Consider the following 55189-nt stretch of genomic DNA (forward strand, 5'->3'; position numbering starts at 1 on the left):
GTCGGAGAGGACCGCCCGTCCATGGGTAGGGGGTCCTCGCGAAGCGCGGATGTGGAGGTTGAGATGTATCGACTGATGTTCGGGGCGGGTCTCGCGGTGGGCTACGTCCTGGGAAGCCGGGCCGGCCGGCAGCGCTATGAGCAGATCAAGCGCATGGCCGAGCGGGTGGCCGACAGCCCCGCCGTACAGGAGGCCGCCGGCCTCGTCGGCGCACGGGTTTCGAAGGCCACCGACATGGCCAGGACCAAGGTGGGTGGTGTGGCCAAGAACAAGCTGCCCTTCCTGCAGTCCGAGAACGGCTCGCAGGCCGGTGAGATCGACGACACGGGCACCGGCTGGCCGCAGAAGGAGACCCAGACCGCGGCCGGGCCCTACTAGACCGCAAGGTGCGTGAGCACGACGAAGGCCCCTTTCCCGGGGGCCTTCGTCGTGTCCGGGGCGGAAGGGCGGCCGGCCCCGCCACGGGGCGTCTTCCCCGGGCCGGTCCCGCCGTGAAACGTCTCTCCGGGCCACCGGGCGGCCGTCAGACGCCGAAGCTGCGGCGGGCCTCCTCAAGCGCCTGCTCGGCCAGGGCCCGCAGGCCCGGGTCATCGGGGTCCATGCCGCTGTCGAAGATGAACTCCCAGACCGTCCGGTCGTCGTCGGTCCTCCTGGCCACCAGCCGCACTCCCCCGCGCGCGTCCAGCGGGGCGTACCGGCTGACCACGATCGATGCGGTCACCCGCTCCCGCACGGCCTCCGGGACGCGGCCGGGCTCGGGCAGCAGCGCCCGGTGCTCCTCGCCCGACGTGGTGACCACCGTCAGGCCCTCCTCGTCCCACAGCCCCCGGTCCACCCGGAACCACGGCAGCCGGGTCCCCCGGATGTAGAGCGCCCGGTCGGTGGCGATGACGTAGCCGTCGGGTCCCTCGGCGTAGGTGAGCACCCGGTCGGGCGGCGTGACCGCCTCGCGGACTGCGGCGGGCATGCGGTTGAAGAGCTTCATACGGCCACGCTATCGGCGAGCAGGTCGAGGGTGAGGGCGGCCGAGGCGGAGAAGTCGCGGCTGCCCCGGCCGCTGCCGTCGAAGGGGTCGAAGCACTCGCGGAAACCCGCCTGCCGTACCAGGCGCAGGGTGCCGGCGGCCAGCAGCCGGGCCAGCTCGGTACGGCCGTGCGCGTCGGCCGCCCGCAGCAGCAGCCAGTTGGTGATCACCCAGGACGGCCCCCGCCAGTAGCGGGAGCGGTCGAACTGCGGGGAGCGGATCTCGCAGCTCGGCACCGGGTATCCGGCGGCGCCCATGAACCTGGGCGACTCCAGCACGCCCACCAGCGTGGCCACCAGGTCGGACGGCAGCCCCGGGTCGAGCAGGGGCCCGAACGAACCGACCGCGCAGACCGGGCTGAGCCGTCCGGCCCGCAGGTCGCGGGCGTGGAAGAGGCCGTCGAGCCAGAGGCGGTCCAGCAGCGCCGCGCGGATCCGCTCCGCCGCCTCCCGGTGCGGCGCGGGATCGGCCCCCGCCACCGGCGCCAGCTCGGCGAGCGCCTCGCACGAGGCCAGCCAGATCCCGTTGAACATCGGATCCTCGACCGCGAAGGGGTGGTCGCGCAGGTAGGCGGGGTCGTAGCCGGAGTCGCGGTAGCGGGCGGCCAGCCAGACGTAACGGTCGTGGTGACCGGTCTGCGCCTCACCGCGCTGCTCCCGGCCGTGGTAGGCGGGGCGCAGCGGCGGCAGCGCGTCCAGCGGGGCGTCCCAGACGGGACTGTCGTCCATCCCCGACTCCCAGGGATGCACGATCGCCGCCAGCCCTCCCCCGCCGAGGTCCCGGGTGGCGGCGAGGTGGTCGTGCTGCGCGACGAGCATCGGGTACACCAGGCGGACCAGCGCCGCGGCCTCGTCGCGGTCGGTCGCGTGCCGCCACACCCACCACAGGGCCAGGGCCTGCGACGGCGGCTGGGTCAGCCCGGAGGTGGACACCCGGTTCGGGGCCTCCGGGCGGTCCCGCGACCGCCAGAACGAGGGGCCGGGGAAGTATGTCTCGGCGTGGGAGTGGCGGGAGGGTTGGGAGGGGTGGAAGACGATGTGCGGCACCATGCCGGTGCTCCACCGGCCCTCCATCAGGCTGAGCAGCTCCGTGCCGGCCCGGCGGGTGTCCCAGCGGGCCAGGCCGGTGACGACGAAGGCCGCATCCCAGTTCCACTGGTGCGGGTAGAGGCCGGGCGCGGGCACGGTGCAGGAGCCCGTCCGGTTCGCGCCGAGCACGGACCACGCCTCGCGCCCGAGCGCGCCGTTGTCCAACGCGGGCCGCGCTTCCATTCGCCCAGTCTGCTCCCGCATCGACGAGGAGAACAAGGTTCGGATCTGCTATCGGCTGGTTCACACCCTGCTGCCGGGGCGGCCCGGTGTTCCCGCCCCGGCGCTCCGGCCGCTCCGGCGCACCGCCGCGGGGCCGTACCGCCGCGGGTCGCGGGCGCGCCGGGAGCGCCCAGGGCCGCTCCGGGAACGGCTCCGGGAACGGCTCCGGGAACGGCTCCGGGAACGGCGAAGGCCCCGGGGAGCTGAGGTCGCTCCCGGGGCCTTCGCCGTACGGATGTCCCGCCGGACGCTCAGTCGAGGTAGTCGCGGAGCATCTGGGCGCGGGTCGGGTGGCGGAGCTTGGCCAGTGTCTTGGACTCGATCTGGCGGATCCGCTCCCGCGTCACGCCGAACTCCCGGCCGACCTCCTCCAGTGTCCGGGGGTGGCCGTCGGCCAGGCCGAAGCGCAGCTGGATGATGCGCTGCTCACGCTCGGACAGCGTCGCGAGGATGTCGTCGAGCTGGTCCTGCAGCATGATGAAGGCGGCCGCCTCCATCGGCACGACGGCGTCGGCGTCCTCGATGAAGTCACCGAGGTCGGAGTCCTCCTCCCCGATCGGCGACTGCAGCGAGACGGGCTCCTGGGCGATGCGCTGGATCTCGATCACCCGCTCGATCGGGAGGTCCATCTCCAGCGCGATCTCCTCGGGCGCGGGCTCGCGGCCGAGGTCCTGGTGGAGCTGGCGCTGGACCCGGACGAGCTTGTTGATCGTCTCGACCATGTGCACCGGAATGCGAATGGTGCGCGCCTGGTCGGCGATCGCCCGCGTGATCGCCTGGCGAATCCACCACGTGGCGTACGTGGAGAACTTGTAGCCCTTGGTGTAGTCGAATTTCTCGACCGCCCGGATGAGCCCGAGGTTGCCCTCCTGGATAAGGTCCAGGAACAGCATCCCGCGGCCCACATATCTTTTGGCTATCGAGACGACGAGCCGCAGATTGGCCTCGATGAGGCGCTGCTTGGCGCGATTGCCCTCCCAGACGAGCTCCCGGAACTCCGGGAAGACCAGGCGCGAGGCGGCGCCGGTCAGCTTGTCCTCGGCGAACAGCCCGGCCTCGATCGACTTGGCGAGCTCCACCTCCTCCTCGGCGGTGAGCAGCGGCACCCGACCGATCTCCCGCAGGTAGATGCGGACCAGATCGCTGGTCGGCGCGCGTCTGCCGACGTCCTCCTCATCCGGGCGGCCCGGTTCCTCGTCGCCCTGGGGCTCGAGGACCTCCACTCCCTGTTCGGCGAGCATCCGTACGACGCGTTCGAGCGCGTCGGACGGCAGCTCGGACTTGTCGAGAGCGGCGGCCACGTCATCGACCGTGACGCTCCCGCGCTCCCTTCCCTTCGCGACGAGGTCGGCCACCTGGTCTACCGATGGCGGCCCACTTGGCAGCACCGATGCACCCACGGGAGACAGTCTGCTGTATTAGGCAGTCAAAATGGCAGACCCATTTTTGTAACCGAAGGTAAGGCCGCGATCATTATCGAATCGAGACCTCATTAGGGTTTGGCCGAATGACGGCATGGAAATCAAAGACCATTACGCTTCAGCTTCCCGCGGCGCGTTCCCGCAGCACCCGCCGCTGCTGCTCCATCGCGACCAGCTCGCCGAACAGGCGGTTGTACTCCTGCTGCTCCTCGACCGGGTTGGTCCGCTCCATCCGCGACTTCAGCCGCTCGATCTCCCGCGACACCGAGATGAGCTCCAGGGCGGCCAGCATGGCCGAGGCGTAGCGCTCCTCGATCTCCACGCCGACGCGCAGCTCCTCCACGGCGAAGCGGGTCACCGTACCGCGCAGGTCGTCGGGCGCCCCGGCGAGCAGGCGGTCGACCCACTCGCGCCCGCCCGGCCCGGCGGCGGCCGCGCCCCCGGCGGCGGTGATCAGCCTGTGCAGGGCGGCGTGCTCGGGCAGCGTGAACGCCTCGGCGCCGACCGCGTCGAACCCGGGGCCGAGCAGCGCGGGACGCTGTACGGCCAGCTTCAGCACCTCCGCCTCGGTCCGCACACCCGGGTCGGTGAGGTCGGAGACCTTCCTCGGCCCGGCGGGCCGCTGGGGCCGCTGCTGCTGCCGGTCGGCGGAGACGGAGATCTCGGCGATGCGGTCCATGACGAACCGCTCGTTGTTGAAGCCCAGCCACCGGTCGAGGTCGACGGCGTACAGCTGGCGCAGGGCGCGGTCCTTGATGCCGGCCACGATCGGCGCGGCGGCGTCCAGGGCGGACAGCCGGCCCTCGTTGGTCGTCACGTCGTAACGGGAGATCACGCTGCGGATCGCGAACGCGAACAGCGGCTCGCGGGAGGCGATCAGCTCGCGCACCGCGGCCTCGCCGCGCCCGGTGCGCAGGTCGCACGGGTCGAGTCCGTCGGGCTGCACGGCCACGAAGGTCTGGGTGACGAACTTCTGCTCGTCGGCGAAGGCCCGCAGCGCCGCCTTCTGGCCGGCCGCGTCGCCGTCGAAGGTGAAGATCACCTCACCGTGGGATCCCGACTGGTCGAGCAGCAGCCGCCGCAGCACCTTGATGTGCTCGGCGCCGAACGCGGTGCCGCAGGTCGCCACCGCCGTCGGCACGCCCGACAGGTGGCAGGCCATCACATCGGTGTAGCCCTCGACGATCACCGCCTGGGAGCGCCGGGAGATCTCCCGCTTGGCGAGGTCGACGCCGTAGAGGACCTCGCTCTTCTTGTAGAGGGGGCTCTCGGGGGTGTTGAGGTATTTCGGGCCGTCCTCGGCGTCGTTGAGCTTGCGCGCGCCGAAGCCGATCACGTCGCCGGTGATGTCGCGGATCGGCCAGATGAGCCGCCCGCGGAACCGGTCGATCGGGCCCCGGCGCCCCTCCTTGGCCAGCCCTCCCTTGACCAGCTCGGCGGCGGTGAACCCGCGGGCCATCAGGTGCCGGGTGAGCGCCTCCCACTCGGCGGGGGCGTATCCCACGCCGAAGCGCTCGGCGTCGGCCCGCTCGAACCCGCGCTCCGACAGGAACCTGCGCCCGGCCGCCGCCTCCGGGGCGGTCAGCCTGGAGGCGTAGAACTCCGCCGCCGCCCGGTGCGCCTCGATCAGCCGGCTGCGCTCGCCCTGCTCCCGGCCGGGGACGTATCCCCCCTGCTCGTAGCGGAGCTGGATGCCCGCGCGGTTCGCCAGCTGCTCGACGGCCTCGGCGAACGACAGGTGCTCCAGCCGCCGGACGAAGGTGATGACGTCGCCGCCCTCGCCGCAGCCGAAGCAGTACCAGTAGCCGCGGGCGGGCGTGACGTTGAACGACGGGCTCTTCTCGTCGTGGAAGGGGCACAGCCCCTTCAGGTTGCCGCCGCCCGCGTTGCGGAGCTGGATGTGCTCGCCCACGATGTCGGCGATCGGTGAGCGCTCCCGTACGAGCGCGATGTCGTCGTCACTGATCCGGCCTGCCACGCCGCGAGTCTAGTCGGGCGTCCCGACAGGTCGGCGTCCCCGCGGCGTCCCCGAGGCGTCCTCACGGCTTCTCCGTGGCGCCCCCGCAGCGGGGCCACGGCGCGGCAGACTTTCCCAAATGGTTCATGACGGGCAATGAGGTCGGTTACAAATGTAAGGGCTGTTTCTCGATAGGTTACGCGGGTGGAGATCATGCGATCGGGGCACAAAGCACGACTGGCCGCCGTGACCGGCGCGGTGCTCGTCACCGGGGCCTGCGGCTCGGCCGGCGGGACAACGAGCGTCAGCGCGCGACCGGCCGCCCTTTCCCAGGCGGTCGCCGCGACGGCCACGACGGCTCCGACGGCCCCGGAGACCCCGGCGGCGACGGGAAGCCCGGCGCCGGAGGCCACGGGAGCGGCCACGGCGACGCCCGTCCCCCGGGTGCCGCCGCAGACCCTGCGGCGCCCCAAGGCCGACGAGCCGGTGCAGGTGCCGCCGCCCAAGCTCTCCAACTTCACCTACGCCTTCCCCGTCCAGGGGTGCCGGGTGACCTACCAGAGCCAGCTCCTCGTGCTGCCCAAGACCACCATCTGGGCGGCCAAGGGCTGCTCGTTCGTCTCCCCGGTGAACGGCGTGGTCGGCGAGGTCAACGTCAAGAACCGGTGGACCGCCTCCACCGACCGGGGTGCCGACCGCGAGGGCCGCTTCGTGACCGTCATCGGCGACGACGGCGTGCGCTACCTCGGCGGTCACCTGGAGCGGGTCGCCCCGGGGATCGTCCCGGGCCGGAGGGTGACCGCCGGCCAGATCCTCGGCCAGGTCGGCAACTCGGGCAACGCCCGTTCCACGGCCAGCAACCTCTACTTCGCGATCTCCTGGAAGACCGACCCCTCGCTCTGGTGGGTACGGCGCGGCATGGTCAACCCGTGGAACTACCTGGACGCCTGGCTCAACGGCAACCGCACCCTGTCCCCGCACGACGAGATGACGGCCGTCAGGAACCGGACCGGCGCGGCGCCCAAGTGCACGACCCTGTGCGCCTCGAAGCCGAAGCCGAAGTCCAAGCCCACCGAGCGCCCGCCGCGGCCCGACGACAAGCACATCACGGTGGGCACGCTCAGCGGCGGCTGACCTCCGTACCCTCCGTACGGCCCGGCCGTGCGACCGGCCCGGACCCCGCCGACCCGAGGGGACGCATGACCCGACGGACGCGGCCGGGCCGGGTGCATGACCGGGTGAGGCCGTGGCCCGCGCCGGTCAGTGGGTCCCGCCCGTCAGGCGCCGGTGCCAGGTGACGGCCGCGGTGTCCGACAGCGAGGCGACCTGGTCGACGACCACCCGCAGCCGCCCGGCGTCGTCGGCGGCCCTGGCGAAGGCCGCCCGCAGGGCGGGCTCCAGCGTCTCCGGGGCGCCCCGCATGATCAGGTCGGCCAGCTCGCGGATGAGCTCGCGCTGCCTGGCCTGGTTGGCGTGGTGGACGTCGCGGGTCATCACGTAGTGGGCGGTGAGCCCCTTCAGCACCGCGCACTCCAGCCGGGTGGTCCTCGGCACGATGAGGCCGGCGTCGTGGCGGCCCGCCGCCGGGCCGTACGCCTCCCGGGTGGCCACCTGCGCCGACCGGCACAGGTGGCCGATGAGCTCGCTGGTCAGGGCCTTGAGCGCGGCGAGGTCGCCGAGGGAGCCGTCGAAGTGGCGGGGCCAGATCGGCTGGGCGACCAGGCGGGCGAAGACGTGCTCCAGCTCGCCGGGGTCGGCGTCCGGGGCGTACCAGGAGGCGGTGGTCACGCACACCTCGCGGCGCTCGGCGGGGTCGCGCAGGGCCGCGAGCACGACGTCCCCGGCGTGCAGGGCGTCCTCCAGGTCGTGCACGGAGTAGGCGACGTCGTCGGCCCAGTCCATGATCTGGGCCTCGAAGCTGACCCGCCGCTCGGGCGCGCCCTCCCTGATCCAGGTGAAGATGGGCAGGTCGTCGTCGTAGGCGCAGTACTTGGGGCTCGTCCGGCGCGTCCAGGGATACTTGATCGTGGCGTCCAGGGAGGCGCGGGTGAGGTTGAGCCCGGCGCTGCGGCCGTCCTCGGTGAGGACCTTCGCCTCCAGCCGGGTCAGCAGGCGCAGGCTCTGCGCGTTGCCCTCGAACCCGCCGCACGGGGCCGCGACCTCGTCGAGCGCGGCCTCCCCGTTGTGCCCGAACGGCGGGTGGCCGAGGTCGTGGGCCAGGCAGGCGGTCTCCATCAGGTCGGGGTCGCGGCCGAGCGCCTGCCCCATCTCCCGGCCGATCTGCGCGCACTCCAGCGAGTGGGTCAGCCGGGTGCGGGGGATGTGCTGCCCGCTGCCGAGCGTCTCGCCCGGCCCGACCACCTGGGTCTTGGCGGCCAGCCGCCGCAGGCCCGCGCTGTGCAGCACCCGCGCCCGGTCGCGTTCGAACGGCCCTCGCTCCGGGTTGCCGGGGGGTTCCGGCACCCATCTGGCCTGGTCATGTTCGTCGTAACCGTGCATAAGTGCAGTGATTTTATCCAGCGTCCGCCGATCCATTCCGAACTATAGGAAAACGTCGGACGCCACACCGGCGGCGGCCCGGCGGGCGGGTCCCGCGTCACGCGGGCCGCCCACCGGGCCCTCCCGGCCTCCCGGGCTCTCCTGAGTCTTCTAGGCCCCGGTCTCCCGGTCTCCCGGTCTCCCGGTCTCCCGGAGGGTCAGCGGGTGTCGGAGTCCGCGCAGACCAGGGCGGCACGGCCCGCCTCCAGCCGGGCCACCGGGATGCGGAACGGCGAGCAGGAGACGTAGTCCAGCCCGGTCTCGTGGCAGAAGTGGATGGAGTCGGGGTCGCCGCCGTGCTCGCCGCAGATGCCGAGCTTGATGCCGGGGCGGGTCCGGCGGCCCTCCTCGGCGGCGAGCCGTACGAGCCGGCCCACGCCGTCGCGGTCCAGCGACTCGAACGGGGAGACGCCGAAGACGCCCAGCTCCAGGTAGCGGGAGAAGAACGCGGCCTCGACGTCGTCGCGGGAGAAGCCCCAGGTCATCTGGGTGAGGTCGTTGGTGCCGAAGGAGAAGAACTCGGCGGCCTCGGCGATCTGCCCGGCGGTCAGCGCCGCCCGCGGCACCTCGATCATCGTGCCGACCAGGGCCTCGACGCCGGTCTCGGCCAGGATCGCCCGCGCCTCGTCCCGGACGTTCTCCAGCTCCTGCACGGCGGCGACGAGCGGGATCATGATCTCCGCGCGGGTCCCCCCGACGGCCTTGGCCGCCTCGGCGATCGCCCGGACCTGCATGGCGAACAGGCCGGGGATGACCAGGCCGAGCCGTACGCCGCGCAGACCCAGCATCGGGTTCTGCTCGTGCAGCCGCTTGACGGCGGCGAGCAGCTTGAGGTCCTTCTCCTCGGCCCGGTCCCCCGCGAGGGCGACCTTCACCGACAGGTCGGTGCAGTCGGGCAGGAACTCGTGCAGCGGCGGGTCGAGCAGGCGGATCGTGACCGGCAGGCCCTTCATCTCCCGGAAGAGCTCCACGAAGTCGCCCTGCTGCAGCGGGCGGAGGGCCTCCAGCGCCCGCTCGCGCTCGGCGTCGGTCTCGGCCAGGATCAGCTCCTCGACGAGCTGCCGCCGGTCGCCGAGGAACATGTGCTCGGTACGGCACAGCCCGATGCCCTGGGCGCCGAACCGGCGGGCGCGGGCGGCGTCCTCGGCGTTGTCGGCGTTGGCCCGCACCTCCAGCCGCCGCATCCCGTCGGCGTGCCGCATGACGCGGTCCACCGCCCGCACCAGCTCGTCCTCGTGGTCGCCCGAGCCCTCGAAGTACTCCACGACCTGGGAGTCCACCACGGGCACCTCGCCGAGGTAGACCGCGCCGGTGGAGCCGTCGATGGAGATGACGTCGCCCTCGTTGACCACGACGCCGCCGGGGGCGGTGAACGAGCGGCCCTGGATGGAGACCTCCAGCTCCTCGGCGCCGCAGACACAGGTCTTTCCCATGCCGCGGGCCACCACGGCCGCGTGCGAGGTCTTGCCGCCGCGGCTGGTCAGCACCCCCTGGGCGGCGATCATGCCGGCCAGGTCGTCGGGGTTGGTCTCGCGGCGGACCAGGATGACGTTCTCCCCCCTGTCCGCGAGCTCGACGGCCCGCTCGGAGGAGAAGACGGCCTTGCCGACGGCCGCGCCCGGGGAGGCGTTCATCCCCTTGGCGATCTTCTTGGCGTCGGCGTCCCCGGCGAAGCGGGGGAACATGAGCTGGGCGAGCTGGTCGCCGGTGACCCGGGTGACGGCCTCGTCCATGCTGATCATGCCCTGCTCGGCGAGCTGTACGGCGATGCGGAACGCCGCGCCCGCGGTCCGCTTGCCGACCCGGGTCTGCAGCATCCACAGTTTGCCGCGTTCGACCGTGAACTCGATGTCGCACAGGTCGCGGTAGTGGTTCTCCAGCGTGGCCATGATCTGCATGAGCTCGTCGTAGACGGGCTTGTCGATGCGCTCCAGCTCCTGCAGCGACAGGGTGTTGCGGATGCCCGCGACGACGTCCTCGCCCTGGGCGTTCTGCAGGTAGTCGCCGTAGACGCCCTGGTGGCCGGTGCCGGGGTCGCGGGTGAAGGCCACACCGGTGCCGGAGTCCATGCCGCAGTTGCCGAAGACCATGGAGCAGACGTTGACCGCGGTGCCGAGGTCGGCGGGGATGCGTTCCTGGCGGCGGTAGAGGATGGCGCGCGGGGCGTTCCACGACCTGAAGACGGCCTCGACCGCCATGCGCATCTGGCGGTGCGGGTCGGCGGGGAAGTCCTCGCCGGTCTGGTCGCGGACGATGCCCTTGTAGGTCTCGACGAGGCGCTGGAAGTCGGCGGCCTCCAGGTCGAGGTCGTCGCGGCCGGCCTTGAGCGCCTCCAGGGCGTCGTCGAACAGCTCGCCGTCGATGCCCTGGACGGTCTTGCCGAACATCTGGATGAGGCGCCGGTAGGAGTCCCAGGCGAAGCGCTCGTTGCCGCTGGACTGCTTGGCCAGGCCGTGCACCGACTCGTCGTTCAGCCCGATGTTGAGGACGGTCTCCATCATGCCCGGCATGGAGAACCTGGCCCCGGAGCGCACGCTGACCAGCAGCGGATCGTCCGCCTGTCCCAGGCGGCGGCCCATCTTCGCCTCCAGCGCCGAAAGGTGCCGGGAGACCTCCTCCTCCAGCCCGTCCGGGAGCCGGCCCTCCGTCAGGAAGTGGCGGCACGCCTCGGTGGTGATGGTGAAGCCGGGGGGCACCGGCAGGCCGAGATTGGTCATCTCCGCCAGGTTGGCCCCCTTACCGCCGAGCAGATCTTTGAGATCTTTGTTGCCCTCGGTGAAGTCGTAAACGTACTTGGGCACGGCTGCTCCTTCTGCGACTTCAAGCGACGTGTGTCACCGCCTCACTCCGGACTCTACCGATGAAAAAGATGATGAAACGTCACCCATCGGTATGCAGTGTGTTTTGGCCTGTCAGGGGGTGTTTGACGGTCTAATCCAATCCAAAGGAGAGCCAAATAAACCGTCATATCGGCCCGCCGTAGAATTGGTTTATACCAATTGGTGTAAACCAATTCACCGGGCATTCACGCGTCTTCCGCCCCGGGCGTCCGCACGGCCCCGCCCGGGGCGAGGTCCCCGGAGAACGCGTACGGCCCCCGCCTCCCAAAGGAGGCGGGGGCCGTACGGAACGGGACGGGACGCCGGGCCGGCCGGCGGCGGGTCAGTCGTTGAGGTGCTTGCGGAGGTAGGAGTCGACCTGGTCGAGGGCCACGCGCTCCTGGGCCATCGAGTCGCGCTCGCGGATGGTCACCGCCTGGTCCTCAAGGGTGTCGAAGTCGACGGTGACGCAGAACGGCGTGCCGATCTCGTCCTGGCGGCGGTAGCGGCGGCCGATGGCGCCCGCGTCGTCGAACTCGACGTTCCAGCGGCGGCGCAGCGCCGCCGCCAGGTCGCGGGCCTTGGGCGACAGGTCGGCGTTGCGTGACAGCGGCAGCACGGCCACCTTGACCGGGGCGAGGCGGTGGTCCAGGCGCATGACCGTGCGCTTCTCCATGACGCCCTTGGCGTTGGGCGCCTCGTCCTCGGTGTAGGCGTCGATCAGGAAGGTGAGCGTGGCGCGGTCGACGCCGGCCGCCGGCTCGATCACGTACGGGACGTAGCGCTCGCCGGTCTCCTGCTCGAAGAAGCTGAGGTCGGTGCCGGAGGCCTTGCCGTGCGCGGTCAGGTCGAAGTCGGTGCGGTTGGCGACGCCCTCCAGCTCACCCCACTCGCTGCCGGTGAAGTTGAAGCGGTACTCGATGTCGACGGTCCGCTTGGAGTAGTGCGACAGTTTCTCCTGCGGGTGCTCGTACAGCCGGAGGTTCTCGGGGTTGATGCCGAGGTCGGTGTACCAGCGGTAGCGCTCGTCGATCCAGTACTGGTGCCACTCCTCGTCGCTGCCGGGCTTGACGAAGAACTCCATCTCCATCTGCTCGAACTCGCGGGTGCGGAAGATGAAGTTGCCCGGGGTGATCTCGTTGCGGAACGACTTGCCGATCTGGCCGATGCCGAACGGGACCTTCCTGCGCGCCGACTGCTGCACGTTGAGGTAGTTGATGAAGATGCCCTGGGCGGTCTCGGGCCGCAGGTAGGCCAGGCCGGACTCGTCCTCGACCGCGCCGAGGTAGGTCTTCAGCAGGCCGCTGAACTGCCGGGGCTCGGTGAAGGCGCCCTTGTTGCCGCAGTTGGGGCAGGTGATGTCGGCGAGCCCGCGCTCCGGGGCGTGGCCGTGCTTCTCCTCGAAGGCCTCCTCGAGGTGGTCGGCGCGGTAGCGCTTGTGGCACGACTGGCACTCGGTGAGCGGGTCGGTGAAGGTCTCGACGTGACCGCTGGCCTGCCACACCTCGGGGGCCAGGATCACGCAGGAGTCGAGGCCGACCACGTCGTCGCGGCCCTGCACCACGGCCTTCCACCACTGCCGCTTGACGTTGTTCTTGAGCTCCACTCCCAGCGGGCCGTAGTCCCAGGAGGCGCGCAGGCCGCCGTAGATCTCGCTGGAGGGGTAGACAAGACCACGTCGCTTGGCGAGGCTGACGATGGTGTCCATGATGTCCGTACGGCGTGCCATAAGGGAAAATCTCCATCCGGCTGGAGGTCGGCGAGGAATCGTTGGGCTCCAGCTTAGGGGAGCCGGGCGGGCGGGGTGCCCGCCCGGACCGGCCCGTCCGTCTTGTCATTGAAAAGCCCGCGGGAACGTTCCGGGAAAATCCACCGGCGACGGTCCGCCGGTTTCCCGGAGCCCGCCCCCCCGGCGGTGGCCCGTCAGGCCCGCGCGACGTCCTCGAAGGCGCTCGGCTCGTTGATCATCAGCGTCATGAGCGGGTACATCGCCATCCGGGCCGCGCCCAGCGCCCGCCGGTAGAACCCGGCCCCCTCCCACTCGCTGACCAGCGCCCACAGCTCCGGGTCGTCCACCGACCTGGTCACCCGGCCCCTGATGTGACCGGGCTGGGCGGCCAGCGTGTCGGCGATGTCGTGGGCCTGGGCCAGGAACTCCCCGGTCCGGGCGGCGGGCACCGAGTAGCGGATGACTGCGAGCATCCGCCCAGCATGCCAGAACCGCCCGGAAGGGCCGCGCGTGCCGCCGCGGGGAGGGCCCGTGCCGCGCGCGCCGTCGGAGAGAGGGCCGCGCCGCGCGTGCCGCCGCGGGGAGGGCGGCGTTAGGCTCGGGCCGTGGCCGACAAACGAAGTCAGCGCCCCGCGCACCCTCTGGCCAGAAGCCGTCCCCCGGAGCGAGGACGCCCCCGGGGCGGCCGACCGCTCCCGCCGGGCGAGCACTTCCTCACCCCGGGCGCCACGGGCCTGCGGCGCACGGTCGAGCGGCGCAGCGCGGCGCCGCTGGTCTTCCTGTTCGGGCTTCCCCGGTGGATCCTGCCCGCGCTGCTGGTGGTGCTGCTCCTGGCAGGCTTCGCGGTGCCGTCCGCCTGGGGCGGGGTGGCGGTGCTGCCGGTGCTGGCGTTCGTCGTCTGGCTGGCCTACATGTCGTGGCCGTCGCTGGGGGTGAAGGGGCGCGTCCTGCGGGTGGTGCTGGTCACCTTCCTGGTCCTGCTGGTCGCCGACCGCTTCGGAGTCTTCTAGCCTGATTTTGACAATCATTTTCATTCACGTCCATACTGATGGACATGAAGTCGGATTTCCCCCGACGTATGCCCATGCATACCGCCGGTGCGCTCGCCCTGATGACCGTCCTCGCCACCACCGCGGCCTGCGGCTCCGGTTCGGCCGACTCCGGGAAAGCGGAGGGTGCGTTCGGCGTCAGCGCGGCCATGTACCCGCTGCAGTGGCTGACCGAGCGGGTGGGCGGGCCCGACATCGCCGTCACCGGCCTGGCCAAGCCCGGCGTCGAGCCGCACGACCTGGAGCTGTCGCCCATCCAGGTGGCCCGGCTGGAGGAGACCGGACTCGTCGTCTACATCAGGGGCGTGCAGCCCGCGGTGGACGAGGCGGTCGAGCAGCACGCCGCCGACCGGGGGTTCGACGCGGCGACCGCGGTTCGGACCCTCCCCGCGACCGCCGGGGACGAGCACGCCCACGAGCACGCCGGCGAGACGGGCGAGGAACACGCCGGCGAACACGGCGACGGGACGGGCGAGGAGCACGCCGGCGAGCACGGCGACGAGCACGCCGGGGAGGGCGGCTCCCCGATCTCCTACGACCCGCACATCTGGCTTGACCCGTCCCGCTTCGCGACGGTCGCCACCAAGCTGGGCGAGCGGCTCGCCGCCGCCGACCCCGCCCACGCCCAGGGGTACCGGGAGCGCGCCGCCAAGGTGGCGGCCGAGCTGACCGCCCTGGACGGCGAGATGACGCGGGGCCTGCGCACGTGCGCCTCGAACGCGATCGTCACCAGCCACGCCGCCTTCGCCTATCTCGCCGACCGCTACCGGCTCCGCCAGATCGGGGTCAGCGGCGTCAACCCGGACGCCGAGCCCGCCCCCGCCCGCCTCGCCCAGGTGGCCGAGGTGGCCCGCCGGGAGAAAGTGACTACCATTTTCACCGAGAGCCTCGTCAGCCCCAAGGTCGCCGAGGTCCTCGCCAGCGAGGTCGGCGCGAAGACGGCCGTCCTCGACCCCATCGAGAGCCGGCCGGCGAGCGGCGACTACACCTCCGCCATGCGCCGCAACCTCACCGCACTCCAGGCAGCGCTCCGCTGCGCGTAAGGGCCATCGTGACTTCTGATCAAGCGGTTTTCACCATGAAGGGCGGCCAGGTGAGCCTGGACCGCCGCCCGGTGCTCCGCGGCATCGACCTGACCATCGAACCCGGCGAGGTCGTGTCCGTGCTGGGCGCGAACGGATCGGGCAAGTCCACCCTCATCCGCGCGCTGCTCGGCCTGACCCCGCTGACCGGCGGCACCACCCTCCTGTACGGCAGGCCGCCCGCCCGGTTCCGCGACTGGCGGCGGATCGGCTACGTGCCCCAGCGGCTGTCGGTGGGCGGCGGCGTGCCGACCACCATCCGCGAGGTCGTCGCCTCCGGCAGGATCGCCCGGCAGCGGCGGTTCCGCCCGACGAGCGCGGCCGACCGCGAGGCGACCGAACGGGCCCTCGCCGCCGTGGGCCTGGCCGACCGGGCCGGCGACCCGGTCCAGGCCCTGTCGGGCGGCCAGCAGCAGCGGGTGCTGATCGCCCGGGCCCTGGCCGGAGAACCCGACACCTACGTCATGGACGAGCCCACGGCCGGGGTGGACGCCGACAGCCAGCAGCTCCTCGCCGACACCCTGTCCGCGCTCGTCGCCCAGGGCAGGACGGTCCTGCTGGTCGCGCACGAACTGGGCCCCATGGAGCCGCTGATCACCCGCGCCGTGGTGCTGCGCGACGGCTGCGTCTGCCACGACGGCCCGCCGCCGCACGCCGTCGGCGCCCACGCCCTGCCCGGCCACGACCACGTGCACCCGCACGCCGAGGAGAACCCCGTGAGCACGCTCGACTGGAGGCCCACGCCGTGATCGAACTACTGAGCCTGGGCCTCATGCGGCGAGCGCTGACCGCGGCCCTGCTGGTCGGCCTGGCCGCCCCGGCCATCGGCACGTTCATCGTCCAGCGCCGCCTGGCCCTGCTCGGTGACGGCATCGGCCACGTCGCCCTGACCGGCGTGGCGCTCGGCTTCCTGACCGGCACCGCACCCGTGCTGACCGCGGTGGCGGTCTCGGTGCTGGGCGCCGTGACGATCGAGCTGGTCCGGGCGCGCGGCAGGACCAGCGGCGACGTGGCGCTCGCCCTGCTGTTCTACGGCGGCATCGCCGGGGGCGCGCTGCTCATCTCGCTGGCCCCCGGCGGCAGCAACACCACCCTGATGTCCTACCTGTTCGGCTCGATCAGCAGCGTCACCGCCCAGGACGTGTGGGCGATCGGCCTGCTGGCCGCGGCCGTGCTCGGCGTGGTCGCCGTCTTCGGGCGCGAGCTGTACGTGCTGTGCCAGGACGAGGAGGTCGCCAGGGCCAGCGGCCTGCCGGTGCGCTTCCTCAGCCTGCTGATCGCCGTCACCGCCGCGCTGACCGTGGTCATCGCCATGCGGGTGGTGGGCCTGCTGCTGGTCAGCGCGCTGATGGTGGTCCCGGTGGCGACCAGCCAGCAGTTCACCCGGGGGTTCCGGGCCACGATGCTGCTGTCCATGGTCTTCGGGGTGCTCGCCACGGTCGGCGGACTCACCTCGTCGTTCTACGTGGAGGTGCCGCCGGGTGCGATCATCGTGGTGGTCGCCCTCGCGGGGTTCGTCCTCGCCCTGGGGCTCGGTAGATTCGTACGCCGCAGCCGATCACAGGAGTCCACGCCATGAGCAGCAGGCGCGATGCCGTCCACGCCGTCCTTCGCAGCAGCGAAGGTTTTCGCAGTGCCCAGGACGTGTACGCCGAGATGCGCGCGCAGGGCGCGAAGATCGGCCTGACCACGGTCTACCGGGCGCTGCAGAACCTCGCCGACGGCGGTCAGGTCGACATGCTCCGGACGGACGACGGGGAGTCCGTCTACCGCGCCTGCGCCAGCGGCGACCACCATCACCACCTGGTCTGCCGCGTCTGCGGGCGGACGGTCGAGGTGGCCGGGCCCGTGGTGGAGCGGTGGGCCGAGGCGGTCGGGGCCGAGCACGGCTTCACCGAGGTCACCCACACGGTCGAGGTCTTCGGCACCTGCGGCTCCTGCTCGGCGGCGAAGGCGGCCGGAACGGCGGCCCGCTCCTGACCGGCCCCGCGGCGTCCGTCCGTGAGATGCCCCCGCGGGGCCGTTCGCGGGATACGCTTCCGAAACGGCCGGTCGCCGTGTGCGTTCCCGCGAAAACCACATATAACAGGGGTCAACATGCCATTCGCCCATGACATGGTGTACTCACTCGCCACTCTGATCGACCTGATCAACACCTCCCCCTCCGTCGGAGGTGAGGAGGGGCTGGACGACCTGCGGGCGCTCGGCGAGTTCGTGGAACGTCAGCAGGTGAGCAACGTCGGCAGGCTGCGGGCCGCCGACCTGACCGAGGTCCGGGCCCTGCGCGAGTCCTTCCACCGGGTCATCGTCGCCCCCGACCGGGCCACCGTGATCATCCGGCTGAACACGCTGCTGGGCGGCACCAGGATCACCCCCACCCTGGCCGAGCACGACGGCCACCCCCTGCACATCCACTACTTCGCGCCGGGCGCGTCGCTCGCCGAGCGGCTGTCGGCCGACCTCGGCGTCGCCCTGGCCCACCTGCTCGTCGAGGACGAGTGGGAGCGCCTGCGGAGCTGCTCGGCCCCCGACTGCGACCACTTCTTCCTGGACGAGTCGCGCAACCGCTCGCGCGTCTACTGCGACAGCCGCACCTGCGGCAACCGCATGCACGTCGCCGCCTACCGCGCCCGCCGCCGCGCCTGAGCCCCGTCCGCCCGACGCCGGGCCCGGCGGCCCGGCGTCACGCACACGATGTCAGCGGGAGACCTCGTTGGGCACCGCTCCGCCGTACCGGCGGTCGCGCTTGGCGTAGGTCTCGCACGCCTCCCACAGGTCGCGGCGGTCGAAGTCGGGCCACAGGCGGTTGAGGAAGACCATCTCGGCGTAGGCACTCTGCCAGAGCAGGAAGTTGGAGGTGCGCTGCTCGCCGGAGGAGCGCACGAACAGGTCGACGTCGGGGATCTCCGGCTCGTCGAGGTAGCGGGCGAAGGTCGACTCCTTGACCCGGTCGGGCTTGACGCGCCCGGCGGCGATGTCGGCGGCCAGGCGGACCGCGGCGTCCACGATCTCGGCGCGGCCGCCGTAGTTGACGCAGAACTGCAGGGTCAGGGTGGAGTTGCGCTCGGTCATCCGCTCGGCGTCCTGCAGCTCGCCGATGACGCTCTTCCACAGCCGCCCGGGGCGGCCCGCCCAGCGGACCCGTACGCCCATCGCGTGGAGCTGGTCGCGGCGGCGGCGGATGACGTCGCGGTTGAAGCCCATCAGGAAGCGCACCTCGTCCGGGGAGCGCTTCCAGTTCTCGGTGGAGAAGGCGTAGGCCGACAGGTAGGGGACGCCCAGCTCGATGGCGCCCTCGATCACGTCGAAGAGCGACGCCTCGCCCGCCTTGTGGCCCTCGGTGCGCGGCAGCCCGCGCTGCTTGGCCCACCGGCCGTTGCCGTCCATCACGATCGCCACGTGCCGGGGCACCAGGTCGCGCGGGATGGGGGGCGGGACGGCTCCGGAGGGGTGCGGTGCCGGAGGGCGGACGTTCACCGGAACCTCCCGAGGAAGCCCTGTCCTTCAGGCCAGGAAGGAATCAAAAGCGGGAGGGCCGCCAAGGCCCGAACCCGTCTTGACCGCTCAGTCATTTCGGTCGGCTTCTTTCTGCGTCGTGTAGCCGTAGCCGTCTGCGCGCTGGAGATGACGGACATGTTTGTGGTTGATTCCGGCGACGCGGCCGTGCCGGGTGGTGATGTCGAAGAAACCAGAGGAGCGGACCAGGACCCGGCCGAGGTGAACCCCGGCTTTCCTACCCGTCGGGACGTTCGCCCGGACCAGGTCGCCGGTCTGGAAGCCGTGGTGCCGCTTGCTCCGCGGCCGGGTAAGGCGGGGGAAACCGTAGCGGTCCGGGGTGGTGCGGGCGTAGGCACCGCGCCCGGTCGCCGTGACCACCAGGAGCGCCGACGGCCACCCGGTCACCGTCTCCAGCCAACCGACGTGCAACGCGTCCAGGGTGTGGGACTTCGGTGCGCCGGTCCGGGAGCGGTTCCACTTGGTGCGCCCGCCGGAGGCCGTCGCGACCGGCGGGCCGGTCGCCTCCAGTGCCCGCCACAGCGCCCACCGGGTGGCGTTGAGGGCCGCGGCGTCACGCAGCGGAGCCTTCGCCCGCGCGAGGATCCTCGCCAGAAGTGCGGGCTTGGTCTTCAGGAACTCCTCGATCGGGGTGGCGTTCTTGGCCTGGTTGCACGGAACGCAGGCCAGGGTGAGGTTGGCGATCCGGCCGGAGCCGCCGCGGGAGCGCGGGTGGATGTGGTCGATGTTCAACGGCACCCCGGTCGCACCGCAGTAGGCGCACCTGCGGCCCCACGTGGTCAGCAGGTACTCGCGGACCTCGTACCCGGCGAGCGTGCCCCGCTGGTATTCCACCCCTTCGAGCGCCCTGTCGGCCGACAGGGCGTGGGTGTCGAACGCAGCCCGTTCCATGTGGACGGCGGTGACCGGCGCCCAGCGTCTCAGGCGGCCCACCCAGGACATGGTGGTGTCCACGCGGTGCTGAAGAGACGGTGCCAGCCATCCTTCAGGTCTGGTGCGGTTGCGGAAGCGGGGAGCGCGGTAGCGCAGGTTGCGCGACCTGCGCCCCCGGCGGCGGGCGGCCCGCGCGGTGAGCCTGTCGCGGATCCGCCCGCCCCGGTGATCGAGCTGGAGGGCGTACACGCCGGTCCTGCTCTCGTCGTGCTCGGTGAACACGGCGATGCCGGTGTGCTTGGAACCGGGGTCGATGCCGACCGCGACCCCCTGAACGGTGGAGTCGGCGGCGGCACGATCTTTGAGCCGGATGACGAACGGGGTGTGACGGTGCACCACGGCCCGACCGGAACGCAGGAGTTTGCGGGCGCAGGCCGGGCTCGTGGGTTGTAGCGGCCGGCCGTGCCTGTCGAGGACGAACACGGCCGGGTGGGCTTGACTGCCCGCTCCCTTCCCGGCCGAAGCCGGGCCGGGGTGACGCCGCGGCGGACGGGTGCCGTCCGCTGCGGTCTCCCCTCGCCCATGTCGAACACCAGGTACCGCCGTGTGGCGGTGTCCGTGAGCCGTTTCGTCCCGACCCTGCGGGGTGTCTGCTCCCACGGATTCCAGAGCGGCGGGCTGAGGAAGCACCCGCCGGTGGGTCTGCTGTCTTGTGTTCAACGTAGCCATCACAACGCACCTCCTTGAGCTGATGGCTGGGGCTGGTCAACATGGGGCATCGGTACGCGGTGCGGCGCCTCAAGCCCCGGCCTTCAATCCAGGGTCGTTGACGAGGCTGGCTCCCTTTCTACGTGCCGAAGAGAGCGTATTCCGTGTTCGAGGTGCCATTGGAGATACGCGGCCACCAGGCCGCTGCACTCGGCGCGGTGGCGCCCCTCGGAGGCGTCGGCGGTCGCCCAGTCGCCCTTGAGCAGCGCGCTCATCAGGGCGATGGTCTCCCCCGCGGGTACGGCGGAGCCGGCCGGGCGGCACGCGCCGCACACCACTCCCCCGGCCACGATGGCGAACGCCCGCACCGCGGGGGCCTTGCACCGGGCGCACGCCTCCAGAGCCGGGGCGTAGCCGGCGACGGCCAGCGAGCGCAGGAAGTAGGCGTCGAGCACCAGCCTGGGTTCGTGCCCGCCGGAGCCGAGCGTGCGCAGGCCGCCGACCAGCAGCAGGAACTGGCGAAGCGCGGGCTCCTTCTCCCCCATGATCAACCGGTCGGCGGTCTCCAGCATCGCGCTGCCCGCGGTGTAGCGGGGGTAGTCGTGGACGAGCGCCTCGCCGTACGGGTGGATCGTCTCGGCCTGGGTGATCACGTCGAGGGTGCGGCCGTTGTGCAACTGGAGGTCGACGTGGGTGAACGGCTCCAGCCGGGCGCCGAAGCGGGACATGGTGCGCCGGACGCCCTTGGCGACGCCGCGGACCTTGCCGGTGCGCCTGGTCAGGACGGTGACGATGCGGTCGGCCTCGCCCAGCTTGTGGGTGCGCAGCACGATGCCCTCGTCACGGTACAGACTCACCGGATCAGTTTAGTGCGGTGACCGGGACGAAAGGCCGTTTTACCCGGTTCACCGGCACGGAACGATCACGAGTGCGCGTTGTTCACCCGAAACTAACTAAACTTTGGCTCTCGGCGAACCCCCCGCCTTGATGTTCCACCCCCGCCCCCGCACGAAAGGGTGCCATGCCCCGCGTGGTCCTGCTGGGTTCATCGCCCGGCCACGATGACGTCCCCGGCCAGCCGGCGCCGCCCGCCGCGCTGACGCTGCCCGCGCTCCCCGGCTGCCCCACGGTGATCGGCAAGCTGCACGGACAGCTCGCCTCCCTCGACCCGGCACCGGTGACGATCGCCCGCGTCGCCGACGCGCCGGCCTACCGCGGCTTCCCCGGCACGCTCGTCGAGACCGCGGATCTGGCCGGCGACCTGCGCGCCCTGGCCGACGCGGTCGAGGACAGCGAGGAGAACCTGCTGATCCTCCCGTCCAACTCGCTGATCCACGACGAGCTGATCTACCAGATCACCAAGTCGAAGCGCGGCGCGCTGGCGCTGATCGCCAAGGAGCCCCGCGAGGACCGCGAGGAGGACGAGAACGGCGACCTCATCGTCCCGGACGTCCCGATCAGCGAGGCCGAGCCGGAGATCGGCGAGCGGGTGTACGAGGGCCTGCCGGTCCGGCTGCGCGCCGCCAGGTCCCGGATCATCTCCGTCGGCTCGGCGTTCCACGCCGTGACCCGGCCCAACGCCATCGCACTCGGCCCGCTGCACCTGCACCGCAAGCACGCGCCCACGCTGGCCGAGGCCGCCCGCGAGCTGGCGGACATGGCCCACCTGTTCGGCCCCGAGGACGACCTGGTCCAGCTCCTGGTCCTGGGCCTGGTGCGGCGGGGCGTCTCGGTCGGCATCCGCGGCCGCCGCGACCTGTTCTTCCGCCGGGTCACCTCGCCCGAGCAGGCCGACGAGGCCGTGGCCGAGATGGCGACCTTCGACGAGGACCGCGCCCGGCTGAACAACGCGGTCAAGGGCGCCGACGGCTTCTTCACCACCTTCTTCGTCAGCACCTACTCGCGGTTCATCGCCCGCTGGGCGGCCCGGCGCGGGCTCACCCCGAACCAGGTCACGCTGATCTCGATCGCCCTGGGCGTGGCGTCGGCGGCGTGCTTCGCCACCGGCGCGCGGGCCGGGATGATCGCCGGTGGCATCCTGATCTACTTCGCGTTCGTGTTCGACTGCGTGGACGGCCAGGTCGCCCGGTACGCCCGCAAGTTCGGGGTGCTCGGCGCGTGGCTGGACGCCACCTTCGACCGCTTCAAGGAGTACGTGGTCTTCGCGGGCCTGGCGATCGGCGCGGCCGTGTCCGGTGTCGGCGACGTGTGGACGCTCGCGCTGGTGGCGCTGGCCCTGCAGTCCGCCAAGCACCTGCTGGACTTCTCCTTCGGCGCCGCCAACCGGCGCAAGCCGCCGTCGCCGCTGCCGTCGATGCCCCTGTCGATCAGCCCCGACACCGACCTGCGCCTGGCGCTGGAGCAGCGCCGGATCGCACGCAGCGGCGGCATCCGCGGGCTGCTGAGGATGTGGAGCAAGGCCGGCAGGAACCGCGCCGTGTACTGGGCCCGCAAGATGATCGTCTTCCCGATCGGTGAGCGCTTCGCGGCCATCGCGATCGTCAGCGCCCTCTTCGACGCCCGGATCACCTTCATCACGCTGATCATCTGGGGCGGCATCGCCGCCACCTACACGCTCACCGGACGTCTGATGAGGTCGCTCGCATGATCACCCAACCGCAGACCACGCCCGTCCCGGACCCGTACGAGGAGCGGCTGCGCATCCAGACCGCCCGTCTGCTCGCCTACCGCGACGACGGTCCGCTGGTGACGGCGCTGCGCGGCAGGATCGGTCCCGGGCTGCCCGCGGTGCCCGCCGCGGTCGCCGCGCTCGTGCTGATCATCGCGATGGCGGCGGCCGGGATGCTCAAGGACGGCCCGGTCCTGCTGCTCCCGCCGGTGGTGATGCTCGTCCTCGTGCTGCCGACCGCGGCCCGTGACCACCTGGGCAGGATCGACTGGCTGCTGCCGCCGCTGATCCGGGCCACCGAGTTCCTCACGATCATCCTGATCGGCCTGGCGGCGGACGCGCCCAAGTGGCTGATGTACGTGCTGCTGTACGTGATCGGCTACCACACCTACGACACGGTGTACCGCACCCGGCAGAGCATCTGGCCGCCCGACTGGGTGTTCCGGGCGGGCCTGGGCTGGGAGATCCGGCTGCTGCTGATCGGCGCCGGCGCGGCGCTGGGCGTGCTGACCTGGGTGCTGGCCGCGCTGACCGTCTATCTCGGCGTGCTGTTCGCCGTGGAGAGCGTGACGAGCTGGGTGCGCCTCGACAAGCAGTCGGCGATGCAGGCCAGCGCGAGCGACGACCTGGAGGCCTCCCCCGAGGAGGCGCAGGAGCAGGTGACGGGCGAGCCCGCCTGATCCGCCGCACCGGTCTCGCGGAAGGGGCCGCGGTGATCCCCGGATCCGGGGATCACCGCGGCCCCTTCGCCGTCTCCGGCGCGGCCCCGGGGCGTGCGCCGGGGTCCGGGCGGCGTCCGCGTCCCACCCGTGCCGCGGACGGTCTCGTTCCGGGCCGCCTCCCGGGGCGGGACCGCCTCCCGGGGCCGGGGCGCCGCGACCAGCGGGTGACCACGGCCGCCGCCACGACGGCGAGCACGACATCGGCGACGACGCCCGGCCAGGTCTCGGGCCTCATCCAGTACAGGCCCGACAGGAGCCACGCGGCCGCGCCGACCGCCCAGGGGCCGGGTGCGCGCCGTCATGACGCCCCGATCCGGTCGGCGGCGACGAGCACGGCGGCGCCCAGGACCGCCAGGCTCAGGTTCGCGTAGACCTCGTAGCCGGTCAGGAAGTCCAGGCGGGGGATGACGACGCGGTTGAAGAGGTTGAGGAGCCCTCCCATGAACGGCTGGACGAACAGGCGGTCGATCGTCCCGCTGACGCCCTGGAGGATCATGACGAATCCGATGAACTGAACGGCTTTGCCCATGGATCCGACGCTAGGGACCGCCGTCCCGGCGGAGATCGGCCGTCGGGATGCCCCGCTCCGACCGGCGTCGCCGTTCCCGGGCGCCGCCGCGGACGAAGGTAGGTGGCCGGTGCGACTTTGGTATCGCCCGCCGCCCGCGACGGGCGGCATCCCCGTTCCGGCTTCTAGGCTTTCGGGGGATGAACGGATCCGAACCCGCCGCCGGGGTCCGGCGGAGCCCGCGCGACTGGGCCGTGGACCTCCTGCTGTTCCTGCTGGCGGTGGTCTTCGGGCTCGTGATGTCGGAGATGCGGCTGGAGGTCTACCCCCGGCCGGAGAAGTGGCTGTTCCACCTCGACCAGGTCACCGGCGCGCTGGGCTGCGCCGCGCTGTGGCTGCGCCGCCGCCGGCCGGTCGAGTTGGCCGTCGTGCTGACGGTCCTGTCGTCGTTCTCCGAGACGGTCGGCGGCGCGATGCTGGCCGCGCTGTTCACGGTCGCCGTGCACCGGCCGCCGCGCACCACGTCGGCGGTCTTCTCACTGAGCCTGGTGGCGGCGCTGGGTTTCGCCGTGCTGCGCCCCGAGCCCGAGGACCCTCCTCTCCTGGTGTTCCTGCTGGGCCTCTCGTTCCAGGGGGCCGCGGTGGGGTGGGGCCTGTTCGTCCACCACCGGCGCAGGCTCGCGGCGTCGCTGCGCGACCGCGCCGCGCGGGCTGAGACCGAGGCGGTGCTCCGCGCCGAGCAGGCCCAGCACCGGACCCGCGAGGCGATCGCCCGGGAGATCCACGACGTCCTCGGCCACCGGCTGTCGCTGCTGAGCGTGCACGCCGGCGCGCTGGAGTACAACCCCGGCGCCCCGCCCGAGGACGTCGCCCGGGCGGCCAGGGTGATCCGGGAGAGCGCTCACCAGGCGCTGCAGGACCTGCGCGAGGTCATCGGCGTGCTCCGGGCACCGGTCGGCGAACTGCCGCAGCCCACCCTCGCCGACGTCCGGGAGCTGGTCGCCGAGTCGAGCCGGGCGGGCATGGAGGTGACCTTCGGCGAGGACCTCCCCGGGACCGCCCCCGACCCGGCGGGCCGCACCGCGTACCGGATCGTCCAGGAGGGGCTGACCAACGCGCGCAAGCACGCCCCCGGCGCCCGGGTGACGGTCCGGCTCGCGGGGGCGCCGGGGGCGGGGCTGACCGTCGAGGTGCGCAACACCGCTCCGCCCGGAGCACCCGGCGCCGCGCCGGGCGCACCGGACGCCTCGGGGCCCGCGCACGGCGACCCTACGTCCACGACGCCCGTGTACGGCGGGCCCGGCTCGCCCGCGTCCGCCGAGCCCGCGGGGCCCACCGGGCCGGCGGTGTCCGCGTACGGCGGGCCCGGCTCGTCCGTGTCCGGCGCGGGGCCGGGGCAGGGTCTGGCCGGCCTGGCCGAACGCGTCGCCCTGGCGGGCGGCCGCCTGGAGCACGGGCCCGGCGACGCGGGCGGCTGGCGGCTGGCGGCCTGGCTACCATGGCCGCCATGACCGGTTCCGCCCCCGCGCAGGTCGGCGTGCTCATCGCCGACGACGATCCCCTGGTCCGCGCCGGTCTGGTGATGATGCTGGGCGGCGCCCCCGACATCCGCGTGGTCGCCGAGGCGGGCGATGGGGCCGAGGCCCTCCGTCTCGTCGACCGGCACGCCCCCGACGTGGTCCTGATGGACATCAGGATGCCCTCGATGGACGGGCTGGCCGCCACCGAGAGGCTGCGCGCCCGGGGCGGCGCGCCGGAGGTCATCGTGCTGACCACCTTCGACGCCGACGAGCACGTCCTGCGCGCCCTGCGCGCCGGAGCGGCCGGGTTCCTGCTCAAGGACACCCCGCCCGGTGAGATCGTGACCGCGATACGCCAGGTGGCGCGGGGGTATCCGGTGCTGTCGCCCTCGGTGACCCGCCGCCTCATCGACCGGGTGGCCGATCCCGCTCCCGACCTGCGGCGCGCCCGCGCCAGGGAGCGCCTGGCCGGGCTGAACGACCGTGAGCGGCAGGTCTCCGTCGCGGTCGGACAGGGCCGGTCCAACGCCGAGATCGGGGCGACGCTCTTCCTCAGCGTGCCCACGGTCAAGACGCACGTCTCCAGCGTCCTCGCCAAGCTCGGCCTCAACAACCGCGTCCAGATCGCGCTGCTGGTCCACGAGGCGGGGCTCCTCGACGACCACGGCTGAGGCGACCATGGCCGAGGCGGTCGCGGCGGGGCGGGCGCGGGCACGGGCGCGGCGGGCCGTACGGTCCCGGCCGGGCGGTCGTGCCCGGGACGGCCGCGGGCGGGCCGTACGGCCCGCTGTGTTAGAAAGCAGCGGTGGAGTTGGACCGGCTTGACCGTGACATCATCGGGGCGCTCGTCGAGGACGCCCGCGCCACCTACGCGGAGATCGGGCAGCGGGTGGGCCTGTCGGCGTCGGCCGTGAAGCGCCGCGTCGACCGGCTGCGCGACCGGGGGGCGATCACCGGGTTCACCGCGCGGGTGGAGCCCACGGCGCTCGGGTGGACCACCGAGGCGTACGTGGAGCTGTTCTGCGCGGGCAAGACCTCGCCGCCGGAGATCGGGGTGGCCGTGGCCCGCCATCCGGAGGTGGTCTCCGCCTGCACCATCACCGGCGAGGCCGACGCGCTGCTGCACATCAGGGCCACCGACGTCCGGCACGTGGAGCGGGTGATCGAGCGGATCGCGGCGGAGCCGTTCGTGGTGCGGACGAAGAGCTCCATCGTGCTCTCCCGGCTCATCGACACCCCGCTCATCGTCACGCACAACGAATCCCCGTTCCCCCCGTGAAACACGCAAGGAATCGGCGCGAACGCGCATGGTCGTGCTCTTGGCCCGCGTGAACCCGCGTTCCTAGGCTGTAGCCGTTCTCACCGCGACGGTCTCAGCCGATGGCCGCCGCCGTTTCCCACCACGACGTCCTTTGCGGGGTTTCGCATGTCCAAGCACTACCTCATGTGCCGGCCCGACCATTTCGCGGTGGAGTACGCGATCAACCCGTGGATGCACCCGGAGGCGGGCGCCGACCGGGACCTGGCGATCCGGCAGTGGGAGACCCTCCGGAAGGTCTACCTCGAGCTCGGGCACGAGGTCAGCCTGATCGAGCCGATCGAGGGCCTGCCCGACATGGTGTTCGCGGCCAACGGCGCGCTGGTCGTCCGCGGCCGGGTGTACGGTGCGCGGTTCACCTACCCGCAGCGCGCCGCCGAGGGGCCCGCCTACCTGAACTGGTTCGCCTCCAACGGCTACGAGCCGGTGTGCGAGCCGGCCTTCACCAACGAGGGCGAGGGCGACTTCCTCACGCTCGACGACGTGATCCTGGCCGGGACCGGTTTCCGCACCGACATCACCGCGCACAAGGAGGCCCAGGAGTTCCTCGGCCTGCCGGTGGTGACGCTGCAGCTCGTGGACCCGCGCTTCTACCACCTCGACACCGCGCTTTTCCCGCTAAACGGACATAACGTGGCATACTTCCCAGGGGCCTTCTCGGCGGGCAGCCAGGAGGTGCTCCGCACCATGTTCCCCGAGGCCGTCATCGCCACCGAGGACGACGCGACCGTCCTGGGGCTCAACGCGGTCAGCGACGGGACCAACGTAGTGATCAACACGGAGGCGGCCGACCTCCAACTGGAGCTCAAGCGCCGCGGTTTCGAGGTCGTGCCCGTCGACCTTTCGGAGCTGCGCAAGGCGGGCGGCGGACCCAAGTGCTGCACGCTGGAGATCCGGGGATGAACACAGGCAGGACGGCCTGACAGCAAGGAACCGCACCAGAGGAACGGCGAACATCGGATGACCAGCACCAACGAGTTCATCGAACTCAGCGAGCGCCGCAGCGCGCACAACTACCACCCGCTCCCCATCGTGATCCAGGAGGCGCAGGGCGCCTGGGTGACCGACGTGGAGGGCAAGCGGTTCCTGGACTGCCTGTCCGGTTACTCCTCGCTGAACTTCGGCCACGGGAATCCGAAGATCATCGCGGCGGCCCAGGAGCAGCTGTCCAGGCTCACCCTCACCAGCCGCGCGTTCTTCCACGACCAGTTCGCCGCCTTCGCGGCCGGGCTGGGCGACCTCACCGGCAAGGACATGGTCCTGCCGATGAACACCGGCGCCGAGGCCGTGGAGACCGCGATCAAGGTGGCCCGCAAGTGGGGTTACGAGGTCAAGGGCGTGACGCCGGACCGGGCCAACATCATCGTGATGGAGGACAACTTCCACGGCCGCACCACCACGATCGTCGGCTTCTCCACCGACCCCGACGCGCGCGGCGGCTTCGGCCCCTACACCCCGGGCTTCAGGATCGTGAAGTACGGCTCGGTCGAGGCGATCCGCGAGGCGATCGACGAGGACACCGTCGCCGTGCTGCTGGAGCCCATCCAGGGCGAGGCCGGCGTGCTGGTCCCGCCGGACGGCTACCTCACCCAGGTGCGGGAGCTGTGCACCGAGCGGAACGTCCTGATGATCGCCGACGAGATCCAGTCCGGCCTCGGCCGCACCGGCGACACCTTCGCCTGCGACCACGAGGGCGTCATCCCGGACGTCTACGTGCTGGGCAAGGCCCTGGGCGGCGGCGTCGTCCCCGTCTCGGCGATCGCCGCCGACGAGGACGTCCTCGGCGTGATCAGGCCGGGCCAGCACGGGTCCACCTTCGGCGGCAACCCGCTGGCCTGCGCGGTGGCGTGCGCCGTCATCGAGATGCTCGGCACCGGCGAGTACCAGGCGCGGGCCAGGGAGCTCGGCGCGGTCATGCACGAGCGGCTGCGGGCGCTCATCGGCCACGGCGTGGTGGCCGTGCGCGGCCGCGGCCTGTGGGCGGGCGTGGACGTCGACCCGTCCGTGGCGGGAGGCCGCGAGGTCTCCGAGGCGCTGATGCGCCGCGGCGTCCTCGCCAAGGACACCCACGGCTCGACCATCCGGCTCGCCCCGCCGATCGTCGTCTCCGAGGAGGACCTCGTCTGGGCCGTCGACCAGCTCGCCGACGCCATCGCCGAACTCACGAGGTGACCGCCCCCGGTACGGCCCCGCCCGGCGGCGCGGGCCGTACCGGTCATCACTCCCAGGCGCGCAGGAGATCCTCGGGGCCGTAGGCGGCCGCCAGGCCACCCGCCGTCGTCCCTGATCGGGAAACGGCGATCATCGGAAGGGGCGTCGCCCCCGCGACGGCCCCCTGCGCCTGTGCCGGCCGGGCCAGGTCGTGATCGTCGAAGGGTTGCTCCTGGAGCCACTTCACCGAACCGACGAAGAAGAGCCGTCTGGCGACGGGCCCGCGATCGGCTCCGACGATGTCTATTTCCACGTCGTTCGTGCGAGTCCAGAAAGAGCCCACCTCGACCACGCCGGGGAAGGTCTCGCCGGGCAGCAGGCGGGCCAGAGCCTCGCGTACCACGGGTTCCACCGCTCGCCCGCGCCGGTAGAACGGCCTGCCGTAACCGGTGAGCGCCTCCGTCATCGACAGGTCCGAACCGATCAGGATCAGCAGGACGGGCTTCCGCTCGAAGAACCTGTCCCAGGCCCGTTGCAACGTACCCTCGAAGCCGGGGTCTCGCTGCGCGAGACAGGGAACCTCGTCGATCACCACCACGGAGGCCCGGTCATCGGGCAGCACCTGGCTCAGTAGGTGAAATGCCCCGTCCCAGGTGTTCACCGGGGTTTCGGCGAGCAACGTCCGTTCCCGGACCCCGGAAAGCGCGGCGTCCTTGCGGAACTGCTCCGGTTCCCGCTTCACCCGCACCCCGCCGGCGGTGTGGTACAGCACCGGCGCGCCGACGGCCGCCCCCCTTCTCCGCCCGCTCAGGCTTCTTCACCGAGCCGGAAATTCTGCCTGTTCCAGCGGACACGTATGGGTTGAACCCCGAAAAGCGCAGAAGGGCTGACAAGGACGATGCGTGGCTGAAGCACATGAGACAGACGACCGATCCCGGTTCGAGGCCGTGTACCGGAAGACGTACGAGCAACTCCTCGGATACGCCGTACGCCGGTGCTCCTCACCCGAGGACGCGGCCGATGTCGTGGCCGAGACCTATGTGGTCGCCTGGCGGCGGGTGGACGAGCTTCCGCACGGCGACGCCGGCAGGCTCTGGTTGTACGGCGTGGCCCGGCGGATCCTGGCCAACCACCGCCGCGGCGAGCGGCGCAGGGCCACCCGGCACGCCGAACTCGTCGCCGAGGCCGAGCACCTCTACGCCGCGTCCTCTCCCCGGAGTGCGCCGGACAAGGTGGGCGAGGCCATGGACATGCTCACGGACGACGACCGCGAACTGCTGGCCCTGGCCGTCTGGGAGGAACTCGACCCCGGAGAGATCGCCGAGGTACTGGGCTGTTCGCGCAACGCCGCCCGCATTCGCCTGCATCGGGCCCGCAAGCGCTTCACCAGGGCGCTGGAGGAGACCCGCCCATCGGCCCGTTTCGAGTCCCGGCCGCTCATCGAGAAGGAGTCGCAGTGAACAACGACCAGCTCTTCAGGAGCCGGGCGAGGGTGCTCGACGAGGACCTGGCCGGCCGGGCGTCCACCGCGGGGGCGGACGCGCTGCTGGCGGAGATCGTCGCACTGGAGCCGGTTCCGGCCCGGCGACGGCGGATGCCCTCTCCCCGCCGCGCCCTGCTCGGCCTGGCCGCGGCCGCCGTCCTGGCGGGAGCCCTGGTCGTCGGACCGTCCCTGCTCGGGGCGTCCGAACAGGTGTACGCCAGTCAGGCCGTGACGATCGACCGCGTCGGCGACGAGTTCGCCTTCTACTTCACCGAGGGGGATCCCGATCCCGTGGAGCTGGAGAAGGCCTTCCGCAAGGTCGGCCTGGACGAGCTCACGGTGACGCTGATCCCCGTCTCGCCGCGGCAGCCGAGTCCCGTCTTCGGATTCGAGAAGTCCGACCCCCACGCGAAGGCGACGTTCACCGGAGGCGACTGTTCCGAGCGGGTCGCTGACTGCCTGACGGCCTTCAGCGTCACCGCGGACATCAAGGGGCCCGCGGAGGTCCGGCTGGGCCGCCCGGCGAAGCCCGGCGAGAAGTACGCCTACCCCGCCGACGCCGGCTGGCCGGGCGAGGCGCTGTCCGGGGTGACGCTCCAGGGGCGTTCGGCGGCCGAGGCCGCACGCGTCGTCCGCGAGCGCCGCCTGAAGGTGGCGTACAACCTCGACTGGCCGCTGCGGAACGGCGACGAAGGCGTTCAGTTCGAGCAGGATGTCCCCGCCTCCCGGATCGACCCGGGCTGGTCGGTGGCGAAGGCGGAAAGCTACAACGACGGCGTGATCGTCCTGCACGTCGAGCCGGGTCCGGACGCGACCCCGCCGCCCGGATTCTGAGGCGGCCGCGTCACCCGCCCTCGGCGGCGCCCCGGCCGCGCGCCGTACCGCGGCGGCTCCGGGGCGGCGCCGTGTCAGGGCGGGCCGTGTCAGGGCAGCCGGACCGTGCTGACCTCGGAGATCTCGGTGGCCGCCGCGGTGTCCCAGCGGGCCGACGGCGGATCGGTGTCCAGCGTCAGGGTGGCCACCGCGTTGGAGAACCACGGCCCGTGGGCGATCCGCCACTTCATGGACGGCTTGGGGATCCTCGCCAGACGCGCCAGCCAGCCGCCGATCAGGGTGGCGACGCCGAACTGGGCGACGATGTTGGCCAGGCGGAGCGTACGGCTCAGCGGATTGCGGATCGGGGAGCAGACGAGCTGGTAGACCGGCAGCCCGTCGGCCTTGGCGACGTAGGAGTAGTGCACGTCGCCGGACAGGATGATCACCGGCTTGTCCGTCCGCGCCAGCAGCCGGGCCATGTCCTCGAAGGAGCGGCGGAAGGCCGCCCAGTGCTCCAGGTCGACGTACTGGCGCAGCCTCTCCGACCAGCGCGCCACTCTGGGACCCCAGCCGCCCTGGGCCAGCTTCTCGTTCCAGTTCTGGATGTGGTGGATCCCGGCGGGCAGCAGGAACGGCACCGACGTGCCGATCAGGAAGCGCTTCACGCCCTCCCGCCGGAGCTGCTCGGTGAACCACTCCCACTCCACCGGGTCGATCATGCGCCGGTCCCCCGGGTCGAGCTGGCGGGCGCACCGGGAGTCGAGCATGATCAGGCGGGTGTCGCCGAGGTCGCGGGCGTAGCTCCACCGGTTGTCGGTCGGGACGGTGTCGGCGTGCTCGGCGAACGCGTCGAGGATCTCCGCCCCGTCGCCCTCGGCCTTGCACAACCTGGTCAGCACGTCGTCGGAGGCGCGCTCCTCGGGCGACATGTTGCCCAGGTGCTGGTAGACCCAGTAGGCGCCGAGCCCGGAGATCACCCGGCGCGGCCACCACGGCACCCGGGCCATCTGCTCGCGCCAGGTGGCGGAGGTGTTCCAGTCGTCGCGCAGGTCGTGGTCATCGAAGATCATCGCGGTGGGAACCGTGGACAGGAGCCAGCGGATCTCGGGGTCGGTCCACGCCTGGCGGTACAGCTCGGCGTACTCCTCGAAGTCGGCGATCTCCCCGGCCGGCTCGCCGTCCCGGCGGTTCTTGATGAACTCCAGCATCTCGCTGGACGGCTCGTCGGCGTAGACCTGGTCGCCGAGCAGCAGGAGCAGGTCGGGCCAGTCCTCCTCCGGCGCCCCCATCATCGTGCAGCCGTAGGCGCGCAGCACGTCCACGCCGTGGGAGATGGTGTGCAGCGTGTCGTGCGGGACGCTGGTGCGGCACGAGCCGAACATCACCCGGCGGGGACCGCCCGGCCCGAGGAGGCGGATGCGGCTGGGCGGCTGGTCGGGCAGCGGCCAGACGACGTGCCCGTCGAGGCGGACCTCGTAGGTCCCCTCATGGGCGACGTCGACGATCGCGTAGTGGTGGCCGTGCACGGTGAACGTCGCCGCCCGCGACCGCGTCCCGCCGACCTCGACGGTCACCTCGCAGGGTTCGCTGGTCTCCACCCACACCGACGCATCGGTCTCGTCCACGTAGCGCAGCATCGGACCGACGACAAGTTCCGGCACCTCAGACCCCTCAAACAGTACAGAACGGCAGGCTTCTACGGAGAAGCCTGCCGGATCGGCGCGTTCCCCTCGCCCGGTTCGCCTGATCTGATCGGTGGCAACGGATCAGGCCCGCAAGCAGGGGAACGCACAAAAAACGTTCATACGAACGCAACATGCCCTGCTTGGCGGGCAAAAAACCCGTTACTAATGTGATCGTCACCAACAGTTCCGGGCGGGGCAACGGCGCCCCGCCCGCCCTACGGAGGCTGTCCTTCATGACCACCATGGTGCCGTCAACGACGCCGGCGACCACTCTCATCGGCCCGGGCCGACAGGCGCTCGACTCCGCGTTACTCCAGCTCGACCGGGCCGCCGACCGGCTCGGACTCGACGACGGCCTGCGCACGATGCTGGCCACGCCCCGCCGCTCGCTCACCGTCTCGGTGCCCGTCCGCCGCGAGGACGGCCGGATGGACGTCGTGCAGGGCTTCCGGGTGCAGCACAACACCACCCGCGGCCCCGCCAAGGGCGGCGTCCGCTTCCACCCCTCCACCGACATCCACGAGGTCACCGCGCTGGCCATGTGGATGACGTGGAAGTGCGCCCTGGTCGGCATCCCGTACGGCGGCGCCAAGGGCGGCGTCGCCGTGGACCCGGCCTCGCTGAGCACGCGGGAGCTGGAGCGGGTCACCCGCCGCTACGTCAACGAGATCATGCCGATCATCGGCCCGGACCGGGACATCCCGGCACCCGACGTCGGCACCGACGAGCAGACCATGGCCTGGATCATGGACACCTACTCCATCAACGCCGGCCGTCCCGTGCCGGGCGTGGTGACCGGCAAGCCCATGATCCTCGGCGGCTCCGCCGGGCGGGCCGGGGCCACCTCGCGCGGCGTGCTGATCTCCGCGCTCAAGGCCCTGGGGGGCTCCCCGGCCGGCCGTACCGTCGCGGTGCAGGGGTTCGGCAAGGTCGGCGCGGGCGCGGCGCGGTACTTCGCCGACGCCGGTTGCCGCGTGGTGGCGGTCTCCGACGTCACCGGGGCCGTGGTGGACCGTTCCGGCCTGGACGTCGACGCCCTGCGGGCGTGGGCCGAGGAGACCGGCGGCGTGTACGGCTACCGCCACGCCGACGCCCTTTCCCACGACGAGCTGCTGGAACTCGACGTGGACGTGCTGGTGCCCGCGGCGCTGGAGGGCGTGATCACGGCGCAGAACGCGTCCCGGATCAGGGCCCGGCTGGTCGTCGAGGGCGCCAACGGCCCCACCACGCCCGAGGCCGACCGGATCCTCGCGGACGCCGGGACCACGGTGGTCCCCGACATCCTGGCCAACGCGGGCGGGGTGATCGTCTCCTACCTGGAGTGGGTGCAGAACCTCCAGGCGTGCTCCTGGAGCGCGAGCGAGGTGGACGCCAAGCTGCGCGGGCTGATGGAGGACGCCTTCGACGCGGTCGCGGCGATGTCCGCCGAGCGCGGCATCACCCTGCGCGAGGCGGCGCACGTCATCGGCGTGGGCCGGGTCGCCGAGACCCACCGGATGCGCGGGCTCTACCCCTGAGCCGCCTCCCGGACTGAGGGGCCGGTCCGCCCGGAGCGGGCCGGTCGGGCGCGGACACGCCGGTCAGGGGGGCGGGTGTGCCCGTCACCGGACGGCCCGCGTCCGTTCCACGGGTCCCCGCCGCAGGGCTCCCTTCGGTGGAGCCCCGCGGCGGGGGCGGGACCTGCGGGCCGGAACCCGGGGCCGGCCGCGCGGAGCCTAGAACGGGTCGGTCGCCGGGTGGATCGCCGCCCGCACGATGTCCTCGCAGATCTCGTGGGTGGCCAGGGCGTCGCCGGCGTCGACGACGGCGCCGGAGCGGACCGCGTCGAGGAACTCCAGACAGACCCGCTCGATGCCGCGCTGCTCACCGACCGAAACCCAGTCGCCGCGCCGGGTCAGCGTCTCTCCTCCGGTGTAGTCGATCACGTCGGCCAGGTTGACCACCCGGCGTTTGGCGCCCCCGCCCATGACCTCCACGGTCTCCTCGGACGCGCCGCTCGTCCTGCTCATGATCCCGAAGGCGGTGAAGCCGTCGCCGGACAGCTCCAGCGTCACGTGTTCCAGCAGGCCGTCGGCGACCCGGGTGCGGATCCGGGTGTGCTCGACCGGTCCGGGCGCCAGGAACCTGAGCGTGTCCACGACGTGGACGAAGTCGTCGAAGACCGCGGTGCGCGGGTCCTCGGCGCGGTCCCTGCGGTTCTTCTGCATGACCACCAGGTCGCGGGGCAGATCGAGCAGCTCCCGGTAGGACGGCGCCCGGCGGCGGTTGAAGCCGACCAGCAGCGACCGCCGCATGTCGCGGGCCAGCCGTACCAGGCGCTCGGACTCGGCGTAGGTGTAGGCGATCGGCTTGTCGAGGTAGACGTGGACGCCCGCCCGGAGCAGCGGCTCGACGACCTTGACATGCGCGGCGGTCGCGGCGTGCACGAAGGCCGCCTCGACCCCGGCCTCGATCACCTCGTCCACCGAGGTGGAACGTGACGCTATCCGGTAGGCGTCGCCCAGACGGTCGAGGGTGTCGCGGTTACGGGTGCTGAGGTGGATGTCGAGGCCGGGCTGTGCGGACAGTACGGGCAGGTACGCCTTCTCCGCGATGTCCCCCAGGCCGATCATGGCGATCTGCATGCTCAGAGGGTACGGCCTACGCCGCCGCCGCGAGACGGTTCCGCCACCATGCGATCGTCGAGGTCAGCGCCTCGTCGAGCGGGGTGGGCGACATGCCGAAGGTCGTCTGGAAATCGGTGGAGTCGAGAACGAAGGGCCGGGTGAACTGGTACCGCAGCTCCTCCAGCTCGCCGAGCATGGGTGAGAAGGCGCCCGCGGTGCGGAGCAGCCAGTGCGGCATCGCCCTGACGCCGGGGTTGCGGACACCGGCCAGCGCGCACAGCCGGTCGGCGACCCGCGCGGCGGACAGCGGCGCGTCGGTGGGGACGTGCCAGGCGCGTCCCCAGACCCGGTCGTCCCCGGCCGCCGTCACCAGGGCCCGCGCCACGTCGGGGGTGTAGGTCCAGCTGTGCGGCTGCTCGGGATCGCCGACGAAGCGGACGACCCTGCCCGAGAGCAGCCGGGGGACGAACCTGTCGCCCAGGTGCGCCTGGTCCAGCGAGCCGGGGCCGAAGTAGTCGGAGGCCCGCAGCTCGGTCACCCTGACCCGGCCGGCCTCGTGCGCGGCGAGGGCGTCGTGCCACAGGCGCACCCGGACGGCGCCCTTGGCGCTGGGCGGGGTGAGCGGGTCGCTCTCGCGCATCGGCCGGTCGGGGGCGGCGTAGCCGTACAGGCAGCCGAGGATGACGTATCCGGCGCCGGAGGTCTCGGCGGCGCCCAGCATGGAGGCGGCCATCCCGGGCCACGTCTCGGCCCAGCGGTGGTAGGGCGGGTTGACGCAGTTGAACAGGGTGGCGGCGCCCCGGGTGAGGCCGGCCATCCGGTCGCGGTCGGCCACGTCCGCGGCGACCCGGCGGACGCCCGGCAGCTCGGGCCCGGAGCCGGACCGGCTGACGAGGACGACCTCGTCGCCCCGCTCGGCCAGCAGCCGGGCCACCTGCGAGCCGACCTGCCCGGCTCCCGCGACGACGTGCTTGCTCATGCTCGTTCTCCTTCTCACTGGTCTTTCAGCGGCCTTCATCGGTTCTCATCGGCTCTCACTGCTTCCGGTCGGCTCTCGCCGGCTCTCACTGCTTCCGACTGGTCCTCGCCGGCTCTCACTGGTTCCACAGCAGCCGCAGCGCGGCGTTGACGACGTAGACCGCGGCGAGCAGCGCGCCCGCACCGGGACGGCCGGCCGCCACCAGGGCCACGGCGCCGCCGCCGAACCAGACGACCTCCAGGGCGACCCGGCCGAGCCCGGTGGCCGGGATCGCCGCGTTGGCGCCGCCGCCCGCGCCGAAGACCGCCCAGACCACGGCGAACGCCACCGGGGCGCCCAGGCCGAGGAGCAGCCGCATCGGCCAGTTCGGGCCGGTGGTGAAGCCCCAGACCCCCGCCGCGACGAGGACGCCCAGCTCCAGCAGGAACATGACGAGGAGGTTCGCGCCTTTGGCGAGGTTCAGCATGGGGGGCTCCGATGAGATTGACGCTTCGTTGCGAGAGCAATGCTCTCTCAGGAGAGCATCGCTCGTCAAGAGCAGTGCTCTCTTTTATTTTCGCCGCTCTGATATCGTCCTGGCCATGAGCTCAAGCCGAACAGCACGGGAACGGGTCAGAGCCGAGCTGACCAGGGAGATCGCCGACATCGCGCGCCGGCAGCTCGCCACCGAGGGAGCCACGGGGCTCTCACTGCGGGCGGTCGCCCGGGAGATGGGCATGGTCTCCTCGGCGATCTACCGCTACTTCCCCTCCCGGGACGACCTGCTCACGACCCTGATCATCGACGGCTACAACGCCCTCGGCGAGGCCGTGGAGAACGCCGACGCGGCCACGCACCGCGAGGACCACACCGGCCGGTGGCTGGCGGTCTGCCACGCCGTACGGGACTGGGCGCTGGCCCACCCGCACGAGTACGCCCTGCTGTACGGCTCGCCCGTGCCCGGCTACCAGGCGCCGCAGGACACCGTCGCCGCGGCCGTGCGCGACACCGTCGTCTACGGCCGCATCATCTCCGAAGCCTTCCACGCCGGGGCGCTGAACCCGCCGGACGTCGCCCCTCCCCCACCGGCGGCGTTCGCCGAGGACGCCACCCGGGTGCGGGAGATCATCTCGGACATCCCCGACGACGTGGTCGCCCGCGCCCTGGTCGCCTGGACCGGCCTGTTCGGCTGGGTCAGCTTCGAGCTGTTCGGCCAGTTCAACGGCGCGATCCTCAACCGCGACCCGGCCTTCGACCACGCCATGCGCTCCCACGCCGCCTACCTCGGCCTGCCCCTCTGACCCCTTCGTGGCGCGGCTCCCGGCCTGTCCCCCTGAGCCCGCCCCGGTGCGGCTCCCCGCCGGACCCGGGAGCCGCACCACGAGGCGGGGGGCGGCCCGTCGGTCACGGAGTCGCCGGGCAGGGGGTCCCGGTCGAAGGAGTTCCGCCACCGTTCCCGGCCGAAGGAGCTCCGTCGCAATGATCGTCTAGGCTGGGCGGCCGTGGAGTATTTCGTGTACGGCCGCGACCGCCCCGGCACGTTCGGGCTCAAGGTGAGACTGAGCGAGGAGCACTGGTCCTTCATGGACGGGTACGCCGAACTGCTGGTCGCCCGCGGCCCCACGATGACCGGCCATGGCGACGGGGCCGAGCCGACCGGCAGCCTGCACATCGTCGACCTTCCGGACACCGAAGCCGCCCGCACGTTCGCCTACGAGGAGCCGTACCACCGGGCCGGCATCTTCGAGTCGGTGCTGCTGTGCCGCTTCCGCAACGTCCTGGGCCGCACCATGTGGGAATTCACCGACGCCGTGGACGACTACGGCCGGTTTCTGGTGATCGCCATGGGCGAGTCGGCCCCCGCGCCGGTCACGTCGAAACACCTGATCGTGCACGGCGAACTCCTCTCCCTCGACGGCGAGACGCGGCTCGGCCAGGCGGCCCTGGTGGAGGCGCCGGACCGCGAGGCCGCCGCGGCGCTGCTGCCGTCCGGCGGTGACGACGGCCGTACGGAGGCCCATCCCTGGCGCTTCGGCGGCAGACCCGCTCAGGACCCCTAAGTTCTGTTTCATAGGGCATTGAGCCACTGGTTGATCGCAGCGATGACGACGACGGCTTCGTGGCGTACGGCGAGCCTGTCGTAACGGGTTGCCATGCCGCGGCTGCCTTTGAGCAGGTTGATGCCGCATTCCATGGCGTGGCGCAGCCGGTAGAGCGCGGGGTCGAAGGCGAGTGGGCGGCCTCCCTCCGACCCCTCTTGGCCGACCGCCGCCGTCGAGTCATCGTTCATGGTGCCACGGCTCGGTCCCGGCCTCGCCCGCACTCAGCTCCGCTGACGACCGTTCCGATCCTCCTCCGGCGCCGTCACCGGGAGTCGGTCGCGGAGCGCATCCCGTCGATGCCGAAGGCCAACAGGCGCTCGCCCTGTGCGGGCGATGTCTGTTCCCCAACCCAGGAAACCGAGTTGATCAGGGCGTAAAGGTCTGAGGCGGTGACATCGGCGCGCATGCCTCCGGCGGCCTGCGCACGGTTGAGGAGCTGTTCGCCGGCGGTGAGCACCGCTTGGCAGGCGGCATGCAGGTGCGAGGTCTCGTCCTCGATGCTGCGCATCAGCGAGGTCACCAGCCCCCGGTAGACCGTGGTGTGCGCCATAGCCGCGCGCGCCCAGATGAGCAACGCCTCGTCCGCGGACGGGTGATCGAGGAGATCGCGGGCCTTGTCGGACAACGCTTGCATGCGGTCGCGCAGCAACGCCTCCAGCAGCGCCTGCCTGGTGGGGAAATGGCTGTAAAGGGTTCCGTTCGCCACGCCGGCGCGCCGGGCGATCTCCTCCAGCGAGGCTTCAACGCCATGTTCAGCGAAGATCGTGGCCGCTTCGGCCAGCAACCGTTCGTAGTTGCGGCGCGCGTCAGCGCGCATCCTGCGCCGCGGCGCAGGATCGACGGTCGTCATGAGCGCTCCCGGATTGCTAAGTTGAGGCTGTCTCAATATATTTCTTGAGACAGCCTCAGTTTACTACCCCGCGAAAGGACCCTTCGGTGAACGCTGCCGGCAACCCCATCCTCGTGACCGGTGCGACCGGACGCCAAGGCGGTGCCACCGCCACCCGTCTCCTGGCCGCAGGCCGGCCGGTACGCGCCCTCGTCCGCGACCCGGACTCCCCAGCCGCCCGGACGCTGAGAGCCCAAGGCGCCGAGCTGCACACCGGGAACCTCGACGATCCCGGCTCGCTCGCGGCGGCCGCCGCCGGCGTCCACGGCATCTTCGCGGTCACGCCCGACGACGATGACGTCGAACGCGAGATCCGCCGCGGCCGTGATCTCGCCGACGCCGCGGCGGCAGCCGGCGTCTCCCACTTCGTGTTCGCCTCGGTCGGCGGGGCCGACCGAGGCACCGGCATCCCCTACTGGGAGAGCAAATGGCAGATCGAGCAGCACATACGCGCGCTCGGCCTACCCGCGACGATCCTGCGTCCGGTCCGCTTCATGGAGAACCACACCATTCCCGGCCTGCCTCTCGGCGGCATCGTCGACGGAGAGCTCAGGCACCTGTTCGACCCGGAGACACCGGTGCAACTCATCGCCGCCACCGACATCGGCGCCCTGGCCCGCCTCGCCTTCACTCGCCCGCAGGAGTACCTCGGACAGGCGATCGAGATCGCCGGCGACGAGCTGACCCCCAACCGGACGGTGGAACTCATCAGCCGCAGCCTCGGACGCGAGATCACCTACCGGCAGGTCTCCATCGACGGCACCGGACTGGGCCCGGAGACGCAGCGCGCCTTCAGGGACGAGCGCGGTCTGTGGCGAGCCGACATCGCGGCGCTGCGTGAACGCCACCCCGGCCTGCTGGACTTCCAGACCTGGCTCGAACACGGCGGAGCCGAACAGATCCGAGCCCTGCTCCAGGACTCACCAGGCCGTGTTTCGAAAGGTCATGTGTGAGGCGCGTCGATGATCGTTGAACGAAGAGGTCTCCGGTAGTTGGTTCAACTACCAAGAACGAAATACCGGAGACCTCGTGGCCAGCGTGGTGGTGACGAGGGAGACCGCCGGCCCCTTTCGCGGAGACATGAAAAAGCCCCCGACGAGGGTGGGACGGGTCTCGTCGGGGGCGGGTCCGGCCGGCCACGGGGAAGGCTGGGGCCGGACGTACGGTGGCGGCCTCGCCTCTCACCCCTCCGCGGAAAGGCGAGGCCGCCCGGCTTCCCGATCGGCGGGTACGCGATCGATCGGGAAGTCTCGTCCGCCTCCTAGCCGGATCGCCCGGAGGTCGGCTCGGAGACGGACGGGTTCTTCGGATCCTCCGAGTGGGGTACGGCCCGGATGGCGCACCAGACCGTACGGCCCAGGCCAGGGCCGAGCTCGCGCGCACCCCACTCCAGGGAGAGCTCGCGGATGATCAGTAGTCCTCGGCCGCCCTCCGCGTACGGCTCCCTGCGGACATGGGGACCGGAGAACAGCGACCCCGGGTCGTTGACCTCGATGTAGACGACCTCCCCGGTGGCGCTGAGGGTGAGGCCGATGAAATCACCGGGGCCCGAGCCGGAATGCCGGATCGCGTTGGTCACCAGCTCCGACGCCGCGAGCACGACGTCGTCGACCGCCGGATGATCGTCACCGAGCCATCCGCGCACCTCGGAACGGGCACGTGAGACGGACTCGTGGACGCCCGGCAGACCGGTCCGGCCGAGAACCTTCGGCTCCGTGCTCGGCGCTTTCATGACTTCACCCCCTTGAAGGGTTTCTCCTCGTTCAGCCTTACGAGCATCCCGAATCTCAGCTACATTCGGTAGTCGATTGACTTCTTAGAGTCATGAACAGTTGCACTGAAAGGCCGGTTGAAGCCGCCGTCCCCCCGGGAGGCAACATGCCGAAAGAGATGGAACTCTGCCCCGCCGACTCGCCGACCGCCCTATTCGGTTTCGAGCTGCGCCGGCATCGCAAGGCTCGTGGATGGTCGCAGATCAAGCTGTCGAAGGCGGTGCCGTACTCGGTCGGCACGATCAGCATGATCGAGACCGCGAAGCGGTCACCGTCCGAGGAGTTCGCGCGCTACTGCGACGAGGCCCTGGAGGCGGAGGGCGCCCTGATGCGGCTCTGGCCGATGGTCAGCCACGCCGCGGCCCCGCCGTGGTTCCGGCCATGGCTCGATGTGGAGGCCACGGCGGAGGCGATCCGCACCTGGGAGCCGCTGATCATTCCGGGCCTGCTCCAGACCGAGGAGTACGCAAGGGCCATGCTGAGCGGTGAACCAGGCGTGTCACCAGAGCAGGTGGAAGAACACGTGACCGCGCGAATGGAACGCCAGTCGATCCTCAGACGTCCCAAGCCTCCGATGTTCTGGGTGGTCCTGGATGAGGGCGTTCTTCATCGTCCGATCGGCAGTCCCGCCGTGATGGCGGCCCAGTTGGAGCATCTTCTTCGAGCAGGTCAATCACCTCGGATCACGATCCAGGTGCTCCAGCTCAGGGCTTACTCCACCACCGGTCTGCTCGGCGGCTTCGCCATCGCCCAGACACACGGGACACCCGATACGGCATACGTGGAGGCGGCTTCCGACGCTCAAGTAACCGATTGGGCGGAGACCGTCAAGACCTTAGCATTCAGGTACGAAGGGATCCGCTCCGAAGCACTCCCCCAACGCGAGTCCCTAGAGCTGATCAAGGAGACGATTCAACGATGGACGGACTGACCGAGGAGCTACGGGCAGCCACGTGGGCCAAGTCCTCCCTTTCGGGCAGTAATGGCGGAAACTGCGTGGAGGTGGCGAAGCTGTCCGGGGGCCGCAGGGGCGTCCGCGACAGCAAGAACCTGGCCGGTCCCGCCCTGGTTCTCACCCCCGGCGCATGGGCTGATTTCCTCGCAACGCTGAAGAACGGCGAACTCGACTAACCGCCGAACACGAACACCGGAAAGGCGCCCTTTGTGGCCGGCTCGGCACCCGAGACCCGGCCGATTCCGTATCGGGCCCTCATTCTCTGGAACGGGCGAACAGTTCGAGATGGGAGCAGCGGATACAGCGGAACGCCTCGATGATCCAGCGCGTCTTTCCCATACGCTTGGCATTGCCGAGCGGACCGCGCTCCAGGGAACCTGCGATCCAGCGACCGTATCCCCGTGAGTACTCGCCGGCGTCCTCGACGAATCCCGGCTCCAGGTCCGTACCGTCACATTGAGTACAGCGCATGTTCATGGTTACCAGTCTCCCGCCGATTGCCGGAACACCTTGAACCGTACTGCCCAGGGCCTTGGTGAGGTTCCTTCCGGGACCGCGGCCCGGCTACGGCGGGCACCGCGGGCGGCGTACAGCACGGGGTGATCCGTACCGCCCCGAGAGTAGGCCGTTTGCCTCCGGCCGGCGGACGACGAAACGGACCGCGTCGGACACCATCGCCAGTGACCGTCCGATGACGGGCGGAGGCGATGGACAAGAAGGAGCGAAACCGTGCGCAAGGTCTACGTCGCGCTGGCCGGCCTGCTGCTGGCCGCCGTGGTCGTGCAGTTCTACTTCGCGGCGGTCGGCGCGTTCGACAGGCCGATGGAGGAGGACTCGTTCGCGCTGCACAACATGGTGGGCAGGATGGTCATCCCGATCCTGTCGCTGCTGGCCACCGTGGCCGCGGCGCTGGCCAGGGCGCCGGGGCGGCTGATCGCGCTCACCCTGCTGCCGCTGGGCCTGGTGGTCGTCCAGGTGCTGATCGTGGTCCTGGGCAGGGCGCTGAACGACGACACCGGCTACACCACCACCGCGAGCCTGGTCGTCCTCGGCCTGCACGCGGTCAACGGCATGGCCGTCGTGGGCTCGGCCGGGACGATCCTCCGGCAGGCCAGGGCACTGGCGGCGGCCCCGGCCGGGGCGACGTCCGGAGGGACGGCACCGGAAGAGCCCGCGGCGCGCGTGCCATGAGCGTCGGCACCCTCATCACGTTCGACCTGCTGGTCGCGGTCCTGACCGCCGCGACGTGGCTGGGGGCGGGCGCGGCGGCGGCCGCCCGGCGGTCCGGGATCGCGCTGGCCCTGTTCGTCGCGGCGGCCGTCCTGTCGGTGGCCCGCGCCGCCACCGCCGCCGTGCTGGCCGGTGCGGGCTGGTGGTTCGTCCAGGAGAAGATCACCCTCACGATCCCGCTGCTCGCCGTCGCCGCGGTCGTCGCGGCGACGGTGGCGGGACCGCACCTGGTCAGGGCGGCCCGCGGCGGCCGGGCCGACCTCGTGGGGCGGCCCGCCGTCGTCGTCCCACTGCTGGGCGCCGGCTACGCGGCCGCGGCCGGGCCGGTGTACGCGCTACTGCTCGGCTACCCGGCGGCCTGGAGCGCCGGGCTGGTCACGGTGGCCCTGGTCGGGGCGGCGGTGCTCCTCACCTGGCGGATCGTCTCGGCGCCCGGGTCCCTGCCGGCGCCCATCGCCAGGGCCGCCGTCGCGGCGGCCCTGGCGGCGGGGCTCGCCGGGACGGGGCTGGCGTTCGTCTCGGCCCCCGAGACCGACGCGGGCGGCGGCCCGCCGACCGGTCACCTGGCCGCCGGGCACCCGGCGGACGGCCGTACGGCGGGCGCGGCCGGAACCCGCACCGCCGATGAGCACGCGACCGGCACGGGCGCGGTGCACGCGGCGGGTACGGACACCACGGGAGAGCACGCAGCGAAGACGCACGGGAACGGCGGGAACGCCACGGGAGAGCACGCGCCGGAGGCGCACGAAGCCGGGGCGGGAGACACCCGGCCGGTGACCGCGCTGCGCGGGCCCTCCGAACCCGCGCCGGGCGGCACGACGCGCCGGTTCGCGCTGACCGCCCGCACCGCCACCGTCACCCTGTCCTCCGGGCGCCGCGTGGCCGCGTGGACCTTCGACGGCAAGGTGCCGGGCCCGCCGATCACCGCCGCCGAAGGCGACCTGGTCGAGGTACGGCTGCGCAACGCCGACGTCGCGTCGGGCGTGACGATCCACTGGCACGGCTACGACGTGCCCGCCGGCGAGGACGGCGTCCCGGGCCTGACCCAGGACGCCGTACGCCCCGGCCAGGAGTTCACCTACCGGTTCCTGGCCACTCAGGTGGGGACCTACTGGTACCACACACACGAGGTCTCCGACGTCGGCGTCCGGAAGGGTCTCTACGGCATGCTGGTGGTCACCCCCCGTGCCGGCGGATCGGCCGATCACGTCTCCGGGCCCGGCTCGGGTTCGGCGTCCGACGGGGAGACCGGGCGGGTTCGGGACGGCGGGGCCGGGTCCGGCGGGCCGGCCGCGTCCACGCCGGGCCTGGACCTCACCCTGCCGGTGCACACCTTCGGGGGTGTGACGGTGCTCGGCGACCACGACCGGACGATCGAACGGTCCGCCGCCCCCGGTACCCCCGTACGGCTGCGCCTGGTCAACACCGACAACACTCCGCACCGGTTCACCCTGGCGGGCACGCCGTACCGGCTGGTGGCCGTGGACGGGCAGGACCTGAACGGCCCCGGCGAGCTGGGCCGGGTCGGGCTGCGGCTGCCCGCGGGAGGCCGCTACGACCTCGCGTTCACCATGCCCGCGGCGCGGACGGTGCTGCTCGCGGTGGACGACCGTACGGAGGGTCTGCGGCTGTCGCCGCAGGAAGTCGCCGGGTCCGCGGGCGCCTCGGGGAGCGCCGGGGACGGCGCGGGCTGGCCGGAGCTCGACCTCACCCGGTACGGGACCCCGGCCGGCACGCCGTTCGGCCCCGGCAGCCGCTTCGACAGGCGGTTCACCCTCGTGCTCGACCGCGGCCTGACGTTCTCCGGTGGCCGGCCGCTGTACGCGCACACGGTCAACGGCCGTGCGTTCCCGTCCATCCCCACCCAGGTCGTCAGGGACGGTGAACTCGTCCGCTTCACCGTCGTCAACCGGAGCCGCGACACCCACCCCTGGCACCTGCACGGTCACCGGGTGCTGGTGCTCTCCCGCGACGGGCGGGCGACGGGCGGCAGCCCGCTGTGGCTGGACACCTTCGACGTGCGCCCCGGCGAGGTGTGGGAGGTCGCCTTCCGCGCCGCCAACCCGGGCCTGTGGATGAACCACTGCCACAACCTCGCCCACGCCGACCAGGGGATGGTCCTGCACCTGGACTACGAGGGCGTGACCACCCCGTTCCACGGCGCCCACGGCGGCTGAGAACTTCTCACCCGGCTCGGGCCGCCCCGCCCCGGACACGATGCGGCGGGCCCGTCGGTCCCGGAGTTCCGAGATCGGCCGAGCCGTCCACGCCTCGGACCCGCCGCGCCCCGGACACGGCGCGGCGGGCCGTCATCCCGCGAGGAGCCTGCGCAGCACCCCCTGGAACACCTGTCCCGGCCTCTGCTGCTCACCGTGCAGGGCGTTCAGGACGAGGAGTCCGCCGGTCAGCGCGGGGATCACCCACTGCACGACGCGCAGCCGCTTCTGGGCGCCGGCGACGTCCGGCGGGGTCTCGGCGCAGGGTTCGACGCCCGACTCCGCGGGGACGTCGCCAGCCTGCTCGATCTTCGCGCCGAGCATCCTGCTGCAGCCGGTCACCGCCAGCGCCGCACCGCTGAGCACCGTCTTGCCGATGGTGTTCCCGGCCACCCCCTTCTGCGTCGCGACGCGGCCCTTGTTCGCCGCCAGCAGGCCGATGGAGCCGGCGAGGTACATGGCGATGCCCGCGGCGTTGACCGGGGTCCACTTGCTCCATCCGACGTTCGCCACCCGGGTCCGTTCGCGCCTGTCGCTGACCGCTCCGGACGCGCCGTTCAGGCCGACGGCGCCCATCAGCGAGCCGCCGAACCACATGGCCAGTCCCAGGTCGTGCATGGAGCGCACGACGGTGTTGCGTTGCATGCCTTTCCCCCCGTCCAAGGTGACGGACCGCCGATCTCCGGCCGATGGCGCCACGCCGTCACCGCGATGGGGGTTCACTACCCCGCTTCGGGTATGCGGTCGGCTCTCATCGCGCGATGTCCCGGGCAAGGTTGGACCGGGACCGGGACCGGGACCGAGACCGGGGCCGGGACCGGGACCGGGCCGAGGCCGGAACCGGCGACGGAGAGGAGGGCGGAGCGGGGGCGGTGTCAGAGCCGGGCCCCGGCCGGGACCGGGGCCGGGCCGAGCCGGGGCCCGGGCTCCCCTTCAGGCGAGGCGCACCCCGACCTGGAGGTTTCCGCACAGCGCCTTGGAGTAGGGGCAGTGCTCGTGGGCCCGCCGGACGAGGCGGCCGGCGAGGTCCGGGTCCACGCCCGGCAGGCTGACCACCACGTCGACACCGATCGCGTAGTCGTCGTGCTTCCCGCGCTTGCGCAGCTCGACGGCCGTCTCGACGATGCAGTCCGCGGTGCTCACCCCTTCCCGGCCGGCGACCAGCGCGAGGGAGTTGTGGAAGCAGGTGGCGTACGCCGCCGCCAGGAGCTGCTCGGGGTTGGGCGCGCCGCCGGGCCCGCCGAGCTGCCGGGGGGCCTTCACCGGGAGGTCGAGCATACCGTCCTCGGTCGTCACCCGCCCCGCGCCGTCCGTGGAGAAGGCTCGGGCCGTGTAGAGGGTGACGTAGCCGTCGCCACCCCTGTCCTGAGGCCCGCTGACGCCGCTCCGCGGTCCACCGGCGTCGACCGCGCCCCGGGGTCCGCCGACGCCGCTCCGCGGTTCGCCGGCGTCGGCCGGGGCCCGGGGTCCGCCGACGCGGATCTCGGCCTCGACGCCGGGTCCCGAGTAGTCGGAGGCGTCGGCCGACGGCCGGTCGGAGACCGCCGACCTGCTCGGCGCGGCGGCCTCGTTGGGCATCCCCTGTCCGAATCGCACGTCATCGTTCATGATCGTCCCCCGATCCCCCGACCCCCGCGCTCGGTACGGCCGGGCACCCCGTCGCGGCGGGCTCGCCGTACCGCGCAGGGCCATGACCTGCGCGAATTACTCGAAATGGTGCTTATCTACCCCTCGTGCGGGGACCGACACGGGGCGCGGCCCGGCCCCGGAGGCGGTCCGGGCGAGGCGGAAGCCGATCGGCGGCGAAGGGCCAGGCGAGGCCGGCCCCGCGGAGAACCGGTCGGGGCCGCAGCCGACCTCCGAAGGCGAGCCGGGGCCGGCCTGCGAGGAGAGCCGGTTGAGCCGGCAGGAGGCCGTTTCGGGAGAAGTTCGCCGGCCGTTGTCCGGATCTTCAGGCCGCCGTTCCCGGCCCCGCCATCGACCCGTCCAGGATCTCTGCCGGGACTTGGAAACCGGCACCGAATCGGCCGTGCAATGCACTATCCGGTGGCGTACCGTCTCCACAAGACCGTCCCGTTCGAGAAATACGACGGATAAGGCTGATTCCGTCGCTCTGTGAGGAGTGATCCATGCCGAGAAGGTTCCTGTCCGCACTGGCCGCGGCGGCCGCCATGGCCACCACGACGATCATCGGAGGCGGCGTGGCCACGGCGAGCGACACGACCGCGGCAGGCGACACGACCCCGGCGAGCGGCACGACCGCGGCGAGCGACGGTACCTGCGCGACCGCCCCGAACACCCCCGTCACCACGGACGCCGTCTTCAGCGAGCCCGTCGGGGGCGACCCGGCCGCCATCGTGCGCAGGCTCTGCGGCCTGATCCACCAGACCCCCGCCGGGGCGCGGATCCAGGTCGCGCACTTCGTCATGTCCGGTACGGCCGGTACGGAGTTCGCCGACGAGCTCGCCAGAGCCCACCGGCGCGGCGTCGAGGTGCGGGTGATCCTGGACGGTGACAGGCGAGGCGCCACCGTGGCGTCGCGCCTGGCGGCCGAGCTGGGCACGGACACCTCGGCCGGATCGTGGGTGCACGTCTGCACCGGCCCGATGTCGGGCGGCACGGCGGCCTGCATCGGGGACAAGGGCCAGCACAACAAGTTCTACACGTTCTCCCGGACGGGCGGGGCCTCGAACGTGGTCGTGCAGTCGTCGGCCAACCTCACCGACCTGAACTCCACGACGTACTGGAACAACGCCGTCGTCCTGACCGGGAACCGGAGGCTGTACCAGGCGTATGACGGCTACTTCGCCGACCTCGCGGCGGAGCGGAAGAACCTCGACTACTACCGCGTCGTCACCACCGGCGCGGCCGGCGGCTCGGTGCGGGCCCACTTCTTCCCGCGGGCGGGCACGGACGCCTCCACCGACCCCGTCGCCGAGTACCTCGACAAGGTCTCCTGCGAGGGCCGCACGAAGATCCGCGTCGGGATGTCGGAGTGGGACACCTACCGCGTCGCGATCCCCGAGCGGCTCCGCGACCTGGCCGCCCGGGGCTGCTCGGTGCAGATCGTCTACGGGATCATGGACGACGAGGTGAAGCGGCTCCTGCTGGCCGAGCCCCGCGTCGAGCTGCGCGCCCTCGGCGACGGGAACGCGCTGCCCGGCCGCATCCACTCCAAGTACCTGCTCGTCGAGGGCTCCTACGACGGAGACCGGAACGCCCACTGGGTCTTCACCGGCAGCCACAACTACAACGAGACGTCGCTGCGCCGCAACGACGAGACCATGCTGCGGCTCAACGACAAGGTCGTCTACCAGCGCTACGTCGCCAACTTCGAGAAGGCCCGCGCCGCCGCCGTACCGGTGTCCGCGGCCTGAGCCGACCCTCCGGTGCGATCCCGCCGGGCGTTCGCGGCGCGGCGCCCGCCGCGGGACGCCCTCTCACACGCCGACCGCACGTGAGAGGGACCGGAGCACGCCGTACGGCCGTCGCCTCAGGGCCGGGCAGCACGCCGTACGGCCGGCGCCCCGGGGTCCCGGCCGTACGGGTGAGCCCGCCCGGCCGGGACCGGGTCCTCAGCGGGCGGCGCGGTTGACCGCGGAGATGACGGCCTTGAGCGAGGCGGTGGTGGTGTTGGCGTCGATGCCCACACCCCACAGCACCTGGCCCGCCACCTCGCACTCGATGTAGGAGGCCGCCTTGGCGTCGGTGCCGGCGCTCAGGGCGTGCTCGGCGTAGTCCAGGACGCGTACCGGGAAGCCGCTCCGCGTCAGGGCGTCGCAGAAGGCGGAGATGGGGCCGTTGCCCACGCCCTCGACCTCGCGGATCTCGCCGTCCAGCCGCAGGTCGACGCTGATGACGTCCTTCTCGTCGACCGTGGACACGCCGCGGTGCGCCAGCAGGCCCAGCCTGCCCCAGGGGCGCGCCGGGTTCGGCAGGTACTCGTCGGCGAAGACCTCCCACATCTCGGCCGGGTTCACCTCGCCGCCGAGGGTGTCGGTACGGGCCTGGACGACCCGGGAGAACTCGATCTGCAGGCGGCGCGGCAGGTCGAGGCTGTGGTCGGCCTTCATGATGTAGGCGACGCCACCCTTGCCGGACTGGCTGTTGACCCTGATGACCGCCTCGTAGGTGCGGCCGATGTCCTTGGGGTCGATCGGCAGGTACGGCACCGCCCACGAGAACTCGTCCACCGGCACGCCCGCGGCGGCCGCGTCGCGCTCCAGGTGCTCCAGGCCCTTCTTGATCGCGTCCTGGTGGGACCCGGAGAAGGCGGTGTAGACCAGCTCGCCGCCCCAGGGGTGGCGGGGGTGGACCGGCAGCTGGGTGCAGTACTCGGTGACCCGGCGGATCTCGTCGATGTCGGACAGGTCGATCTCGGGGTCGACGCCCTGGGAGAACAGGTTCATCCCCAGCGTGACCAGGCACACGTTGCCGGTGCGCTCGCCGTTGCCGAACAGGCAGCCCTCGATGCGGTCGGCCCCGGCCATGTATCCCAGCTCGGCGGCGGCCACGGCGGTGCCCCGGTCGTTGTGCGGGTGCAGGGACAGCACGATCGAGTCGCGGTAGGCGAGATTGCGGTGCATCCACTCGATCTGGTCGGCGTAGACGTTGGGGGTGGCCATCTCCACGGTGGCCGGCAGGTTCACGATGACCTTGCGGTCGGGGGTGGGCTGCCAGACGTCGTTGACGGCGTTGCAGACCTCCACGGCGTACTCCAGCTCGGTCCCGGTGAAGGACTCGGGCGAGTACTGGAAGTAGATCTCGGTGTCCTCCAGCTCGGCCGCCAGCTTCTTGCACAGCTTGGCGCCCTCGACCGCGATCGCGGTGATGCCGTCGCGGTCCTGACCGAACACCACGCGGCGCTGCAGCGTGGAGGTGGAGTTGTACAGGTGGACGATGGCCTGCCTGGCGCCGCGCAGCGACTCGAAGGTCCGCTCGATCAGCTCGGGCCTGGCCTGGGTCAGAACCTGGATCACCACGTCCTCGGGGACGCGGTCCTCTTCGATGATCTGCCGTACGAAGTCGAAGTCGGTCTGCGAGGCGGCGGGGAAGCCCACCTCGATCTCCTTGTAGCCGATCTTCACCAGCAGCTCGAACATCTTGAGCTTGCGGTGGGCGTCCATCGGGTCGATCAGCGCCTGGTTGCCGTCACGCAGGTCCACCGCGCACCACCGGGGCGCGGTCTCGATGACCTTGCCGGGCCAGGTGCGGTCGTCGAGCCTGACCGGGGTGAAGGGCTGGTAACGCCGGAACGGCATGGGGCTGGGCTGCTGCTGCGGATACATGCAATGGCTCCTCGACGTGGAAAACGATCGTGGCCGACGCGCATGGCTCGCTCCGCGACGAGGGGGCCGGCCTCTTACAGGCCCTCGTCGCGGCAGCTAAGAAGCAGCCCGCGCAGCATGTCTAGCACGTTAGCAGACTGTCCCAAATCCACACCCGCGGATCTCAGAAACCGAGACGTCCCAGGTCACAGGAGATGTGTGACACGGCGCCCTCGACCGTGGAGCCCCCGTCCGGCCCGGTACGCCATCCGGGGCGGAGCCGTACCGATCGGGTTAGATTGACGCTACCGTCCAATCCGATCTGGGGAGACCATGAAGGACACCGACATTCTCGCCCATATCCACGACCTCATCGAGGAGGAGCACGACCTGCGCCGGCGGCTGGCCTCCGGCGGGATCTCCTCGTACGAGGAGAACAACCGGATCCGGCAGGTCGAGGAGGCCCTCGACCAGGCGTGGGACCTGCTGCGGCAGCGCCGGGCGCGCCGGGACGCCGGGGAGGACCCCGACTCGGCGGCGCCGCGCCCGGTCGGCGAGGTGGAGGGTTACCGCCAGTAGGAGCCGGTAGGAGCCGGTGGAAGCTGGCGGGAACCGGCGGGAGCCCGCCGGTGGGCGCCCGCCGGTAGGAGCCGGTGAAGCCGGTAGAAGCCCGCCGTCAGGAGCCGCCGTCCGGCCGTCCCCGGCGCCCGCGACCGGCACGGTCCGCGCGGTTAGACTGCGGCCATGCCCCGAGCCCTCACGTCGCCGTTGCGACGAGCCGTCGGCGTGGCCGCGGGCGTGCCGACCGGCCTGGCCGGGCTGGGGTGGGTCTGCGTCTCCTGGGCGGTCGGGGGCGAGCGCGCGCGGAGGGCGACGGCCGCGCTGGTCGGTCTGGAACGGCTCCGCCTGGCTTCCTGGTACGACCACCACCGCGCCGGTGGCGCCGGCGGGCGCGGCGGGCGCGCCTATCTCCTGCTGCGAGGCGCCCTCGGCGTCCTGGGCGGCTATCTGGTTTTCGCGGGCATGTTCCTGGCCGTCCTCCTGCTGTACGGCGGGGCGGGGCAGCTCGTCTCGGGGGAGGCCCACCCCATCCCCCTCCGGTTGCCCGGTGTGCGGGTGACCGGGGACAGCTCGGTGTACGGCATCGTCCTCGGCCTGACCGCGCTGGCGCTGTCCGTCGGCTGGGGCGCCGTCCTGGTCGGCCTGGAGCGCCGGCTGGCCGACCGTTTCGCGCCCTTCGGGCGGGACGAGGTGATGAGAGGCCGGATCGCCGAGCTGACCGCCTCGCGCTCCGGGATCGTGCGGGCCGTCGACGACGAGCGCCGCCGGATCGAGCGCGACCTGCACGACGGGGTCCAGCAGCGAGGGGTGACGCTGGCGATGCTGCTGGGGCGGGCACGGCACGCCGCCGAGCCCGCCCTGATCGACGAGGCGTACGCCGAGGCACGGCGGCTGCTCGACGAGCTGCGCGACGTGGCGTGGCGGATCTACCCGGCCGAGCTGGACTCGCGGGGCCTGCGCGCCGCGCTGGACGAGGTGGCGCATCGATCCGCGGTACCGGTGACGGTCGTCCACGACCCACCCGGGCGGCTCGCGCCGGAGCAGGAGACCTGCGTCTACTTCGTGGTCAGGGAGGCCGTCACCAACGCGAACAAGCACGCCGGGGCGGGTGCGATCCTGGTCGGCCTGCGGGTGACGGAGGAGGAGGCGACCGTGACGGTCTCCGACGACGGCCGGGGCGGCGCCGACCCGGACGGCGGCGGCCTCGCCGGGCTGGCCCGGCGGGTGCGGGCGCTCGACGGGACGTTCGCGGTGGACAGCCCGCCGGGCGGCCCGACGACGGTGACGGTGAGGCTGCCGTGCGCCTGATCCTCGCCGACGACTCCGTGCTGTTCCGCGAGGGGCTGGCCCGGCTGCTGCGGGACGCCGGGCACGAGGTGACGACCGTGGGCGACGCCGCCGCGCTCCTGGAGTCCGTGGCCGGAGCGCAGCCGGAGGCGGTGATCGTCGACGTGCGGATGCCGCCGTCGCACACCGACGACGGGTTGCGGGCCGCCCTGGAGATCCGCGGCCGGTGGCCGGACGTCGGTGTGCTCGTGCTGTCGCAGTACGTCGAGCCGTCCTCCGCCTCCCGGCTGCTCGCCGGCTCCGGGGAGGGCCTCGGTTACCTGCTCAAGGACCGGGTGTCAGAGGTGGCCGGGTTCATCGCGTCACTGGAGCGGATCGGCTCCGGCGGCACGGTGTTCGATCCCGAGGTGGTCCGGCGGCTGCTCGCCCGCGCCCCGCTGGACACGCTGACCGACCGCGAGCGGGCCGTCCTGGAGCACCTGGCCCAGGGCATGGTCAACACCGCGATCGCCGAGCGGCTGCACGTGTCGCAGAGCACGGTCGAGAAGCACGTCAACGCCGTCTTCGACAAGCTCGGGCTCTCCCGGACCCCCGGCTACAGCCGCCGGGTGCTGGCGGTCCTGCGGTATCTCGACGTCTGAACCAGGCGCGCCGCCACCAGCACCGGGCCCGCGACCGCGGCCGTCACCAGCCAGGCCATGAAGCTCGGGTAGATGTAGACCACCTGGATCCAGGAGATGTCGCTCCCCCGGGCGAGGATCCGGAAGACCGGCACGGCGGTCGCGCACAGCGCCGGCGGCCCCAGATAGGGCAGCAGCCCCAGCCACCACCGCCACCCGGAGCGGCGGGCGGCCCACCGCCCGGAGCGGGCCACCCCCCGCGCCGCCAGCCCGACGGTCGCCAGGAGCAGCAGCGCGAACACGAGATCCGTGACGAAGAAGGGCGAGGCGGGGATCTCCGGCTCCTCCCCCTCGATCAGGGCGACCAGGCCGTCCATCAGGGCTCCGGCGTCGGCGAAGGCCATGCCGGTGTTCGCCATGACCGCGACGCCGTACCCGGACGCCGGCATCAGCAGCTGCTCGGCGGTGGCGGTGAACAGGTCGCCGCCGTGCTCCACGACGGGGGTGCCGCGCTCCGTCTTGCCGAGCATCCAGCCGAGGGCGTACTCGTCGTTCTGCGCGGAGGGGGTGCGCATCTCCTTGATGGTCCGCGGGGGGATGCGGCCGTCCCGCTGCGCGATCAGCCACTGGGCCATGTCGTTCGCGGTGGTGAGGACGCCGCCGGAGCCGTTGCCGAACGCGGTGGGCTCCGGCAGGGCGATGGCCCGGCCGAGGATGTACAGGTGTCCGCGTGAGCCGGGTGGCAGGTCCTGGTCGGTGTCGACCGTCCGGCTGTGGCGCATGCCGAGCGGGGCGAACACCTGCGCGTCGAGATACTCGGCGAACGGCCGGCCGCTCACCACCTCGACGAGCCGCGCGGCGACCTGGTAGTTGGTGTTGTGGTAGCTGAAGACGGTTCCCGGTTCCGCGGCGAGCCTCGCCGTCCTGAGCCGGGCCACCGCGCCCTTCAGCGTGGAGGGCTGGGGCAGGCTCCGCTCGCGGAAGGCCGTGTCCGCCATGCCCGACGTCTGGTGGAGCAGCTGCCGTACGGTGATCTCCGCCGCCCGGGGGTCGGCCATCGTGAACTCGGGCAGGTGGCGGCGGACCGGGTCGTCGAGCCCGATCCTGCCCGCCTCCACCAGCCGCATCACGGCCAGGGCGGTGAAGGACTTGCTGACCGAGGCGACGGGCATCGGGGTGTCCGCCGTCACCGGTTCGCCCGTGGCGGTCACGCCGTACCCCGAGACGTGGACGACCTCCGTTCCCCTGGTGACCGCCACGGCCGCCCCGGGCAGCCCCGTCTCCTCGCGGTAGTCCGCGACGAACGCGGCGATCGCCGCGGGGGTGACGCCGCCGGGCGGGGCGGCTTCGGGTGGGGTCCCGGGCAGGACGGCTCCGGCCGTGGGAAGCACGGCCATACAGATCGCGATGAGAGTTCTCAGAAACACCCGCCGGACGCTAGCCTCCCGCTCCGGCCCGGGACCATTGCGAAAAACCTCCGTTCTCGCGGTGGGAAACCGCCGTACGGCGGGCCGCCGGTCGCCGGCGGGCCCATCCGGACGGCCAACGTCGCCGTGCGCCGCCCCGGACGGCGGACCCGTCCGGACGGCCGGGATGCCGCCGCGCGCCGCCCCGGACGACGGCGGGCGGGCAGGGCCGGAGACCCGCTCAGTCGGCGGAGCGGCCCTGGCAGCGCGGGTCGGCCGGCGTCTGCAGCGGAGCCGGGGCCAGCCACGACAGCACGTTCTTCTCGACGTACCAGCCGTGCAGGTTCACCCAGGTCACGGGCGCCTCGTCGGGATCGGGGCAGAGCACCTTCGACTCCAGCCGGTCGCCGCGGACGAAGCTCACCTGGCCGTCGCGTCCCAGCACGGTCACCATCTGGTCGT

The 55189-nt window shown here is 71.9% G+C and carries 55 protein-coding genes (1 of these 55 only partly in view); 29 read left to right on the forward strand and 26 right to left on the reverse strand.

The features are described from left to right. Window positions 1–63: 63 nt before the first annotated feature. The gene (locus tag IEZ10_RS02540) at window positions 64–378 is read left to right on the forward strand and encodes a YtxH domain-containing protein (protein ID WP_189244773.1); all 315 of its coding nucleotides are present in this window, start codon (window positions 64–66) and stop codon (window positions 376–378) included. Between the two features lie 145 nt (window positions 379–523). On the opposite strand, the gene IEZ10_RS02545 is transcribed toward IEZ10_RS02540, so the two are convergent. The 4 genes from IEZ10_RS02545 to dnaG form a co-directional block, all read right to left on the reverse strand. After that, window positions 524–985, reverse strand: a complete 462-nt coding sequence (locus IEZ10_RS02545) for a hypothetical protein (protein ID WP_189244774.1) — start codon at window positions 983–985, stop codon at window positions 524–526. Beyond that, window positions 982–2295: an MGH1-like glycoside hydrolase domain-containing protein gene (locus IEZ10_RS02550; RefSeq protein ID WP_189244775.1), complete on the reverse strand. Its 1314-nt coding sequence runs from the start codon at window positions 2293–2295 to the stop codon at window positions 982–984. The genes IEZ10_RS02545 and IEZ10_RS02550 overlap by 4 nt, the downstream gene beginning before the upstream one ends. A 290-nt stretch (window positions 2296–2585) precedes the next feature. Continuing rightward, on the reverse strand, window positions 2586–3689 hold the full coding sequence (rpoD, locus tag IEZ10_RS02555) for an RNA polymerase sigma factor RpoD (protein WP_229810870.1): 1104 nt from the start codon (window positions 3687–3689) through the stop codon (window positions 2586–2588). A 184-nt stretch (window positions 3690–3873) separates the two neighbouring features. After that, complete coding sequence (dnaG, locus tag IEZ10_RS02560; RefSeq protein WP_189244776.1) at window positions 3874–5733, reverse strand: DNA primase; 1860 nt, start codon at window positions 5731–5733, stop codon at window positions 3874–3876. A gap of 192 nt (window positions 5734–5925) precedes the next feature. Here dnaG and IEZ10_RS02565 point away from each other — a divergent pair, with 192 nt between their 5' ends. After that, complete coding sequence (locus tag IEZ10_RS02565; RefSeq protein WP_189245078.1) at window positions 5926–6846, forward strand: M23 family metallopeptidase; 921 nt, start codon at window positions 5926–5928, stop codon at window positions 6844–6846. 126 nt (window positions 6847–6972) lie between these two features. Here the strand turns inward: IEZ10_RS02565 and IEZ10_RS02570 are convergent, their stop codons facing one another. The 4 genes from IEZ10_RS02570 to IEZ10_RS02585 all read right to left on the reverse strand — a co-directional run bounded on the left by IEZ10_RS02570 (window position 6973) and on the right by IEZ10_RS02585 (window position 13271). Continuing rightward, window positions 6973–8211, reverse strand: a complete 1239-nt coding sequence (locus tag IEZ10_RS02570; RefSeq protein ID WP_189244777.1) for a deoxyguanosinetriphosphate triphosphohydrolase — start codon at window positions 8209–8211, stop codon at window positions 6973–6975. A gap of 197 nt (window positions 8212–8408) precedes the next feature. Further along, the gene (gene ppdK, locus IEZ10_RS02575; RefSeq protein ID WP_189244778.1) at window positions 8409–11051 is read right to left on the reverse strand and encodes a pyruvate, phosphate dikinase; all 2643 of its coding nucleotides are present in this window, start codon (window positions 11049–11051) and stop codon (window positions 8409–8411) included. 361 nt (window positions 11052–11412) lie between these two features. Further along, entirely contained in the window at window positions 11413–12798 is a 1386-nt protein-coding gene (locus tag IEZ10_RS02580; protein WP_179818751.1) for a glycine--tRNA ligase, read from the reverse strand. Between the two features lie 194 nt (window positions 12799–12992). Further along, entirely contained in the window at window positions 12993–13271 is a 279-nt protein-coding gene (locus IEZ10_RS02585) for an antibiotic biosynthesis monooxygenase family protein (RefSeq protein ID WP_189244779.1), read from the reverse strand. A gap of 132 nt (window positions 13272–13403) precedes the next feature. On the opposite strand from IEZ10_RS02585, the gene IEZ10_RS02590 reads away from it, so the two are divergent. The 6 genes from IEZ10_RS02590 to IEZ10_RS02615 all read left to right on the forward strand — a co-directional run bounded on the left by IEZ10_RS02590 (window position 13404) and on the right by IEZ10_RS02615 (window position 17575). Further along, window positions 13404–13808 carry a DUF6703 family protein gene (locus tag IEZ10_RS02590; protein ID WP_189244780.1) on the forward strand — a complete coding sequence of 135 codons (405 nt, stop codon included), beginning with the start codon at window positions 13404–13406 and terminating at the stop codon, window positions 13806–13808. Between the two features lie 68 nt (window positions 13809–13876). After that, window positions 13877–14890: a metal ABC transporter substrate-binding protein gene (locus tag IEZ10_RS02595; RefSeq protein ID WP_189244781.1), complete on the forward strand. Its 1014-nt coding sequence runs from the start codon at window positions 13877–13879 to the stop codon at window positions 14888–14890. A 35-nt stretch (window positions 14891–14925) separates the two neighbouring features. After that, window positions 14926–15678: a metal ABC transporter ATP-binding protein gene (locus IEZ10_RS02600; protein WP_189245079.1), complete on the forward strand. Its 753-nt coding sequence runs from the start codon at window positions 14926–14928 to the stop codon at window positions 15676–15678. Then, entirely contained in the window at window positions 15675–16508 is an 834-nt protein-coding gene (locus IEZ10_RS02605) for a metal ABC transporter permease (RefSeq protein WP_373287366.1), read from the forward strand. Before IEZ10_RS02600 ends, IEZ10_RS02605 begins: the two co-directional genes overlap by 4 nt. After that, entirely contained in the window at window positions 16505–16909 is a 405-nt protein-coding gene (locus IEZ10_RS02610; protein WP_179818755.1) for a Fur family transcriptional regulator, read from the forward strand. The genes IEZ10_RS02605 and IEZ10_RS02610 overlap by 4 nt, the downstream gene beginning before the upstream one ends. Before the next feature lie 117 nt (window positions 16910–17026). Then, entirely contained in the window at window positions 17027–17575 is a 549-nt protein-coding gene (locus IEZ10_RS02615; protein WP_189244782.1) for a CGNR zinc finger domain-containing protein, read from the forward strand. A gap of 51 nt (window positions 17576–17626) precedes the next feature. Here the strand turns inward: IEZ10_RS02615 and IEZ10_RS02620 are convergent, their stop codons facing one another. The 3 genes from IEZ10_RS02620 to recO form a co-directional block, all read right to left on the reverse strand. Further along, entirely contained in the window at window positions 17627–18406 is a 780-nt protein-coding gene (locus tag IEZ10_RS02620) for an isoprenyl transferase (RefSeq protein ID WP_179818757.1), read from the reverse strand. A gap of 87 nt (window positions 18407–18493) precedes the next feature. Continuing rightward, complete coding sequence (iscB, locus tag IEZ10_RS02625; RefSeq protein ID WP_189244783.1) at window positions 18494–19801, reverse strand: RNA-guided endonuclease IscB; 1308 nt, start codon at window positions 19799–19801, stop codon at window positions 18494–18496. Window positions 19802–20130: 329 nt separating this feature from the next. Continuing rightward, window positions 20131–20883, reverse strand: coding sequence for a DNA repair protein RecO (gene recO / locus IEZ10_RS02630; protein ID WP_189244784.1), 753 nt, complete (start codon window positions 20881–20883; stop codon window positions 20131–20133). A 164-nt stretch (window positions 20884–21047) separates the two neighbouring features. Here recO and IEZ10_RS39745 point away from each other — a divergent pair, with 164 nt between their 5' ends. Together IEZ10_RS39745 and IEZ10_RS39750 are read left to right on the forward strand one after the other, a co-directional pair. Further along, the gene (locus IEZ10_RS39745; RefSeq protein ID WP_189244785.1) at window positions 21048–22634 is read left to right on the forward strand and encodes a CDP-alcohol phosphatidyltransferase family protein; all 1587 of its coding nucleotides are present in this window, start codon (window positions 21048–21050) and stop codon (window positions 22632–22634) included. Beyond that, window positions 22631–23335 carry a DUF5941 domain-containing protein gene (locus tag IEZ10_RS39750; RefSeq protein ID WP_179818760.1) on the forward strand — a complete coding sequence of 235 codons (705 nt, stop codon included), beginning with the start codon at window positions 22631–22633 and terminating at the stop codon, window positions 23333–23335. The genes IEZ10_RS39745 and IEZ10_RS39750 overlap by 4 nt, the downstream gene beginning before the upstream one ends. 340 nt (window positions 23336–23675) lie before the next feature. Here IEZ10_RS39750 and IEZ10_RS02645 read toward each other — a convergent pair whose 3' ends face one another. Continuing rightward, complete coding sequence (locus IEZ10_RS02645; protein ID WP_189244786.1) at window positions 23676–23906, reverse strand: hypothetical protein; 231 nt, start codon at window positions 23904–23906, stop codon at window positions 23676–23678. Between the two features lie 179 nt (window positions 23907–24085). On the opposite strand from IEZ10_RS02645, the gene IEZ10_RS02650 reads away from it, so the two are divergent. The 5 genes from IEZ10_RS02650 (at window position 24086) to rocD (ending at window position 28895) form a co-directional block, all read left to right on the forward strand. Beyond that, a complete protein-coding gene (locus tag IEZ10_RS02650; RefSeq protein ID WP_189244787.1) occupies window positions 24086–25396 on the forward strand; it encodes a sensor histidine kinase in 1311 nt (436 codons plus the stop codon). Further along, the gene (locus IEZ10_RS02655) at window positions 25393–26076 is read left to right on the forward strand and encodes a response regulator transcription factor (RefSeq protein WP_229810871.1); all 684 of its coding nucleotides are present in this window, start codon (window positions 25393–25395) and stop codon (window positions 26074–26076) included. Before IEZ10_RS02650 ends, IEZ10_RS02655 begins: the two co-directional genes overlap by 4 nt. A 134-nt stretch (window positions 26077–26210) precedes the next feature. Next, the gene (locus tag IEZ10_RS02660; protein WP_189244789.1) at window positions 26211–26684 is read left to right on the forward strand and encodes an Lrp/AsnC family transcriptional regulator; all 474 of its coding nucleotides are present in this window, start codon (window positions 26211–26213) and stop codon (window positions 26682–26684) included. A 147-nt stretch (window positions 26685–26831) separates the two neighbouring features. Further along, window positions 26832–27626 (forward strand): dimethylargininase, encoded by a 795-nt coding sequence (gene ddaH, locus IEZ10_RS02665; RefSeq protein ID WP_189244790.1) that lies wholly within the window; start codon window positions 26832–26834, stop codon window positions 27624–27626. A gap of 57 nt (window positions 27627–27683) precedes the next feature. Then, on the forward strand, window positions 27684–28895 hold the full coding sequence (gene rocD, locus IEZ10_RS02670) for an ornithine--oxo-acid transaminase (protein WP_189244791.1): 1212 nt from the start codon (window positions 27684–27686) through the stop codon (window positions 28893–28895). A gap of 46 nt (window positions 28896–28941) precedes the next feature. Here the strand turns inward: rocD and IEZ10_RS02675 are convergent, their stop codons facing one another. Then, complete coding sequence (locus tag IEZ10_RS02675) at window positions 28942–29646, reverse strand: hypothetical protein (protein ID WP_189244792.1); 705 nt, start codon at window positions 29644–29646, stop codon at window positions 28942–28944. Between the two features lie 130 nt (window positions 29647–29776). Here IEZ10_RS02675 and IEZ10_RS02680 point away from each other — a divergent pair, with 130 nt between their 5' ends. Together IEZ10_RS02680 and IEZ10_RS02685 are read left to right on the forward strand one after the other, a co-directional pair. Next, window positions 29777–30334 carry an RNA polymerase sigma factor gene (locus IEZ10_RS02680; RefSeq protein ID WP_189244793.1) on the forward strand — a complete coding sequence of 186 codons (558 nt, stop codon included), beginning with the start codon at window positions 29777–29779 and terminating at the stop codon, window positions 30332–30334. Further along, window positions 30331–31191, forward strand: a complete 861-nt coding sequence (locus tag IEZ10_RS02685; RefSeq protein ID WP_189244794.1) for a hypothetical protein — start codon at window positions 30331–30333, stop codon at window positions 31189–31191. Before IEZ10_RS02680 ends, IEZ10_RS02685 begins: the two co-directional genes overlap by 4 nt. Window positions 31192–31280: 89 nt before the next feature. Here IEZ10_RS02685 and IEZ10_RS02690 read toward each other — a convergent pair whose 3' ends face one another. After that, complete coding sequence (locus tag IEZ10_RS02690; protein ID WP_189244795.1) at window positions 31281–32834, reverse strand: alkaline phosphatase D family protein; 1554 nt, start codon at window positions 32832–32834, stop codon at window positions 31281–31283. Window positions 32835–32989: 155 nt separating this feature from the next. Between IEZ10_RS02690 and IEZ10_RS02695 the strand changes: the two genes are divergently transcribed. Continuing rightward, on the forward strand, window positions 32990–34375 hold the full coding sequence (locus IEZ10_RS02695; RefSeq protein WP_308426240.1) for a Glu/Leu/Phe/Val family dehydrogenase: 1386 nt from the start codon (window positions 32990–32992) through the stop codon (window positions 34373–34375). A gap of 198 nt (window positions 34376–34573) precedes the next feature. Here IEZ10_RS02695 and IEZ10_RS02700 read toward each other — a convergent pair whose 3' ends face one another. The 3 genes from IEZ10_RS02700 to IEZ10_RS02710 all read right to left on the reverse strand — a co-directional run bounded on the left by IEZ10_RS02700 (window position 34574) and on the right by IEZ10_RS02710 (window position 36909). Continuing rightward, window positions 34574–35482: a Gfo/Idh/MocA family protein gene (locus tag IEZ10_RS02700; RefSeq protein ID WP_189244796.1), complete on the reverse strand. Its 909-nt coding sequence runs from the start codon at window positions 35480–35482 to the stop codon at window positions 34574–34576. 16 nt (window positions 35483–35498) lie between these two features. After that, window positions 35499–36443: an NAD-dependent epimerase/dehydratase family protein gene (locus IEZ10_RS02705; RefSeq protein ID WP_189244797.1), complete on the reverse strand. Its 945-nt coding sequence runs from the start codon at window positions 36441–36443 to the stop codon at window positions 35499–35501. A gap of 115 nt (window positions 36444–36558) precedes the next feature. Further along, complete coding sequence (locus IEZ10_RS02710) at window positions 36559–36909, reverse strand: YrdB family protein (RefSeq protein WP_189244798.1); 351 nt, start codon at window positions 36907–36909, stop codon at window positions 36559–36561. Between the two features lie 115 nt (window positions 36910–37024). On the opposite strand from IEZ10_RS02710, the gene IEZ10_RS02715 reads away from it, so the two are divergent. Both IEZ10_RS02715 and IEZ10_RS02720 read left to right on the forward strand, forming a co-directional pair. Next, window positions 37025–37723 carry a TetR/AcrR family transcriptional regulator gene (locus tag IEZ10_RS02715; protein WP_189244799.1) on the forward strand — a complete coding sequence of 233 codons (699 nt, stop codon included), beginning with the start codon at window positions 37025–37027 and terminating at the stop codon, window positions 37721–37723. Window positions 37724–37924: 201 nt separating this feature from the next. After that, window positions 37925–38482, forward strand: coding sequence for a YciI family protein (locus IEZ10_RS02720; protein ID WP_189244800.1), 558 nt, complete (start codon window positions 37925–37927; stop codon window positions 38480–38482). A gap of 8 nt (window positions 38483–38490) precedes the next feature. Here the strand turns inward: IEZ10_RS02720 and IEZ10_RS02725 are convergent, their stop codons facing one another. Together IEZ10_RS02725 and IEZ10_RS02730 are read right to left on the reverse strand one after the other, a co-directional pair. Further along, complete coding sequence (locus IEZ10_RS02725) at window positions 38491–38712, reverse strand: transposase (RefSeq protein ID WP_189244801.1); 222 nt, start codon at window positions 38710–38712, stop codon at window positions 38491–38493. A 74-nt stretch (window positions 38713–38786) separates the two neighbouring features. Then, window positions 38787–39374 carry a TetR/AcrR family transcriptional regulator gene (locus IEZ10_RS02730; RefSeq protein ID WP_189244802.1) on the reverse strand — a complete coding sequence of 196 codons (588 nt, stop codon included), beginning with the start codon at window positions 39372–39374 and terminating at the stop codon, window positions 38787–38789. A gap of 86 nt (window positions 39375–39460) precedes the next feature. On the opposite strand from IEZ10_RS02730, the gene IEZ10_RS02735 reads away from it, so the two are divergent. Next, window positions 39461–40366: an NmrA/HSCARG family protein gene (locus IEZ10_RS02735; RefSeq protein WP_189244803.1), complete on the forward strand. Its 906-nt coding sequence runs from the start codon at window positions 39461–39463 to the stop codon at window positions 40364–40366. Window positions 40367–40674: 308 nt separating this feature from the next. Here the strand turns inward: IEZ10_RS02735 and IEZ10_RS02740 are convergent, their stop codons facing one another. Next, a complete protein-coding gene (locus IEZ10_RS02740; protein WP_189244804.1) occupies window positions 40675–41145 on the reverse strand; it encodes an ATP-binding protein in 471 nt (156 codons plus the stop codon). A 146-nt stretch (window positions 41146–41291) separates the two neighbouring features. Here IEZ10_RS02740 and IEZ10_RS02745 point away from each other — a divergent pair, with 146 nt between their 5' ends. Both IEZ10_RS02745 and IEZ10_RS02750 read left to right on the forward strand, forming a co-directional pair. Then, complete coding sequence (locus IEZ10_RS02745; protein WP_189244805.1) at window positions 41292–42116, forward strand: helix-turn-helix domain-containing protein; 825 nt, start codon at window positions 41292–41294, stop codon at window positions 42114–42116. Then, complete coding sequence (locus IEZ10_RS02750) at window positions 42104–42316, forward strand: DUF397 domain-containing protein (RefSeq protein WP_189244806.1); 213 nt, start codon at window positions 42104–42106, stop codon at window positions 42314–42316. Before IEZ10_RS02745 ends, IEZ10_RS02750 begins: the two co-directional genes overlap by 13 nt. Window positions 42317–42395: 79 nt before the next feature. Here IEZ10_RS02750 and IEZ10_RS02755 read toward each other — a convergent pair whose 3' ends face one another. Then, window positions 42396–42617, reverse strand: coding sequence for a hypothetical protein (locus IEZ10_RS02755; protein WP_179818784.1), 222 nt, complete (start codon window positions 42615–42617; stop codon window positions 42396–42398). 252 nt (window positions 42618–42869) lie between these two features. On the opposite strand from IEZ10_RS02755, the gene IEZ10_RS02760 reads away from it, so the two are divergent. Next, window positions 42870–43331 (forward strand): DUF6220 domain-containing protein, encoded by a 462-nt coding sequence (locus tag IEZ10_RS02760; protein ID WP_189244807.1) that lies wholly within the window; start codon window positions 42870–42872, stop codon window positions 43329–43331. Further along, window positions 43328–45547, forward strand: coding sequence for a multicopper oxidase family protein (locus IEZ10_RS02765; RefSeq protein WP_189244808.1), 2220 nt, complete (start codon window positions 43328–43330; stop codon window positions 45545–45547). Before IEZ10_RS02760 ends, IEZ10_RS02765 begins: the two co-directional genes overlap by 4 nt. 132 nt (window positions 45548–45679) lie before the next feature. Here the strand turns inward: IEZ10_RS02765 and IEZ10_RS02770 are convergent, their stop codons facing one another. Both IEZ10_RS02770 and IEZ10_RS02775 read right to left on the reverse strand, forming a co-directional pair. Next, the gene (locus IEZ10_RS02770; protein WP_189244809.1) at window positions 45680–46231 is read right to left on the reverse strand and encodes a hypothetical protein; all 552 of its coding nucleotides are present in this window, start codon (window positions 46229–46231) and stop codon (window positions 45680–45682) included. Between the two features lie 288 nt (window positions 46232–46519). After that, window positions 46520–47182, reverse strand: a complete 663-nt coding sequence (locus IEZ10_RS02775) for an Ohr family peroxiredoxin (RefSeq protein ID WP_189244810.1) — start codon at window positions 47180–47182, stop codon at window positions 46520–46522. 533 nt (window positions 47183–47715) lie between these two features. Here IEZ10_RS02775 and IEZ10_RS02780 point away from each other — a divergent pair. Beyond that, the gene (locus tag IEZ10_RS02780; protein WP_189244811.1) at window positions 47716–48963 is read left to right on the forward strand and encodes a phospholipase D-like domain-containing protein; all 1248 of its coding nucleotides are present in this window, start codon (window positions 47716–47718) and stop codon (window positions 48961–48963) included. A gap of 198 nt (window positions 48964–49161) precedes the next feature. Here IEZ10_RS02780 and leuA read toward each other — a convergent pair whose 3' ends face one another. Then, a complete protein-coding gene (leuA, locus tag IEZ10_RS02785) occupies window positions 49162–50874 on the reverse strand; it encodes a 2-isopropylmalate synthase (RefSeq protein WP_189244812.1) in 1713 nt (570 codons plus the stop codon). A gap of 312 nt (window positions 50875–51186) precedes the next feature. Between leuA and IEZ10_RS02790 the strand changes: the two genes are divergently transcribed. From IEZ10_RS02790 to IEZ10_RS02800, 3 genes are all read left to right on the forward strand, one after another. Then, on the forward strand, window positions 51187–51432 hold the full coding sequence (locus IEZ10_RS02790) for a DUF2630 family protein (RefSeq protein WP_189244813.1): 246 nt from the start codon (window positions 51187–51189) through the stop codon (window positions 51430–51432). A gap of 165 nt (window positions 51433–51597) precedes the next feature. Beyond that, window positions 51598–52722, forward strand: a complete 1125-nt coding sequence (locus IEZ10_RS02795) for a sensor histidine kinase (RefSeq protein WP_189244814.1) — start codon at window positions 51598–51600, stop codon at window positions 52720–52722. Then, a complete protein-coding gene (locus tag IEZ10_RS02800) occupies window positions 52713–53342 on the forward strand; it encodes a response regulator transcription factor (protein ID WP_189244815.1) in 630 nt (209 codons plus the stop codon). Before IEZ10_RS02795 ends, IEZ10_RS02800 begins: the two co-directional genes overlap by 10 nt. On the opposite strand, the gene IEZ10_RS02805 is transcribed toward IEZ10_RS02800, so the two are convergent. Together IEZ10_RS02805 and IEZ10_RS02810 are read right to left on the reverse strand one after the other, a co-directional pair. Next, the gene (locus IEZ10_RS02805; protein WP_229810872.1) at window positions 53297–54748 is read right to left on the reverse strand and encodes a serine hydrolase domain-containing protein; all 1452 of its coding nucleotides are present in this window, start codon (window positions 54746–54748) and stop codon (window positions 53297–53299) included. The genes IEZ10_RS02800 and IEZ10_RS02805 overlap by 46 nt on opposite strands. 220 nt (window positions 54749–54968) lie before the next feature. Next, window positions 54969–55189, reverse strand: the final stretch of a protein-coding gene (locus tag IEZ10_RS02810; protein ID WP_189244816.1) for a hypothetical protein. It continues 817 nt past the right edge of the window; only the last 221 of its 1038 coding nucleotides appear in the window; its start codon lies beyond the right edge, outside the window — the gene reads right to left on this strand; the stop codon is at window positions 54969–54971.

This window comes from Streptosporangium pseudovulgare (assembly GCF_014648055.1).
Lineage (GTDB): Bacteria > Actinomycetota > Actinomycetes > Streptosporangiales > Streptosporangiaceae > Streptosporangium > Streptosporangium pseudovulgare.

Bases quoted from the DNA above. Each gene is read 5' to 3' on its own strand.
- IEZ10_RS02540 (WP_189244773.1), top strand. From the start codon at position 64: ATGTATCGACTGATGTTCGGGGCGGGTCTCGCGGTGGGCTACGTCCTG.
- ddaH (WP_189244790.1), top strand. From the start codon at position 26,832: ATGTCCAAGCACTACCTCATGTGCCGGCCCGACCATTTCGCGGTGGAG.
- IEZ10_RS02585 (WP_189244779.1), bottom strand. From the start codon at position 13,271: ATGCTCGCAGTCATCCGCTACTCGGTGCCCGCCGCCCGGACCGGGGAG.
- IEZ10_RS02730 (WP_189244802.1), bottom strand. From the start codon at position 39,374: ATGACGACCGTCGATCCTGCGCCGCGGCGCAGGATGCGCGCTGACGCG.
- IEZ10_RS02645 (WP_189244786.1), bottom strand. From the start codon at position 23,906: ATGGGCAAAGCCGTTCAGTTCATCGGATTCGTCATGATCCTCCAGGGC.
- IEZ10_RS39750 (WP_179818760.1), top strand. From the start codon at position 22,631: ATGATCACCCAACCGCAGACCACGCCCGTCCCGGACCCGTACGAGGAG.
- IEZ10_RS02750 (WP_189244806.1), top strand. From the start codon at position 42,104: ATGGACGGACTGACCGAGGAGCTACGGGCAGCCACGTGGGCCAAGTCC.
- IEZ10_RS02715 (WP_189244799.1), top strand. From the start codon at position 37,025: ATGAGCTCAAGCCGAACAGCACGGGAACGGGTCAGAGCCGAGCTGACC.
- IEZ10_RS02710 (WP_189244798.1), bottom strand. From the start codon at position 36,909: ATGCTGAACCTCGCCAAAGGCGCGAACCTCCTCGTCATGTTCCTGCTG.
- IEZ10_RS02570 (WP_189244777.1), bottom strand. From the start codon at position 8,211: ATGCACGGTTACGACGAACATGACCAGGCCAGATGGGTGCCGGAACCC.
- IEZ10_RS02790 (WP_189244813.1), top strand. From the start codon at position 51,187: ATGAAGGACACCGACATTCTCGCCCATATCCACGACCTCATCGAGGAG.
- IEZ10_RS02765 (WP_189244808.1), top strand. From the start codon at position 43,328: ATGAGCGTCGGCACCCTCATCACGTTCGACCTGCTGGTCGCGGTCCTG.
- IEZ10_RS02725 (WP_189244801.1), bottom strand. From the start codon at position 38,712: ATGAACGATGACTCGACGGCGGCGGTCGGCCAAGAGGGGTCGGAGGGA.
- IEZ10_RS02795 (WP_189244814.1), top strand. From the start codon at position 51,598: ATGCCCCGAGCCCTCACGTCGCCGTTGCGACGAGCCGTCGGCGTGGCC.
- leuA (WP_189244812.1), bottom strand. From the start codon at position 50,874: ATGTATCCGCAGCAGCAGCCCAGCCCCATGCCGTTCCGGCGTTACCAG.
- IEZ10_RS02700 (WP_189244796.1), bottom strand. From the start codon at position 35,482: ATGCAGATCGCCATGATCGGCCTGGGGGACATCGCGGAGAAGGCGTAC.
- IEZ10_RS02695 (WP_308426240.1), top strand. From the start codon at position 32,990: ATGCCCTGCTTGGCGGGCAAAAAACCCGTTACTAATGTGATCGTCACC.
- IEZ10_RS02745 (WP_189244805.1), top strand. From the start codon at position 41,292: ATGCCGAAAGAGATGGAACTCTGCCCCGCCGACTCGCCGACCGCCCTA.
- IEZ10_RS39745 (WP_189244785.1), top strand. From the start codon at position 21,048: ATGCCCCGCGTGGTCCTGCTGGGTTCATCGCCCGGCCACGATGACGTC.
- IEZ10_RS02565 (WP_189245078.1), top strand. From the start codon at position 5,926: ATGCGATCGGGGCACAAAGCACGACTGGCCGCCGTGACCGGCGCGGTG.
- IEZ10_RS02550 (WP_189244775.1), bottom strand. From the start codon at position 2,295: ATGGAAGCGCGGCCCGCGTTGGACAACGGCGCGCTCGGGCGCGAGGCG.
- IEZ10_RS02755 (WP_179818784.1), bottom strand. From the start codon at position 42,617: ATGAACATGCGCTGTACTCAATGTGACGGTACGGACCTGGAGCCGGGA.
- IEZ10_RS02595 (WP_189244781.1), top strand. From the start codon at position 13,877: ATGCCCATGCATACCGCCGGTGCGCTCGCCCTGATGACCGTCCTCGCC.
- IEZ10_RS02610 (WP_179818755.1), top strand. From the start codon at position 16,505: ATGAGCAGCAGGCGCGATGCCGTCCACGCCGTCCTTCGCAGCAGCGAA.
- IEZ10_RS02740 (WP_189244804.1), bottom strand. From the start codon at position 41,145: ATGAAAGCGCCGAGCACGGAGCCGAAGGTTCTCGGCCGGACCGGTCTG.
- IEZ10_RS02650 (WP_189244787.1), top strand. From the start codon at position 24,086: ATGAACGGATCCGAACCCGCCGCCGGGGTCCGGCGGAGCCCGCGCGAC.
- IEZ10_RS02600 (WP_189245079.1), top strand. From the start codon at position 14,926: ATGAAGGGCGGCCAGGTGAGCCTGGACCGCCGCCCGGTGCTCCGCGGC.
- IEZ10_RS02770 (WP_189244809.1), bottom strand. From the start codon at position 46,231: ATGCAACGCAACACCGTCGTGCGCTCCATGCACGACCTGGGACTGGCC.
- IEZ10_RS02780 (WP_189244811.1), top strand. From the start codon at position 47,716: ATGCCGAGAAGGTTCCTGTCCGCACTGGCCGCGGCGGCCGCCATGGCC.
- IEZ10_RS02580 (WP_179818751.1), bottom strand. From the start codon at position 12,798: ATGGCACGCCGTACGGACATCATGGACACCATCGTCAGCCTCGCCAAG.
- IEZ10_RS02615 (WP_189244782.1), top strand. From the start codon at position 17,027: ATGCCATTCGCCCATGACATGGTGTACTCACTCGCCACTCTGATCGAC.
- IEZ10_RS02545 (WP_189244774.1), bottom strand. From the start codon at position 985: ATGAAGCTCTTCAACCGCATGCCCGCCGCAGTCCGCGAGGCGGTCACG.
- IEZ10_RS02705 (WP_189244797.1), bottom strand. From the start codon at position 36,443: ATGAGCAAGCACGTCGTCGCGGGAGCCGGGCAGGTCGGCTCGCAGGTG.
- IEZ10_RS02655 (WP_229810871.1), top strand. From the start codon at position 25,393: ATGACCGGTTCCGCCCCCGCGCAGGTCGGCGTGCTCATCGCCGACGAC.
- rocD (WP_189244791.1), top strand. From the start codon at position 27,684: ATGACCAGCACCAACGAGTTCATCGAACTCAGCGAGCGCCGCAGCGCG.